This window comes from Paraburkholderia caledonica (genome assembly GCF_000383275.1).
In the GTDB taxonomy this organism is placed as follows: Bacteria; Pseudomonadota; Gammaproteobacteria; order Burkholderiales; family Burkholderiaceae; genus Paraburkholderia; species Paraburkholderia caledonica.
The window spans coordinates 515648-572372 of record NZ_KB911038.1; the positions used below are offsets into that span (position 1 = coordinate 515648).

The window sequence follows — 56725 nt, forward strand, 5'->3', positions numbered from 1 at the left end:
TGATGACAGACGACGTATTGCGGCAACGTTATAGGGCAATGGGACTCGCTCGTGCGCGCGAGTTTCGCTGGGACGTGACCGCGCAAGCCGTGCTCGAGATTCTCAAAGGGCAGGCGGGCGTGCAGTTGACGGGCGTGCCGGCCCGCGCGTCGGCGGGCTAGCGCATGTCGGTAGGCAGGCCAATGTTTCGCATTCGAAAGAGTGTCGGCAGACGTCGGGCGTTGGGAACAATCGCCGCCCTTTTTGGTGCGGCCATACCGCTTGCGCGCGGCAAGACTTCGTCGTCGGCCGGTACAGTGCCGCAAGCGGGAAGTTCGGGAAGTACGGGCGGTCGCAGGATCACGGACCTGATCGGCTCGAATGGATGGGCTGGCGCAAGCAACGACGTCGAGATGTGGCGGCAAATGGGCATCACCTGGGGGCGCGATTCGGTTGGCCCCGGCCAGCCGGATTCACCCACTGAGCCCATGCGTGTCGACAAGACCGGATCGCAGTTCGACAACGATCTTCCGTCAGCGCTGCTGCTGAACAATCGCAATGGCATCAAGTCGCTGTTGCTGCTTGGCTATACGCCGCCGTGGAATGCCACCGTGCCCGGTGACAGCAATTCTGCGCCCGTGGATGTCCGGGCGTGGACCCGTTACGTCGAGGCAGTTGTGCGCAAGTACTCCGCACCGCCGTTCAATCTGCGCTATTTCCAGATCTGGAACGAGGCGGCCGGGAAATTGTCCGGCGGTTTACCGCAGGCTACCTTCTGGCACGGTCCGAACTTCAACAAGGATGAAAAGCACGCGAAGCCGTACGACCGTGCGATGCAGGACTACGTTGAACGTGTGCATCTGCCTGCCGCCCGCATCATCCGGAAGTACAACGCGTATATCGTCTACGGCGGCTGGCCCGATCAGGGCGGCGTGTCCAACTTTTGCAAGTGGCTCGAGTACCGAAGTCCCGCTTCGAATGAACGCATGCTGGACTGGGTCGACTATCTCGACACGCACTACCTGGGCGTCGCCGATCTCGATCCGCTGTATCAGCAGTACGTGAAGAACGGGCCGGCGCGCGGTATCTGGCAGACCGAAATCGGCGATGCGTATATGAAGAATCCGCATTACCTGGCGGAGTACTTCTTCGACTTCGCGGTGTGGGCGCTCGATCGTAACTGGAACGAACCCAACAAGTACGTGTCCATGATCTATCACTGGGACGGATACGAGCCGTTCCGTCTAACTCATCGCGGTCCACCCAGGCGGACCTACAACGCGTCGGGCAGAAGCCTCGTCGTACTTCATCAGACTGTTTCGGGCTCGCTGGCAAGTTTGACGAACCCGTTGCAATTTGGTCCAGGCGCATCCGGCAGCGGTCTGCGCTCCGGTAATGACATCGTGCTGCAGGTCAATGGATCCGCGGGCTGGCGCGCTGTGACAGTGGCGGGGCTTAAGCGGCCCTCGGGCCGAGAAGTAAAGATTGATTTCATAGACGCGGTGACGGGCACAGTAAGTGCACCTGATGCCATTACGACCACATGGAGTAACGACGGTTTGCAACTGCGATTCAAGGTGCCGGACAAAGTCAATGGCGCCGAAAACGATCCGCCAACTCACCTTGCTTATATCGCCGTCCGCTCGCTTGCGTAGCAATTCCGACTCACCGAAAATTTCAAAATAGCGTCGAATGCCATGAACCAGGTCACAGTTGTCATATGCAACTACAACTACGAACGCTATCTAGCGGCCGCGATCGATTCCGCGCTCAACCAGGACTATCCAGGCACGCAGGTTGTCGTGCTCGACGACGGTTCGACTGACGGATCGCGGAAAATCATAGAAAGCTACGGTAGCCGGATTACCGCGATCTTTCAGGAAAACGGCGGCCAGGTTGCCGCATACAACCACGCGATCAGTACGCTGGAAACGGAATACGCGATCCTTCTCGATTCGGACGACATCCTGTATCCGAGCGCCGTGTCGGAAGTAATGCAAGTCTTCAATAGCGGCTCCTGGGCGAAGGTGCAGTTCCGGCTCGACGTCATGGACGCCAGCGGAACGGCGACAGGGGCTTACGTGCCGAACACCGAACCGCCCGCCAACTGCGGAGAACTCCTGCAGGCGGGTTGGCTCTATCCGTCGCCGCCGGCTTCTGGCAACGCGTATCGGGTAAGCGCACTCAAGCAGGTGTTTCCTATTCCCGCGCCGGGAATCAATCGCTACGGCGCCGACTTCTTTGCGATCTACGGCGCGGCACTAGTCGGCCCGGTAGCCACGGTGCGCAAGTCGCTTGGTGGCTATCGCGTGCATAACGCCGACGGGGGCACGGTGTCCTTCGCCAATTCCGAGCAGATCTCCAAGGCGCCGAAGGCGCTGGGCATGCGCTGGGCGATCCTGAGAAATGTTGCGAGGTCGCGTCTGGAGATCGAGTTGCCCGCGACATTTCATGATTTTGGCCACGAGAAGGCAATCTTCTGTTCAAGCGTGTATCGGGCGACGCTCGTTCATCGGTGGCGCTGGATGTTGCACGATTCGCGCGGCTACCTGCATGCGATCGTAGCTAACCCTTTCTGGAGCGTGAAGAAGAAGTTCGGCACGCTGTTTCTTTCCGGCCTGTGCCTCGTACCGTACTCGCCACTTTCTGACTTCGTCGTTCGCTACATATCGAACCCGCTCGCACGCAGACGCGTGGCGCAGCGCTAAAGTCAGGAATACGCAATTGGAGAACGGAATGGAAAGACGAGACAACGCAAGCGTCATTGCGTTTGTTTACGGCGGATATTTGATGAGGTACGTGTACCTCATCATCGTGGTGCCGTTTTACGGAAGAATTCTCGGCGTGTCCGAGTACGGGCGAGTGCTCGCGTCAATGTCGCTTATGAACGTGATCTGGATGCTCGTGAGCTACGGATTCACGTTTGTTGGAATGCGCGAAGTCTCGAAGGCGCATTCGGTGCAAGAGTGCAATTCCATCTACTCGCTGCACGTCAGCGCGCGGCTCTTGCTGGCCGCGCTGGGCGGATGCATCGGCCTCGTCGCCACCATGTGCTCGCCGACATTGTCTGAGCGACCTCTTATCGGTGTACTGGCTACATTGCTCGGCATCGTCTCGGCGCTGAATCTGGGCTGGCTATTTCAGGGGCGTCAGCGTTTTCGTACCCCGATCATGATCGAGGTCTTCGGCTTCGCTGTGAGCCTCGTGCTGGTGCTGAGCTTCGTGAAGGAACCCTCAGATTCGGTGTGGGTGCTTGCGAGCCTGCTGATTGCGGGAGTGGCGTCGTCGATCATTTCGTATGGCATTACCACATCACAACTGGGATTGCCGCGTCTGAAACTAGAAGGCGTGATGCCGCTGATTCGCAGCTCGACGATGCTGTTCTGCTATTCGTCGGGCTCCGTGGTACTCACGGCGTCGTCGACGTATCTGCTGACGTTGTTGTCCACGCCTGCTCAGGTTGGGTATTTCGGCGCGGCTGAGCGCTTCGCGACTATTGCGCTCAGCCTGATGGGCCCCGCATCGCAGGTATTCGTCCCGACGATTTCGCGGCAGCTTGCTCAAGGCGACAAGGACGGCGCGCATGCGACCACTCGCCAAGGCGCGGCGCTTCTGCTCGGCTATGGCCTACTCGTTTTTTGCGGCGCAATGACGTTGTCGCCCTTTGTCTTGCCGCTGATTCTCGGGCCGGCGTTCGAGCCTGCCGCTCGAGTTCTTCAATGTTTCGCGTGGATGTTCCCGTTCGTCGCATTCAACGAGTTCGTCGCGTTCTATGTATTCGTTCCGCGCAGAAAGGACCGGCTGCTTGCGTTTGCAGGTGTAGCCTCCGGCCTCGTCAATCTGGCCGCGGCGCTGCTTCTCGCGCCGCGCTTCGGAGCAATTGGCATGGCAACTGCGCGGGTCATCGGCGAGGCGACCCTCGCCGTGATCCTGATGGTCATCATGGTCCGGCTCGAATTGGTTGGGCTCGTGCCGGGCGCGCGGCGCGCTGCAGGAATGCTGGGGCTTGCATGGGGCGCAAGAGCCCAGGCAGGCGCGACCAAGGACGACTGAACCGGATTGCCGGCGCTGAAGCGTCCGGCGCGTAATCTCACAGGAGGTTGAAGTGAAAGTCGCTATTGTTCACGATTGGCTCGTGGTTTCGGGCGGCGCAGAGAAGGTTTTAAAGAGCATCGTCGAATGTTTCCCGAAAGCGGACATCTTCTCGATTGTCGACTTTCTCGAAGATCGCGATTGTGTGAAGGGCAAGCCCGTCAACACGTCGTTCATTCAGAAGATGCCTTTTGCGCGGAAACGCTATCGTGCATATCTGCCGTTGATGCCGATCGCAATCGAACAACTGGACCTGTCTGCATACGACCTCGTTATCTCGAGTTCGCACGCGGTGGCCAAGGGCGTGCTGACGGGCCCCAATCAGATTCATATCAGCTATGTGCATTCGCCGATTCGCTATGCGTGGGATCTCCAGCATCAGTATCTACGCGAATCGCACCTGAACAAGGGCCTCAAGTCCATCATGGCCCGTGCGCTGTTGCACTACATCCGCGGCTGGGATTCGCGTTCGGCGAATGGCGTGGACCATCTGCTTGCGAATTCGCACTTCATTGCGCGAAGAATCAGGAAGGCGTATCAGCGCGACGCTACGGTTATCTATCCGCCGGTCGATCTCGACAACATGGTCATGTGCACGCAGAAAGAGAACTTCTACGTGACCGCATCACGCATGGTGCCGTATAAGCGCATAGACCTGATCGTGCGGGCTTTCTCGCAGACGCCGGAGCGCAAGCTCGTGGTGATCGGCGACGGCCCGGAAATGAAGCGCATAAAGGCGGTCGCGAGCCCCAACGTGACGATACTCGGCCACCAGCCTCTGGAAGTGCTGGTCGATCATCTGCGGCGCGCTCGCGCTTTTGTGTTCGCTGCAGAAGAAGATTTCGGCATCTCCGTGGTGGAGGCTCAGGCGTGCGGAACGCCTGTGATCGCGTTCGGCAGGGGAGGCGCACTGGAATCGGTTGTAGGCTTGCCACTTGAGCAGCCAACCGGTGTCTTCTTCGGTGAGCAAACGGCTGAGTCTTTGCTCGAAGCAGTAACACGGTTTGAGCGCAATGCTACGTTGTTCGACCCGGTCAATTGCCGCCAGAATGCCGAACGGTTCTCGACTGAGAACTTTAAAACCGCATTGACGGATTTCATTGACGCACGGCTTCTGCGCAGCTCAATCGAACAGCTCCGCCCGTACCTCGTGCGCGAGCGGGCTGTCGACGAACGTCATCTGGCGAGCGTGCCTTCGTAAGTTTGAATGCGATATTTGACGCGGCCTGCAAGAGCCATGATCGAGTGAGCGTGGCTGTGTATTTGCGGTGACCGCGTTTCAATAAGCCGCTGAAGCGGCGCCTGGTGTCCATAGGCGAGCGCGCAAACGAACAGAAGGCTCGCGGCCAACCACGCGGGCCGAGCACGTTCGGACTGCTCGGAAAGGGCCTTTCGCAGGAACATCAGGCCTACGATCGCGCCAAGAATCCACCCTGCAATCACCTCCGGCAAGGTATGCGAGAGGTCCATCAGGCGCGATACGCCCGTTAGCGCGCCGATTCCCATTCCAGCTGCAATTCCGAGTGACGGCGGCAAACGCCACCACTTCAATTGCAGTGCGAGCGCGACCATCCACACGCATGTCGACAGCATCGCGTGGCCGCTAATCACGCGGAAATGCGAAGCGGGAAAAGAGATGCCCCAGCCGGCGTAGAAGATCTTGCTCGCGCCGACAATGGCGATGCCGGCAGCAAGCATCACGATCCACCGGAAGGCGAGCTTGACGTTAAAGAGAGCGATCCAGCAGGCGCAGACAGCGGCCACGGGTAAGGTGACGGCGGCATCGCCTATGTTGGTGAATACTGTCCACATAGGGTTCCCGTTCTTGTTGGGTTTCGCTCTAGCGGGAACTGACGTTCCCGCTAGAGCGCAGCAGGCGTAGCAACTTCTTAGACGCGACGGCGGGCCAGCGATTTGCGCCGATTGAATTCCGCAGTGATCGCATTGGCGGATTGTGACGCCAGCAGCAGGGAGATGACGAGCGAGAGTATCAAAACGTTCGAAGGCGATACGAGCCGATGCTCTGTTGCCGCCATGACCAGCAAACACACGGACGAGATTTCGACGAAGCGGAACGCGGAAAAGTTCTGGCCGCCTCCGACCAACGCGCTGGCAGCCGCTCCATCTTTACTCCACTCCACCAGCTTCCAGAAGAAAGTCAGCGTGAGGAACAGGCCCACCACACCCGTTTCGGCGAGCGCATTCAGGTAAGAGTTATGAGCGTGCGAATCGCTGTGTTCGACCACGATGTCGGAAGGTGCACCGAACAGGTGAAAGTACGAAGTTACGGTGCCGATGTGATCGTCGAAGGAACCGAAGCCGAGGCCCACGATCGGGCTTTGCTCAAAATAGGCGAGGGCGCGCGGCCACAGCCATTCATAGCGGATGTTGAGGTTGGCGACCTTCGCATCCTGATTGTGGATATTGAACGGGTAGCCCATGTAGTCGATGGTCCCGTCGGTATGGAAGAAGGCCATTGCAAGGGAGCCTGCAATCAGACCGCCCATCAACACAGCCAGTAGCCAGCGCTTACGGCCGAAGTACAGGTACGGCAGTACTGCTGCGGCACCGAGCAGCGAGCCGCGGCTGTATGTTGAAAACAGCATCATTGCGTTGGCCGCGATCAGCGCGAGCAGCAGTTTGCTGCGCTTTTGCAGATAGCATCCAACACCGAGGCAGAACAGCATGGCAAAGAATCCGCCCGCTGCGTTGCGCGCAATGAAGTAACTGCCGAAGCTGTTGTCCGGGTTCGTGAAGATGCTCAGTATGCCGGTCTCGACGACGTAGTAAGCGTATGGCGGGATGTTGATCCCGACCGCGAAGATGAAGAACGTGCGAAGCACTTTGTTCAGATCCAGCCGATGCACATAGAGGCAACCGGCAAAAATGGGAGCGTAGGAAATGAAGAAGTTGCCGTCGCGCCGGTAAAACTCGAATTCGGTAAACGATTTCGGATCGTAAAGCAGCGTGGATACGACGATAAAGGCGGTGAGTGCCGTCAATGGTGTAATAAAAGCCGGATAGCGCCGGCCAAAAAAACGCCATGAGTAAAGAACGATCGGTACAAAGCCGACCGCGCTAAGTGGCACGAGATTCGTAACAGTAAGAAACAACGCAAGTAGCGAAATGTAAGCCATTGCGACTCCCGAAAAACAAATGGCGCATAGCCTGCAATGACATGGCCATTACGTGCGAACACAACCTGGTTGGAGATGCGGCGCGCCGCAGCGGGGCGACGAACCTGAATCGAATTGGGTCCTGCGTGTGGATGAATGAGCTACCCAAGCACCCACGAAGGTACCACGTATAGGCACTGATTTCCACGCGCTGCCGCACAGACGGCGGGCGATAACAATGGTCTCGCAGACGGGCGCGCTCGCTAATGCCACCACGCTGGCCAAAACCTCAACTGTTCGCGCCACGATTGCTGTGGTGCAGCGTGAGGTGTCTATGATTGATCACATCGAGTAATGCTTCAGTGGCATCTGCATTCTGGCGCCACGCCGATATGTATGCCGTTTGTTTTTTCGTGAGCGACCCGCTGCTGCCTGAGTGCCCAAGGGTGGACGCCCACGGACGAGAACCCGGTGTGCATCCTTGCTTTACGCGGACAGAACGGCTCGCGTAGCCCGTTGATGCCCACACCCCGTCATTGATCACATGTGAGACCGGAAAGTGCCGACGTATAGCGTATTTCGTCGGCGCTTACGCGATTAATCGCTGTCCGGCCCATATGTCTTGGAGCGATAAATGGATAAAGTTTTTGCAACCGCCGGCGAGACCGACTTCGAAGCTCAGCACGTAGCATCGCAGGAATGCCCCCCGCTCGCGCAAGTCATTCTGGCAGGCGGCTCGGGCACGCGTCTATGGCCTGTGTCGCGTGAGCAATTCCCGAAGCAGCTGATCGATGTGATTGGTGACAAGACGTTGTTGCAGGCCACGATGAACCGGATGGACGACTTCAATCCGCTATGGAGCGTCGTGCCTGATCCGGTAATTGTGTGCGGTGCCGAACATTATTTCGCAACTTCTGAGCAGGCTCGCGAAAGTGGCGTGAATGCCCGTATCGTCGTCGAGCCCGGTCGCCGCGATACGGCGCCTGCCCTGACCCTTGCCGCGCTGACTGCAGCATCTGAAGGCACGGACGTAATTCTCGTCGCGATGCCTGCGGACCATGCGATTGCAGATCTGACGGCGCTCCATAAGGCAATTGAAATTGCGGCTCGACACGCGGACGCGGGCGCTATTGCCACGCTGGGCGTTCCGCCTACCGGCCCGGACACGGGCTTTGGGTATATCCGCCTCGGCAGTGCACTGTCGGACGGCGCACATCGAATCGAACGTTTTGTCGAGAAGCCGGCGCCCGAGCTGGCCGCGCAGTACGTCGAGTCCGGCAATTACTGGTGGAACAGCGGCATGTTCGTAGTACGTGCATCCGTATGGCTGTCCGTGATCCGTCAGTTCCAGCCGCAAATACACGATGCATGCGTGCGAGCTTATGAAGGCGCCAAGGTCACCGACGGCTGTGTCGTTCCCGACGCAGAAGCGTTCTTGCAGTCGCCGTCGGACTCGATCGACTACGCAGTCATGGAACATCTAGGCAAGCCCGAATCGCCTTTCTCGGGCGTGGTCGTGCCGCTCGAGGCCGGCTGGTCGGATCTGGGCTCGTGGGACGCCGTGTGGCAGGCGATGGAAAAGGACGATTGCGGCAACGCATCGAGCGGACGTGTTCTCTTCGAAGGTGCGACTGCAACTTACGCTCGCTCGCAAGGCGGCCGACTGCTCGCGTGCGTCGGTACGAACGATCTGATTGTCGTCGAGACGGACGACGCTGTGCTGGTGGCTGACCGTTCGCACGTGCAGGACATCAAGGGACTCGTGTCGCGTATCAAGGCGGAGAAGTCACCCGAAGCGGATGCGCACAGAAAGGTGCGTCGCCCGTGGGGCTTTTACGATTCGATCGATCAGGGCGACCGTTTCCAGGTGAAGCGAATTGTTGTGATGCCGGGCGCGCGCCTGTCGCTGCAGATGCACCATCACCGCGCAGAGCATTGGATCGTGGTGAGCGGTACCGCTCTCGTCACGCGCGGCGAAGAACAATTTCTTCTTGGCGAAAACGAGTCGACGTATATCCCGCTGGGTATTCGTCACCGGCTCGAGAATCCCGGTTGCGTTCCGCTTCAGATCATTGAAGTGCAGTCCGGAACCTATCTCGGCGAAGACGACATCGTTCGATTCGACGATAAGTATGGCCGTGCTGGTTGATCGGCCGTGGCGAACCAGAGAGCGTACGAGGGAACTGCTATGCGATTGATCACAGGTCTGATGGCCAGGCTGTTCGATGTGGCGATGATCCTCGGAGGCGCGGTTGCCGCGTCTCACATTCGCTTCGACGATTTCGCGCAACGAAACTTCTACCTGGCATTTGTCGCGTTCGCGGCGGCGTTTTCGCTCGCTGTGTTTCCGGCACTGGGCGTCTATCAGTCGTGGCGCGGCCGGTCGAAACGCGTTCTCGCCGGGCAGGTGGCGCTTGGCTGGCTCGTGGTGCAGGCCTGCGCGCTTGCGTTGATGTTCTCGTTGCACCGCATCGATTTCGTCTCCCGGTTATGGTTCGTGTACTGGACTGGCATCGCTGGCGGCGCAATGATCGCGGGGCGCATGGTGACCCATGTTCTTCTCGGTCGAGTGCGCAACGCAGGGTTGAATCTCCAGAAGGTCGCTGTCGCCGCGTGCGGAGAACATTGCGACGAAATCTTGCGCAAGATGGAGATGGAGCCGGCCGCAGGCTTTCGTGCAAACGCTGTCTACAACCTGCGTCCGGACAAGGAAACCACGATGTCCGTGCCTGTGTTCGAGCAGCGCGCCGCGTTTGCGAAATACGTGCGCGAACAGCAGATAGATGAAGTGTGGCTGGCGTTGCCTTTGTCGGAAGAGCGCGCGATTCTGGAACTGGTCGATGAATTCCGCAACGATCTGATCAATGTGCGCTTCATGCCGGATGTCCGGGCGCTTGCCCTTTTCGATGGAAGCGTGACCGAGTTGCTCGGCTTTCCTACCATCAACCTGGCCGCCTCACCATTGCCGCCGAACGCTCTCGTGAAGAAAGAACTGTTCGATCGCATCTTCGCACTGATTGCGTTGATTGCTGTGTCGCCGATTCTTCTCGCGTGTGCGATAGCGGTGAAGCTCAGTTCGCCCGGTCCTGTGTTCTTCAAGCAATGCCGAAAGGGCGCGGACGGTCGCGTCTTTATGATTTACAAGTTCCGGAGTATGCGCTTGCATGCGAAGAAGGAAGGAGTGCTTGAACAGGCTACGCGTGGCGACCCCCGCATCACGAGGGTCGGACGATTCTTGCGGCGTACGAGCCTTGACGAGTTGCCGCAGTTCTTCAACGTGCTGCGTGGCGACATGTCCGTCGTGGGGCCGAGGCCGCACGCGCTCGAGCACGACGACCTTTATCAGCACATCGTATCGGGCTATATTCACCGCTATCGGATCAAGCCCGGTATTACCGGGTGGGCACAAATCAATGGCTTTCGCGGGGAGACGGACCGCATCGAGAAGATGGAGGGCCGCGTAGCCCACGATTTGTACTATCTTCGGAACTGGTCGTTCGCGCTCGACGTCAAGATCATTTTCGCGACTGTATTCAAGGGGCTGCATCATCCCAACGCTTACTGATCCGTCCGTTGGATCGAGGCCCCAGTAATGCAGTGAAGTAAGTGCGGAGCTCAAGCATAATCAGAAGGGGAGGGGACTATGAAACTGATCGACGTTGAGACAGTAGCCAGACGTTCAATAAAGAGCGTGGGGCGATACGCATTCCACCGGGTGCATGGCGTGCAGGCTAAGCGCGTCCTGCGGCAACTGGAGAAGAAATACGGACCAGCGGACCCGGCGACTCTCAAGCAAGCCGATACGTATGCACTCGACGTATTCGGCGATGCGATCTACGCACCCTGGCTTCGCGTTTACGCTGCGTTCAGCGGCACGTTCAAGGAAGGCTGGATCCCCGACAACTTTTACGGCGGCGTGGTCGTGCCCAATATGAAAGGCGGCTACGGCAGGATCTCGAATCTGAAGCCTATGTCGCGGGTCATCTTTGGCGGTGACGCGTTTCCCGATATAGCCTACTTCGCAAATGGCCTGTTCTTTACGGACCGCAACGTGGTGGTTCCGGAGCGCGAACTCGAAGACGCGGTGTTCCGCGACTGCGATAAGGTCGTCTTCAAACTGGACGGCTCAGGGCAAGGCAAAGGCATTCATTTCTTTGACCGAAAGTCGTTCGACTGCGATCTCATCAAATCGCTCGGCAACGGAGTAATACAGAAGTTCATCGTTCAGCATCCATTGCTGAGCGCGTTCGCTGCCAACTCGGTCGCGACCTTACGCCTCACCACGGCGGTGGACGACCTTGGCCGCGCCTCGCTGCGCGCCGCATTTTTGCGCGTAGGCAGAGCGAGTCATACCCATATCACGGTGGACGACGAAGTTTGTGTGCCCGTGGACCTGGTAACGGGTGAATTCGCTCGCAAAGGCTTCATGAGCGATTGGGGCGCGACTGAAGAGCACCCCGATTCCAAAGTCAGGTTCGCCGGACTGAAAATGCCTGCGTTCAGCGATTGCATCGATACCGTTCTGCAACTCCATCGCAAGGTGCCGTTTGCGCGATGCATTGGGTGGGACGTGACAGTCGACAGTGACGGCAAGGTGCAGATTATGGAATGGAACGGCGAACACAACGATGTGAAGTTCAGTGAGGCGACCCAGGGCCCCTGCTTTCAGGACCTGAAGTGGGAACTGCTGAAGGGTAGCGCCTTATGACGGTATTCAGCGAGGAACGCGCGTGAGCGAACAATTGTGGTGCGTCCATATTGAGGGACCCGACGACTTCATTGCTATGGCTTCGCGAGAAGCGGCGCAGCGTGAGGCGTCGGCTATCAATGCGTATGTGGAGCGCTCAGGGCAAGCTCAGAGCGCCGCGCATGCGCGCGCGGTCGCAATGGAATGGCCGTTCACGCCGGAGGGCCACGCCCGCGCGCTGGAGAGCGACTGGGAAGACTTGCAGCGCATGCCGCACCGTCAGCAGCAGGGCGGATCGTCGCAGGGTCTGTTGACGAATATCGCGCGGCGCGTGAAGGAACTTATCGAAGTCGCGCGAGGCGCATGACTGAACGGCCCCGCGGCCGCTCAAGTGTTCAAACCCCCAGACGCTTCACAATTGCCGTCTTTACGACCGGCATGCCAATTTGCAAGAGCTTGCGGAAGCCCTCGTCGCGCCCGACCTTTTGCTCGACGTTATCTATCATCGCCTGCATGACATTCGCGGGATAAAACTCCCGGAAAAGTTTGTTCGCGCCGATTTGCTCGAAGACGTGATGAAGAAATGAGCCGCGCGGCGGTCCGACTCTTTTGAACAAACCCATCTTCACAACGCGATTGTTCCAGAGGTGCAGCGAGTACGAATTGGCGCACAACGCTGCGCACTCGTCGAAGTACTGCGGAAGAAATACCTTGTAGTAATCGTCGAAATGTACCGGATAGAAGTCGCTTTCTGGTACTCCTGCATTTACGCCATATACGGACGTCAGCAAACGCGGACCTGTGTCACCCCATTTTATAGAGGTGCCTTTCATCGCCTCGATCCGTTGTAAAAGCTCAAGCAGGCGCGGATCGGCGGGATCGAGGCGCAGCAGAGCGGTGCAGATGCTGGTGGCCGACTCCCGCCCGATAATGTTGCCCTCCAGGCTGCGATCAAACGCGCGCAAAAGCAGCATGTCGGTGTCAACCCAGATTTCGTCCGTCTTCGTAAACATGACGAAGCGAAAATAATCGGTGAAATGCGCCATTGACGGGGTACCGTCAATTGAAAATGCTGTTAACGCGTCGGACTTCACAATTTCGCTTGCGTCCTTGACGATCACGCCCTTGGGTACGTTCTGTACCTCGCCATACGTATAAAGCGCTACATCACTGCCATAGGCGGTGAACGAACTCAAACAGGCCACCTCATAGGCCGAAAGCTCTGGGCCATGCCAAAACGACGCGAAACGTGCGCTACTCATAGTCTATCCATTGGGAAATTTGGTGCGGTGGGAAGCAGGCGGGGCCCGAAACTGATCGGACCCGAGAGGGCGGACGGCGCACGCGCCTCTGCCTGGAATGCATGTGGCCCAATGATAAACACGCGACGGATTTCGATATTAGTAAAGACCCTAAATGTAGGACATTTGTCGCGAAACGTTGAGTGTAATGGCCGTTAACGCCCTTTCACGTCGCCACCGGCCGGGAGGGCGCGGCAGGCGAACACGCCTTAGCCGCGCCACCTTGCGCTATGTCAGTGCAGATCGGTTCGCCCTGGGGACGACACGACATTGCCAGCACTGTCCAGGATTGCGACAGGTCCACTTTGCGTGGCTGGCGGCTCGTCAATCACGAGCGGGCTTGTTACGGTGGTGCGTTCCGCCGGTGCAATGCCGATCGAAGCGGCGCTGCCAAAAAACGAAAACAGCGTGGACAGGTAGCTGCTGACGCTGTCCTGGAGCACGCCTGCAAGCTCGTTATGCGTATCCACGGCGATGTCTTCGACATGCCCCCAATACGCGCAGGTCTTCTTCATTGCGGCGGGGACTTGCTGGAATTGCAGATCGATTACCTGATCCAGGGATACCGACGAAAGCGCGGCATCGACAAGCGCCTGCTGCTCGGACAAGGACGTCTTGACGGTCTGCATATTCAATTCGACAACTTTCTCGAGGCCGGCAACTGCTTTCGCCGCCATCTGGTAGGCGACAATTGCATTGTCTTCGTGGCCAACTTCCGGCTGGGTCAATACAACAGCGTTCATAAGGGTGCTCCGTATCAGTGCGGGGGGAGGGAATGCGCAACAACGCGCAGTGTTTAAGCAACGGCTATTCCTCGCCATGCAAACGGATCGAACGCATGTCTGCAATTCGCCAGTGGCGCGGCTACCAGCGTCAAATTACTATTGACTTGCGCCTGCAGGCGCGTCGCTTGCCGCAGTGGCGGGCGCCGACACGGCAGGCCCGCTTTGCGCGGCACCACTTACTGCGGCCGCACCGCTCGCCTGATCTGTCGACGAAGTACCGGAGCGGTTGCAGCCGGCCAGCGCGATGGCGAGCGCGGCTGCGCACGCGGTGACCCACAAAGCCGAATTTTTCATGGTCGTGAAATAACGTCTGTTGAGGCGAGAGGCGACGCAAGGAGCGCGCCGCATTGCGACGAGACAGCAATGCGTATGCCGCGCGCAGTACCGTCGTTTCGAGAAACGCGACTACGCAATTCCAGCTTTCGAGCGGTTATGCTGGAACCCACCCACCTGGACGAGAAATGGAAACTTGCCATGACTGAGCCGGATCTATCAAACGTGTACCGAAGCTACATTGCGTGCCTTAACAGTCAGGATTGGACCAGGTTGACGCAATTCGTCCATGACGACGTTTACTACAACGATCAGCGGATCGGCTTGTCGGGATATCGCACGATGCTGGAGAGGAATTTTGCGGAGATTCCAGACCTTCATTTCGACATCGAATTGATGGTTACCGACCCCGCGTATGTAGCGGCACGGCTGCGCTTCAATTGCACACCGAAAGGAAAATTTCTCGGTCTCGACGTCAACGGCAGAACGGTGACTTTCACCGAAAATGTGTTCTACGAGTTCCGCGGCGAAAGAATTGGTCAGGTGTGGTCCGTGATCGATAAGGCGGCTATCGAAGCGCAGTTGTAATGCCACGCAAAGCGAGCAGGCGGCTATGGGTTGCTTCCAAGCGGACTCCCAAGCGGACTCCCAAGCGGATCCCCAGGCGAATTCCCAGCCTGGCTGTCAGGCTGCGTGCCAAGCGCCTGAAACAGCGCAGCGGTGTCGGTGAAGCGGTTTGCTTGAGCCCGCGTTTGGTCGAGTGCAGTTTGCAACATCTGACGTTGAGCATCGAGTAGAGCAAACTGGCTGATTCCGCCGACCGCATATTGTTGAGCAGCAACGCCAAGGCTCGCCTCGGCCTCCTGTGCGGCCTCGGTGCGCGCCTGAAGTTCTCGTGCGTCGTTTTGCATTGCCGTCAGCGAGTCGGCGACCTGTTGCAATGCTTCCAGCACGGTTTGCCGATAGCTCGCAAATGCCGCGTCGTACACAGCCTGCGCCGCGCGTTTCTTCGCGTGCAGTTCGCCGCCGTGAAAGATCGGCTGAGTCAGATTCAGGCCGATATTCCACACGTTCACCCCATTCACAATGTCGCTAATGCGCGTGCGTTCCGAGCCGATTCCCGCCGACAACACGAATTGCGGATACAGGTTCGCCGTGGCGACGCCCACATTTGCGCTGGCTTGATGCAGCAAAGCTTCCGACGCCTGGATGTCCGGCCGCGCACGAGCGAGTGTTGACGGCAAAGCCACTGGAATATCGACTGGCAGATGCAGCGCGTCGAATGTAAGGGTGTCGAAATCCGCTTCGGATGGCGCTCTCCCGAGCAGAATGGCCAACTGATGGTCGGCAGCAGCTAACTGAGTTGCCAGCGGCGGCAACGACGCGCGAGTTTGTGCAAGCAGCGTGCGCTGGCTGCGGACGTCGAGTTGCGACACGCCGCCGGCAGCTAAACGCGTTTCCATGATCGACAGTTGATGTGCCTGTGCGTCGACAAGCCGCTGCGTGAGCGCTATTTGTTGTTGCAGCGAGGCGCGGCGCACGGCGGTAGACACCACATTTCCCGCAATCGCGAGCCGTGCCGCATCTAACTCATACGATTCGTAGTCGACTTGGGCCATGCTTGCCTCGAGCGCGCGCCGATTGCCGCCGAAGATATCGAACACATACGAAACGCTGACCGATGTGCTAAATAAAGAGAACGGCCCGGGGTTCTCGACATGCGGAATACCGAACGCAGCGGGGTCTACCTTTTGCCTTGCACCCGAAACAGTTGCGTCGATGCCCGGCCATTGCGTAGCGCCCGCGAGTGCGGTGTAATTTTCGCGCGCTTCTATCAGCTTGGCGCGGGCTTGCGCGAGCGTCGGACTTTCACGCAATGCGTTGTCCACGAGATGGTTCAGTGCGTCTGACTGGAATTGACGCCACCACATCGATGTTGGCCTTGGCGTGAGGCTGAATTTCTGCGCGGCGCCCGCCGCTCCGTTGGACTCGACAGTACGCTCGGGCAATGTCTCGCGTGTATAACTTTGCGTGCGCGGTACTGCCGGTGCCTGAAAGTCCGGTCCCACGGTGCAGCTGCTCAAAGCCACTGCGCAGGCAAGAAGAAGTGTTTTCATGAACATTCTCCTAGTCGAGCGTGCGCCGATAAAAGCGCAGCGCAATTGCCATGACGATGGCGGTAAATAGAGCCATGGGCCACACCGAGGGCCAAAGGTCCGCCCATCCGACGCCCTTGAGCAAAATGCCGCGAATGAGCCGGTTGAAATACGTCAACGGCAACAGGTTGCCGATGAATTGAGCCCATTGCGGCATACCCGCAAACGGGAACATAAAACCGGACAGAAGAATATTCGGCAGGAAATAGAACACAGTAAGCTGCATGGCCTGCAGCTGATTCTGTGCGAGCGACGACAGGGTGATTCCTACCGTCAGGTTCGCGGCAATGAAGAGCAGCGCGGCGAGGTAAATCGCCACCAGGCTGCCGACAAAAGGCACATGAAACACGAAGCGCGCCGCAAACAGAATGATCGATGCCTGAATAAGGCCGATGGCGACGTACGGCACGATCTTGCCGGTCATGACCTCGATCGGCAGAACCGGCGTAGCCAGCAGGTTTTCCATGGTGCCGCGCTCACGTTCGCGAGTAACGGCGAGCCCGGTCATCATGACGAGTGTCATCGTCAGGATTACGCCCATGAGTCCGGGAACGACGTTGTACTGGGTAATGCCTTCGGGGTTGTACAGATTGTGAACCTGAACGCCAAATGCGCTTTGCCCGCCATTCAGATGTGCGAGCGGTCCTGTGATGTCCTTGTCGGCGACCGGTTGCACAAGGTGCGGCAGCGCGGCAACGGCGGTTTGCGTTGCAGTCGGGTCGGTCGCGTCGGCTTCGAGCAGCAGCGACGGGTGCTCCCCACGCACCAGCCTTCTGGAGAAGTCGACGGGTATATTCAGCACGAATTGCACGCGGCCCCTCGCAAGCGCGCGGCGCCCGGCTTCTTCGTCTGGCAGCGTCTCGACGATGTCGAAATAAGCCGAGTTGGTCATTGCGGCAATGAAGCTGCGCGAAAACTCGCTCTGATCGTGCACGATGACGGCAGTGGGCAAATGCTTCGGGTCAGTGTTGATTGCGAAACCGAAGAGCGCGAGTTGAACGATGGGCACACCCACGATCATCGCGAATGTGACGCGATCGCGCCGCAGTTGCAGAAACTCTTTCAGTACCACACTCCACCAGCGCGTCAACGAAAAAGCAGTACCTGTGCTCACGTTCGCGCTCCAAAGTTGTCTTTCGAATGGCTCATCAAATAGATGAATACGTCTTCAAGACCTGTTTCTATGGGCTCCATGCGAAGTGTCGTGCCTGCGGTGGCCTGCCTGATGGCGCGTTCGAGTGCCGCGTGATCCCGCCCGCTCGCGTGCAGTGCGGCGCCGAATACAACGGTCTGATCGACGCCGGGCGTTGCACGTAGCTTCTCCGACAGTTCGCTCAGCTGCTCGCCTTGAATGGACCACGTCGCGAGATCCTGCGACTCGATCACCTCTTTAGACGTGCCTTGCGCGAGCAGCTTGCCGTAGGCGATATAGGCGAGCTTGTGGCAGCGCTCGGCTTCATCCATGTAATGTGTGCTGACGAGTACGGATATGCCGCGCGCCGCGAGGCGGTGCAGTTCTTCCCAGAAGTCGCGGCGTGCAGTGGGGTCGACGCCCGCGGTCGGCTCGTCGAGCAGCAGCAATCGGGGTTCGTGCAGCATGCATGCCGCGAGCGCGAGACGTTGCTTCCAGCCTCCTGAAAGCGACCCTGTCAACTGATTCGCGCGGCTTTGCAGCCCGAGTGCTTCGAGCGATTTATCGACTGTTTCGCGCCGGTTGCGCATCTGGTAAATGCGCGCAACGAAGTCGAGGTTCTCCCGAATGGTCAGGTCTTCCCAGTACGAGAACCGCTGAGTCATATAACCGACATTGCGCTTGATCTGCGCACTGTCGCGACGGATGTCGTAGCCGAGGCAGGTGCCGGTGCCTGAGTCGGGCGTGAGCAGTCCGCACATCAAGCGGATGCACGTGGTCTTGCCGCTGCCGTTCGGTCCGAGGAAACCGAAAATCTGGCGACGCGCCACTCGCAATGAAACGTTGTTTACGACGTGCTTGTCGCCGAAATGCTTGTTGAGTTCATGCACGTCGATGACGTACTCGCGGGAGTCGGAGTCACTGCTCATTTGAGCACCACCGTCACCGGCTGGCCGGGATGAAGTTTTGTTGCATCCGCAACGGAAGGGTGCGCCTCGATCATATAAACAAGCTTTGCACGGGTTTCGTTGCTATAGATGACCGGCGGCGTGTACTCCGCATTGTTCGAGACGTAGGTGATCTTTGCCGGCACATCCGCCGCGCAACCGTCGCAATGCATGATTACCTCGCGACCCGGCGTGAGTGCGCCAACCAGCGTCTCGGGCACGAAAAAGCGTAGCTTGATGTTCTGCGGCGGCAGCATCTGCACAACTGGGCTGCCCGCCGGCACCCATTCGCCGTTCCGATAGAGCGTGTCGTAGATCAGTCCGTCGGCGGGCGCATTGACGCGCTTCTGATCGAGTTTCCACTGCGCCTGCGCGACCACGGCTTCAGCCGCTGCGACCTGCGCCTGCTGGGCGCTGATCTGTTGCGCGCGGCCGGGCAAACGCGCCACTTGCACCTGATTCGTGAGTTCACGCACTTGCGCTGACGTGGCGTCCGCATTCGCACGCGAATCGTCGAGTTGAGCTTTCGAAATGCCGCCTGCGCTGTATTGCGCTTCGTCGCGTGTGAGTTGCAGCGCCGCCTTGCGCGCGTTTGCGGCAGCCTGGGCGAGCTGTGCGCGATTGACGTTGACTTCCGGCACGCGCTTGCCGGTTTGAATATCGGCGAGCTGAGAGCGCGCAGCCGCGAGTTGCTCCCGCGCCTGCTGCAGGGCGGCTGTTTCGTCGACGACGTCCAGAGCGAAAAGCGGCGCGTCTGCCTTGACGGTTTGTCCGCGCGTGACCTGCAATTGCGTGAGCTTGCCCGCCTGCGACGAACCCAGGTAGACATACTCGCCCTCTACATAGCCCTGATAGGCATTCTCGTCGCGATGCGAGCACCCCATGAGCAGGACGCCGAAGAAGAGCGTCCATGCGGGTCGTCTGATTGATGTGATGAAGCTCTTCATTGATCTCGTTCCACTCTCCGTGCTGCGGTCGCGGCGCGTGTTCAGCGGGCATTCCATTTTCATCGCCGGGAAGGGCCGCTCCTGATGCTTCTCCGAATGCCCGGTCCGCCAGGATGAAGTAAAATAAATGCTATGTGAATTTGAATTCAAATTCAAACTGTTTTTTCAGCGGAACTGACTCATGCCAACAAAACCAGTGACGACCGCAGGGCGCGTCGACCGTAAAGAAAAGGCTGGAAAAGCGCAGGGAACAACGCAGACGAGAGCGACGCAACAGAAGAAACAGACGAAGCGGGCAGTGCAGCCCGACGCTAAGTCTCGCGCAAAGCAATCGAACGAGCGTGAGACGCCGCCACGGCCGAAAGCAGCGAAGCGCGCGAGCCGGCCTGACGGAGCGGCGACACGCCAGCATCTGCTCGACATTGCGGGGCAGGTTTTCGCAGCGCGCGGTTTCGCCGATGCCACCAGCAAGGAAATATGCGAGCGTGCGGGCACGCCGATGGCGTCCGTCAACTATCACTTCGGTAGTCGCGAGGCGCTATACGAGGCGGCACTCGTGGAGGCGCATCGTCAGGTGGTGAGCCTCGATGAACTGACCGCACTGACAGAAGGGGCAGGCGACGCTCGCGACAAGTTGCGCGCGGTGATCTCGCGATTCGTCGGCCTGTCCACCAGCACGAGCGCGCCGTGGGGATTCATGCTGATGTTGCGCGAGATGCTGTCGCCGTCGCCCGCTATTCCAGCGCTCATCGAAAAGGCGGTGCGGCCGAAAGCTGCTGTTCTGCTCGGTTTGATGGGGGAAGTATTGCAGTTGAATCCGCAGGAGCCGACTGTGCAGCGAGCGGTGATGTTCACCGTGCTGCCCTGCATTGCGTTGATGATTGCGCCGCGGCAGGCGCAGGCAGCGTTGCTGCCCGCCGTTGCCAAAGATAAGAATGCGCTCGTGGAAGACTTCGTCCGCTTCGTCATGGCGGGGCTGGACGCAGTCGCCGCAGCGCACCGGGCGCGCAAGTAATTCTATTGTTCGAACGCGATTGCGCGCCTGCGCAGTTCTCGCATTGCGCTGTCCAGATGAGCGTGTGCGCTCTCCTTGTCGCCGGCGCGTATCTGTTCATAAGTGCGCTGCGCCACGTCGTGCGGCACGGCTTTCATTGGGCGATTGGTGCTCATCGCTTTTAGCTGAACCTCCGCGGCGCGCTCCAGGTAGTAGAGGTCGTCCCACGCTTCTGCAATGCTCGCGCCCGCAACCATTACGCCGTGATTCTTGAGGAACAGGATATCCGCATCGCCGATTGTCTCCGCAATCCGGTCGCCTTCGGAATCGTCGAGCGCGAGTCCGTTGTAGTTCTCGTCGACTGCGGTGCGTCCATAGAACTTGAGTGCTGTCTGCCCGAGCCACAATAGCGGCGGACCTTCGAGCAGACACAACGCCGTGGCATTTGGCATATGCGTGTGAAACGCGGCCTTCACGCGCGGCTTCAATCGATGCAAACGCGCGTGGATATAAAACGCGGTTGCTTCCGGCTTGCCCTCGCCGGCTACGACATGCCCGTCGAAATCGCAAACCAGCAACCGTGACGCCGTGATTTCGGAGAACGCATAACCATACGGATTGACGAAGAACAGGTTGTCGTGCCCGGGCACTACAGCCGAGAAGTGATTGCAGATTCCCTCTTCAAAACCGTATTGCGACGCCAGTTGAAAGCATGCCGCGAGTTGAATTCGTGCTTCGTTGATGGCGTCGGATTCGAGCCGCAACGTCGGCTGCGGATTTGTCGCGCCAATGGATGAAAGCGTGTGCGCCATGGTCGTAGTTCCTGAAAGTCACCAGCCGAGCGAAGCGAAAAGCGGCGGTACCTGATCGAGTGTGGAGAGCGTTGCATCGGGTCTGTAGTCGGGCAGCAGCGTGCGGCCTGTTGCGCGATCTATCCACACGCAGCGAAAGCCTATGTCGCGAGCGGCCGCGTGATCGAGATGCGGACTCGCGCAGATATGCACGACCTCGTCACGCGTCACGCCGAGTTGCTCATGCGCGTAATCGAACAGCCGTCGCGCGGGTTTGTAGGCGCCCGCCTGCTGAGCGGTGATGACGCGGTCGATATGGCCGCCGAGTTGGGCAACGTTGCCGGCTATGACGTCGTCGTCGGTATTCGACACGATGCACAGACGGTAGCCATCTTCCTTCAGTCTCTGCAAGGTGTCGACCACTTCCGGAAATGGCGGCATGGCGGAGATGCGGTCAGTCAATGTGCGGACATCGCGTTCGTCAGCGGGCAGCCCGAGTTCCGTGAGTGCAAGATGAAGTCCAGCGCCTGCCACCTCGCGAAACGAGCGATGCGGCGCAGTCTGCTCGAGCCTATGCTCGTGCCGGTCGTACACTGCGATGAGCCGTGCCGGATCGACGTCGTGACCGTGCTTGGTTTCGAGAATTTCGCGGACGGCCGCCTGCAAGCCTTCGTCCCACTGGATCAGCGTGCCGTAGCAGTCGAACGTAAGCCAGCGGGGACGGGCGGTGTTGTGCAGTGACATGAATGGACTCCGACGTAAGTGGATCTGTGAATGACGTCAGATTAAGCACATTGACAGATATTTGAAAATTAAATTAATCTCTCGACGTCAGTTGCATCTTAAATAACGAAGCGAGTCCGTCATGCTTGATCTCGACCTGCTGAACACGCTTATTTGCGTCGTCGACGAAGGCAGTTTCACGCGTGCGGGCGAGCGCGTGCATCGCACGCAGTCCACGGTGAGCCAGCAGGTGCGGCGGCTCGAAGAACTCGTCGGGCGCACGTTGCTGATGCGCGACCGAACCGGCAATCAGGTGACGGCAACCGAGCACGGCGAACTGCTCGCGCAATACGCGCGGCGGCTGCTCGCGCTGGCGCAGGAAGCACAAGATGCGTTGACGAGCGACGTCGCGGTCACGCCGCTTCGCATCGGCGTACCGGAAGATTTCGACGCGCGCCGCATGTCGGCGATGTTGTCCGGCTTCGTCAAGACTAAACCAGGCGTGCGGCTCGAAACGGTGGCCGGCATGAGCGCCGAACTGCAACGCAGGCTTTCGGGCGGTGAGATCGAGATCGCGCTGGTCAAACGCGAGCCGGCGAGCGGGGAGTGCCTGGCTTCATGGCCGGAGTCGCTCGTCTGGGTGCGAGGCGCGCATGCGCCAGCGCCGGAGGAGTCGTCAGACGAACCCGTGCCTCTCGCGCTATTTCCGCAAGGCTGTGTCTACCGGCAGCGCGCGATCAGGGGTCTCGACAAGGCGCATCGCCGCTGGCGAATTGCATTCGGAAGCCATAGCCTCACGGGTATCCAGGCGGCGGTTTCTTCAGGGCTCGGCATCTCCGTTCTGCCGACCACAGCGGTACTGCCCGAGCACCGTGTATGCAGCGGCTTTCCGCCTCTGCCGCCGACCGAGCTCGCACTTGTCAGCTCCGGCGGCGTGCTCAACGTGCATCAGCGCGCGCTGGTCGACTTCCTGCTGGCGGAGATGGAGGCGTAGAAGGACCGGCGGAATGACAAACAAGAACTGAAAAACCGGCCCGACTGCTCGACGCCTACGACAGGTGATGCACTTCCTGCAATCCGAACACAGGCGTTGGAATGCCTTCCATGCGAGCCTTCAGTTGCAGAGAGAGATACTGCGAGTAATGCCGCGACTGATGCAGGTTTCCACCATGAAACCACAGCGCCTGCTGCTGCGTGGGCTTCCACATGTTGCGCTGTTCGCCTTCCCACGGACCTGGATCTTTCGTTGTATTCGAGCCGAGTCCCCACACCTTGCCGACCTTGTCGGCCACTTCGCGTGAGATGAGATCGGCGGCCCAGCCGTTCATGGAACCGTAGCCTGTTGCATACACGATGAGGTCCGCTTCGAGTTCGCTGCCGTCGCTGAGCAGCACCGAATGCTCTTTCAGTTCCACCACGTCCACGCCGCTTTTCAGCTTGATCTTGCCGTCGGCGACGAGTTCGGACGCACCGACATCGATGTAATACCCGGAGCCGCGACGCAGGTACTTCATGAACAGACCCGAATCGTCGTCGCCGAAATCGAGCATGAAGCCGCTTTCTTCGAGCCGCGCGTAAAACGCCGCATCGCGTTCGCGAATTGCGTTGAAGACCGGGATCTGGAACTCGTGAAGAATCGCATACGGTATGGACGCAAAGGTCAGGTCAGCCTTCGCGGTTGTCATGCCCGCCGCCACCGCGCGCTCCGAGTAAAGATCGCCGAGGGCGAACTCCATCAGCGAATCCGATTTGACGATGTGCGTGGACGAACGCTGCACCATGGTCACGTCGACGCCGGCTTCCCACAGGGCCGCGCAGATGTCGTGAGCCGAATTGTTCGCGCCGATCACGACGACTTTCTTACCGTGATACGCGTCCGGACCGGGATGCCGCGACGAATGATGCTGCTCGCCTTTGAACACGTCCATGCCCTTGAAGCTCGGGATATTCGGCTTGCCGGACATACCGGTGGCGAGCACGAGTTGCTTCGGCCGAAGCGTGAGATTGCGGCCTTCCCGTTCGACTTCGACGATCCATTCGCCCTTGGCCTCGTCGTAGCGTGCGGATTTGCACACGGTCGAGCCCCAGTAGTTCAGCTCCATGACCTTCGTGTACATCTCGAGCCAGTCGCCGATCTTGTCCTTCGGTGTGAAAACCGGCCAGTTGTCCGGAAAGGGCAGATAAGGCATATGGTCGTACCAGACCGGATCGTGCAGGCAGAGCGTCTTGTAGCGCTTGCGCCATGCGTCGCCCGGTCTCTCGTTTTTGTCGATGATGATGGTCGGCACACCAAGCTGCCGCAGCCGCGCACCCAATCCGATACCGCCTTGCCCGCCGCCGACGATCAGGCAATACGGCTCTTCCGAGGTGCCGAGTGCGTCGAGTTCCGCCTCGCGCCGCTCCTTCCAGCTCGTGCGGTCGCGGCGCGCACCGTGCTCGGCGCCCATAGGCCGCTTCGGGCCTTTCGGCTCCTCATGGCCTTTCAGTTCCGCCATTGTCGTGAGCAGCGTCCAGATGAGGCCGTCCTTCAGACGAATGAAGCCGCTGCCTCGCGCGACTCCGGTTTCGAAAGTGATCCAGCCTTGCGCAATGCCGTCGGCCTGCGTCGCTGTTTCGTTCTCTGCAAGCCGGAGTTTCGACGGCTTGATCGCGTCCACCTGCGCATCGAGCATCGCGGCAATCTGCTCGCGGCCTTCGAGCGTCTTGATGTTCCATGTGAACGCGACCAGATCGCGCCAGTAACACTCCGGCTGAAACAGGTCGACGGCGGCCTGCGTATCGCCGCGTTTCAGCGCGGCTTCGAGGCTTTCCAGCACCTGGGATATCGCTTGATTTGCAGTGTTTTCAGACATGGTTGCTCCTCCATTTGAAACGGATAGTCGGACTTCATTGGTAGCGCGGGTTCTACGCCCGCTAGGGAAATCGGGGCAGCGCCGCTAGCACTTATGCGGCGGCAGGATGCGCAGCTTCGCAATCCGCCGGTACAAGGTTGCGCGGGACATGCCGAGCGCTTGCGCGGCCAGTTCGGTGCGCCACTTCGCGTCGTTCATTGCATCGACGATGCGGCGGCGTTCGAGCGCGTCGCCATCGGACAGAACCGGCGCAGCGTGCGGCGCGGCACTCTCAGCGTTACTGCTACTGCTGTTCGCTCGCGGCGCGGCCGTCCTGCTTCGCGCAAGCCGCGCGGCGGAGGGCTGACGGACGCGTGCATAGAGCGGCGAGCCGGTGTCGCCCAGTCTCAGCGAGACGAGGCCGCGGCCCGCTTTCGCGTTGAAGAGACGCTCGGCGGGAACGTCAAAAATTTCCGACACGTGACGCGGCAACTGGTTGAGCGCCGGCACACATTCGCGTGCGCGGCGGTTTGCGGCGATGACGTGGCCGCGGGCGTCGATCGCAATGAGGATCTCGGGCTGCGCTTCGACGTAATGGCGGTTGCGATGCGCAAGCAGCACCCAGCAATCCGCGGCCGCGTTGAGGAAACAGGCGTCTTCGATCAGAAGCGCGCTTTGCCGCACGATGTGATTGACGAGCCGCTGGCTTTCGCGGTCGTCGGGGGAGCGCACGGCCGACGCATCGAGTACGCCGAGCAATTCGCCATGCAAACCGAAAATCGGCGATGCGCTGCATGTGAGGGTGGTAAAGGCCGCACGGAAGTGATCGGTTCTATGTACGGTAATGGGCTCCGCGTCGAGCAGCACCGTCGCGACACCGCAGGTTCCTTCCTCGCTTTCGGACCAGCATGAGCCGAGATAGAGCCCCGCGCGTTTGAAGTCGTGCCGGCGGTCTTTATCGACGCGGTAGTCGATCGTGACGCCCTGTGCGTCGGTCAGCATCACGCAGTAGTCGGCCTCGCGCACCATCTCGTGCAGCCGCGACAGGCACTGGCCCGACGCGCGCAGAAACGATTCCTCGCGATGCTGCACGTCGCGTAATTCCGGCACGGTCAGAATGCGCGGACCGGCGGTCGCGCCCGGATCGAGGTGGTATTGCTCGAGCGAACGTTTATACGACGACGCAAGCCGCTTCCCGTCGACGCCCGCACGCGTCGTCCGTCCTTCTATGACGTTGCATATGCGGTCGATATGTCTCGTTGACGGAACGTAGGGCATGACGAGCCTCCGGGCGAACTCAGCGCGAACTGGGTGCTGGAGACATTCTGCGCCGCTATCCGGCGCGTGTCTCCGAAGCCTGAAACGTACGATACGTTTGTAGCATGCGCGAATCGGCAGAGCACACTGCAGTGCACCATCGTCGCCGGTGAGATTTTTTTCTCAGCGTGCGCACTGGCGCGGGACGCGGCGTGAGCGCTTGCCCGGAGCAATAAAAAACCGGCCCGCAGGCCGGTTTTTTATTATCAGGCGAAAAATTCAGAATGTTTCCCAGCTGTCCGCGCCTGCGCTCTGCAATTCGCGTTCTTTGGGCTGCGTTGGCGCGATGGGCGACGCCACGGCGGCTTTTGCGAAAGTCGTGACCGGTTTCGACTGAGACGGCACGGGTTTCTTCGACGTCGCAATGGCGCGCGCCGGCTTCATTCGAACGCTGTGCGCCGTCCTTTGCACGGCCTGCTGTGCCGCGTCGACCCGGAAGATCGACACCGCCGCACGAAGGCTTTCCGCCTGGTCCGACATGGCCTGTGCGGCGGCGGTGGCTTGCTCGACGAGCGCCGCGTTTTGCTGCGTGACCTCGTCCATTTGCGTGACGGCCACGTTGACCTGCTCGATACCCTTCGTCTGCTCGGACGATGCCGACGCTATTTCGCCCATGATGTCGGTCACCTGTTTGACCGAGCGCACCACTTCGCCCATCGTTTGACCGGCATTTTCAACGAGCTGTGAGCCGTTTGTCACATGAGACACCGACGCTTCTATCAGGTCCTTGATTTCCTTTGCGGCTGTCGCGCTGCGCTGGGCGAGCGTGCGGACTTCGCCGGCAACCACCGCGAAGCCGCGGCCGTCTTCGCCTGCGCGAGCGGCTTCGACCGCCGCGTTGAGGGCGAGAATATTCGTCTGGAACGCAATTCCTTCGATCACCGAAATGATTTCAGTCACCTTGGTCGAACTCGAAGAAATGTCTTGCATGGTGGCCACGACCTGCTGAACCACTTCGCCACCCGAGGCCGCCGTCGCCGACGCCGCCGACGCGAGCGTGCTGCCCTGGCGCGCGTTATCGGTGTTGTTGCGCACGGTCGAGGTCAGTTCTTCCATGCTGGCCGCGGTTTGCTGCAGCGATGCGGCCTGTTCCTCGGTGCGTTGCGAGAGATCCTGATTGCCTTGCGCGATCTCGCCGGCAGCCACGGAAATCGACTCCGCCGATGTTTTGATGCCGGACACAATCGATGTGAGCTTCTCGCGCATTGCCTCCAGAGAAGCCATCAAACTCGTCCGATCGCCGGGTGCCACTTGCACGCTGACGGTGAGATTGCCCTCGGCGATCTGTGCCGCCATTTCCTGCGCGGCGCTCGGCTCGCCACCCAACTGGCGCAGAATGCTGCGCGAGATCAGCGCGGCGGTGACAATGCCCAGCAGGACGGCGATAGCCGCAATGACCGCGACCATCGTGCGGACCTTTGCATAAGTGGCGACAGCGTTCTCTCGAGCTTCCTTATTCTGTTGGTCCTCTAGAGCCGCCAGCTCGACTGCGCGTGCGAGCCACACTCGCTGCGGCGGGCGTGCGTTCTGCAACAGTTCCTGCATCGCGCCGGCGGTGTCGTGCGCCAGTGCGAGGTCCATCGCCTTGCGCTGCGGCGCCATCGCTGCGGCTTCGTCCTGCTTGATCTGATCGAGCAGCGAACGCTCCTTTGGCGCGGTGCCGGGCTCGGCGAACATACGTGAGAGTTGCTGGAATGCGTCCGCATAAAGCTGGTCCTGCTTTTTCATGCGTTCCGCCTCTTGCGCAACATCGCGCGGATCGCTGATCAACGCGAGGTTGCGAAGCGCGATGGCGCGATCCTGTATCGACGAGCGCAACTCGTTCGCAAGACGCGTTTCCTCGTTATTCACGCGAGCGATGCCATCCAGACTCGCGTCCAGTTCCGAGAGACCGTAGAAGGCAATGGCGGCGAGCACCAGCATGAATGCCGTCAACAGCCCGAAGCCGGCTTGCAATCGTGTCGATACCTTGATGTTTTTCATTTCCGTCCGCATTCAGAAAGGCGTATGTCTGGTTTACGACTGCCTGACGGAATACTGAAGGGTGTTTGTAATCGACGACGTCAAGCCGCGCCGAGACGGGCCGGTGCGTGGATAGGGCGGCAAGATGGTGACCGGCAAAATTTGCCGGATATATAGCGCCGATGCTTACAGCCGTCATCGGCGTTTCATGAATCGCGGCCCGTTCAAGGCTGAACCGGTTGCCATGTCGGATCGGGATCGAACGCTTTCAGCGCTGCCGCTTCTCGCGCCGAATTCGGTCCCAGGTTCTTCTGATAAACCTGGCCGTCCTGATTAACGATAAAGCTCATTACGCCGGTCTTGCCATACTCGCTCGGCCACGCAACAAGGCCGCAGCCGTTCGTCATCGCGCCGTTCTCGACGTAGTCGAGTGCGCCGTTTTTCGCGTGCGGTCCCTGCGCGGTCAGAATACGGAAGTGATAACCGTGGTAGCCGTCCTTGCTCAACGAGCCGGTTTTCGGCATGGCGGCAGCGAGCGGGCCAAGCGGGCTCTCGGGTTCACCCTCGGCGGTGGGCCAGTAGAGACCGTCATGCTTGCCCGGCGTGCTGAGCAGCCGCTGCGCATAGTGGCCGGTCGACGCGCGGTAGTCACGCTGAGCGTCGAGATAGGCAAGCGAGGTCATGATCGCTGCGCGTTCGTTGCGGCCGATCTTGCGCGTCAGAATTTCGTCGCTGCCCGCCGGCGGATCGAAGCGCCAGCCGTTGGCCGCCTGCACGAGCGGAATCGGCAATGTCCAACCGCTCGTGCCCACCGACAGGTGCTTGCTCGGGCGGCCGTGAAGCGGCGCTGCGTCGTCCACGATCCGATGGCCCGCAGCCCATGCGCCGAGGAATTCGTAGATGTCTTCTTCGCCGACGTCCTTCGTCGGAATGAAGCGGTTGTAATTCGTGCCGAGCACGTGCTGCATCGCCGCGTGATCGTTGGTGGCGATCGCGTCGACGAGTGCGTCGGCGGCGGCTTCCGGTGTCGGATAAACGGCTTGGGCCTGCGCCGGTGCGGTGCAAAACAACAGCGTCGACAGTGCGATTGCAGCGCTGGCAAGACGATGCGATGAGCGCCCTGCGGCGGCGTTCGCTAGGAAAACGCGGATCGAGTGAATGCGGTTCATGAGCGGCTCCTGGGTATCGTTCAACGTTGGCGGCCGAGGTGACGCTGTCCGCCGCCGCCCGCACCGAAGCCGCCGTGCGGCTGTCCGCCGCCCGCTCCAAAACCGCCGCCGCGAGACTGCCCTCCGCCGCCAGCACCCGGGCTACCGCCGCGCGCTTGTCCGCCGCCGCCCGCGCCAAAGCCGTTGCGAGTGCCGGCTTGCGCTTGCCGGCTTTCTTGTCCGCGGTGCATGTCCTGTTGCGCCGCCGCGCCGTTGCCGGCGCCGCGCAGCGCATTGTCGCGATTTACATTCTGTGCGCTCGACCGGACATTGCTCGCGTTGGCGCCGCCGTGCTGGATACCCTGCAAACGCTCGCTCGCGCTCCCGCCCAGATTCTGGCCCGTGCGGTTCTGCAAGGTCTGTTGCGCCTGCGCGCGAGATGCCGACATATCGCGCCCCCGGTAAGCGTCGCGCTGAGCGCTACCCATATTCGCGGACGCGTTCCGGTTGAACGTGGTGTCGCGGTTCCACCGGGTCGTGTTGCTGTTCACATCGAGGCGCCGGTTGACGTTCACGTTGTTGTACCGGTTGACGTTGATATTGACGCTGTGATTGTTCCAGTTGACGTCGCTCCACAGCGCGCTCGTGATCGCCATGCCCGCGCCGAACGCAAGGCCCGCGGCGAGTCCGCTCGCGACCGCATAGCCCGGAGGCGGTGGTACATACACGGGCGGATACGCTGGATAGGGCCACGCACCGTAGACCACAGTCGGGTTATACGTCGGCACGTACACGACTTGCGGATTGGCCGGCACGATCTGGATCGTGCTCTGCTCGACGATGACCTTCTGTTGCTCGGAGGTCTTCAGATTACCCGCCTGTTGCGCCTGCTTGCGCAGCCGTTGCACGGAGTCCATCACGTCGTTCGGCTGCGCAAGAAACGCATTGCCCAGTTGCGCGACCCAGTCGGGCTTCGAGGCCATTGTGGCAAGCACCTGGGGGAAGGCCACCAGTGATTGCACGCTCGGGTCCCACGGCTCTGCTGCGACCGCTTTGACCGCGTCGTCGCCCTTGATGTTGGAGTTTGCTTTCGACCAGGCCGCTGCGGCCCCGATGTCCTGCGGAAAGGTGGATGCCATCAGCACCTGGGCGAGCAGTGCGTCGGGGTAGAGCGCGATTGGCGCGGTGAGCGAATCGAGTTGCTGCTTCGACACATTGGCTGCGGTTTGCGCATGAGCCGCGGGAACCGCGACCTGAAGCATGACCGGCAAACCTGCCAGCATGGCGAGGGCGATCAGCGTCGCTCTCTGGTTTGCGCGTGAGCGTTTCACGATGAACTCTCCCTATTCGAAGCTGCGTCAAGTCATTACGGCGTACAACGTATATCGGACTCCGAAAGACATGGCGTCTGAAGGAAACATTTCATGCACGCGTTTTGAAGTCCGGTAGTGCGCCAATGGACAGATTATTAACCGGCTTTTATATGGAATTTCAATGCGCGGGAAAATATATTCAGGTTGAAGTTGGCGAAACGATCACCTAAGAGAACGATTTATCTATTGCTTCAGGACATAAAACCGGAGGTCGTGAAAATACAGACACGCCGAATTGTCTGCTTGCGTTTCGTCCTGAATTTTTTATCTGCGATGCAATACAGCGCTCGCCTCAACCCGTCGTTCGAATAAGGTGGGTCACTCTGCGACGGAGCCAAGCAGCGATACCGGCACGCCATGACAGCTGACCGTCGCGACAACCCCGACGCCGAGGCCTTCGACGAACTTCACGCGAGTCTCGAACGGCGACACCTGTTTATCGACGCGCAGAATGTTGAGCGGCCACGATGAATGCGATAGCCGTTCATGCGCAATGGCGCCGACCCACAGCGGCACGGCTGCCGCGCCGTCGCCGACCGCATAACCGCTCGGCCAGAAGCGCAACACGTCGCGCTCAGCGCGCGTGTCGCCGGGACGCATGAAAACGAGCGACGACGGCACTCCGTTGTTCAGCTTCGGCAGTACGGGCAGAGCGACCGCGGGTACGTCCGGCGAGGCCAGCGAGAGCAGGCTATGGGCGGACACGTCGGTGCCTTCGAGCCATCCCTCGCTTCGCAATTGGCGGCGGATCGCGTCGCCATCCGATACCCATTGCAGCGTGAGCGGTTCCTTGCGGTCGCCGCCCATATCCGAGCGATAGCACGGCAGATGCTTCCACACGGAAAGCGTCCATTGTTGTTGCGTCACGCGTGCGAGCGGCAGAGGCGCTGGCGTGCCGGGCGGCGTCATCATGCCGAGACCCGACTGCAGACCCATGCTGGCGAGCACCACCACGAGGACGATTGCCGGCATCCAGCTGCGCGCCGGTGGCGACTCCGGATGACGCAACATCGCAGTAAGCGCGACGATCGCCACCCACACGTACGAGAGCGCGGCGCCGCCAATCGCATCCGATACCCAGTAGCGGCCGAAGTACACGCCCGCAAGCGCGACCACGGTTACGACGAGCGTGCTCGCGGTGACCACCAGCAATCCTTCGAGCATGCCGACCCGCCGCGCGAGCAGGAACGCAAGAAACCCATAGACGATGACCGTGGCCGCCACGTGGTTGCTCGGAAACGCGTAGGTATTCGTCATGAGCGCGTTGGGCGCGGCGCGCTGCATGGCGAACTGCAAGGCGAAGATCAGCATCTGCGAAAAGACGACGGCCGCGAGCCAGTAGCCCACGGTGCGCCAGCGGCGCTCCAGCAGCATCCACAGCGTAACGGTGACGATCAGCGCGGCGAGCGTCGCGCTGCTGCCGAGCGTCGCGAGAGCGGCGAGCACCGTGTCGCCCCACGGCGTGCGCACCGATTGCATGAAGCGGTACACGGACTCGTCGACATGAGTGAGCGGATCTCCGGTGATCACCTGATGAAGCACGCCGAAGAACAGTGCGCCGCACACGAGCACGACCAGCGACGCCAGCAGGACGCTGGTGGCATCCGGCGCTTGCGGGTCCAGCATTCTTCGCGCGACCCGGCCAAGCGGTCCGGGATGACGGCAAGCCCAGCTGCCGAGATGCCGCCCAGCCGCGTTCGACCACGCGTTGGCGTGCGACAGCAGGAAAGCCGCTGCGCGGTAGCTGAGCCAGACGCTGCCCACGAGCAGCGCGAGGACCACCACGAGTCGGAACGAGACGGCCCCGGCGAGCAGCACCGAAGCGCCGAACACGACGCCCGGCAGGATATGCGCCGGTGCCCACAGCAGCGCCGAAAGCACGTTCATCGCGTAGAAGCGCACGGGCGACATGCCGAGCATGCCGGCAACCACCGGTACGATCGCGCGCAGCGGTCCGACAAAGCGCGCGAGCACCACGCTCTTTGCGCCGTGCTTGTCGAAGAAGCGGTAACCCGCTTCGAGCACTTCGGGATGTCGGGAGAAGGGCCAGAGCTTGACGATCCGCTTCTTGTAGCGGCTGCCGAGCCAGAAGCTGAGGCCGTCGCCGGCGATTGCACCGACGATTGCCCATGCAAGGACCCAGCCGAGGCCCAGCGAGCCGGTGCCGGTCAATGCGCCCGCAAGAAACATTGCGGTGCTGCCGGGAACGAAGGTACCGATGACCGCGACCGACTCCAGAAAGGCCGCGAAGAATACAACCGTGAGCATCCATTCCGGATGGCCGGCCAGCTGATGCAAGAGGTGAAGGTAGGCTTGCTCCATTGCGCGCGATCAGCCGTTATGGCGTAACGATCGATCATAACGCGCATGGAGCGTTTCTATTCCCCAAGCTGTCCTTTTCCCGGGTGCCGGTCGCGCGAGAACCCGGGTAACTCGTCCCGTAGAACCCGTGACGGCGGTGAACGAAGTGGGCAACGGTTCGTCATACTGGTCGAGGGGCGCGTTACCTAACGGAGTGCAGCAGATGAAAATCGCAACTGGCGGTGTGGGGCGGACGGTGCTGATCGCGGCATGCTTCGCCGGCTTTAGTGGAATGGCTTGCGCGCAGTCGGGCAGCACGAGCGCGGGCGTTGGCGGCTTGAGCGCTACGCCGTCGGGAGGAAGCGCCAATGGCGGTGGAGCAGCGGGCACGACGCTGGCGCCCACGCCCGGCCTCGCAACGCCGGGAGGTGCTGCGGGAACCGGCGGGATTGGCGTGATGGGTGCCGGCGCGGGCCGCGTGCCGAACAACATGCGTGCGAACGGCACGAGCCTGAACCAGAACCCCGATCCGCGCGTACCGAGCCTGAGCGGAAGGCCCCCGGCGCCGCGATAGATCGAGCCGCGAGGGCCGGATTGACTGGCGCGGCCGGCTTAAAATGGGCGTTCCACCAACCGGTTCATTCGACTACAGGAAGCGCCCATGGCATACGGTGAGCACAAATACGAAGTCTCCGTGCAGTGGACAGGCAACCTCGGCAGCGGCACCTCGGGATATCGCGACTACAGCCGCGATCATGTGATTGCGGCGGGAAGCAAGCCCGAGATTCCAGGCTCGTCCGACGCCGCGTTTCTGGGCGACGCAAAGCGGTGGAACCCCGAAGACTTGCTGGTTGCATCGGCTTCGGCCTGTCACAAGCTGTGGTATCTGCATCTGTGCGCGGACGCCGGCATTGCCGTGGTGCAGTACCAGGATCACGCCGAGGGCACCATGCTCGACAGCCCGCAACAAGGGCGCTTCTCGCAGATCGTTTTGCGCCCGCGCGTCGTGATTCAGGCGGGCGGCGATGTGGAACTCGCGCGGCGCCTGCATCACGTTGCGCACGAGAAGTGCTATATCGCGAACTCGGTGAACTTTCCGATTCTGTGCGAGCCGGTGATCGAGACGAGCCCGGACTGAGCGATCTATCGCCGGGCGCTGTTGGCTGCAAGCCAGCGGAAGCTAGCGCCTTTGCCGCGCTATCAAGCGCCTATTGAGCCGCTACCGCACGGGGGCATTCCCAGCGCATTAGCGATTGCCGTCGAGCAGATCGCCCAGCAGTTCGTCGAACGCGGCCTGCGCGTCTTCCAGTTCCTGCAACGCGGCGTCGAAAGTCTGCAGCGCGAATTGCGAAGGATTGCCGCTGCCGGCCGGCGGAAATTGCGATTGCAACGATGCAAACGCTGTCTTCACGCGTTGCGTCGCGGTCAATACGCGCTCCATTGCAGCGCTCTCTTCGGCGCGGGCTTTGTCGTGATCGATGTTGCCGGTGTTGTCCATTTGGTACTCCGTGTTCGTGGTTGCGGCGCGCGCCGCGTGAAATGGCGTGACTATGCCACGTTCGGGCTCACGATAGCGGCAAGCCGCCGTCGGCCTTTACTTCGCGCAACGACAATGCCGATTCGACCGACGTCACGCCCGGCAGACTGCGCATCTGGTCGCGCATGAAGCTGCCGTAGTCGTCCAGATCGCGCGCCACCACCTGCAAGATATAGTCCGCGCTGCCCGACACGTTGTGACATGCGATCACCCGCGGTATGGCCTGCACCTCGCGCTCGAAGCGGTTGGCCAGATCTTTGTCGTGCACGGCGAAGCGCACGAGAATGAATGCGACTACGCCGAAGCCGAGCGCCGAACGTGCGAGCACTGCGCGGTACTGGCCGATGTAGCCGTCGTTCTCCAGACGCTTGAGGCGTCGCGCGCACGGTGTTTCGCTCAGGCCGACCAGTTCGGCGAGCTTCGCGTTCGACATGCGGCCGTCTTTTTGCAGCGCGGCGAGGATCGCGCGATCGGTCTTATCGAGGTCAGTTGACATGGGTTGGCGGGCGCTTTTCGAGTTTTAGTGGGAAGCTTACGGAAACAGCGCGATGTTAGCGCATTCCGCCAAATTTCCAGCCAGAACTCCGGAAATTCGCCAGCAAAACCTCCGTCGACAATAGCAAGATAGAGCCTCGAAACAACGAGGCTCCCATGATTTCCGCACACCTTCTTGCTGTCTATATTGCCGCGCTGCTGGTCGTTTATGCCGTACCCGGGCCCGACATGGCGTTGATCCTCCAAACCAGTATTGGGCGCGGTGTGAGGAGCGGCTTTGCGGCGGCTTGCGGACTCGGTTTGGCGCGTGCGACTCACGTCACGCTCTCCGCTTGCGGCGCCGCCGCGCTGTTGCGCAACGCGCCGTGGCTGTACGACGTGGTGCGTTATGGCGGCGCGGTTTATCTCGCGTGGATCGGCATCCAGATTTTCCGCTCGCCGATGTTCGCCTTACCAGAAGGCGGCGCGGCGCGCGACGAAGCTAACCGCCCGACGGACGCAACGGCGACAGCAGGCATACGGCAGTTGCGGGCGGCGTTCGTCAAGGGTTTGCTGACCAACCTGCTGAATCCGAAAGCGCTGCTGTTCTGTTCGGTCTTGTTGCCGCAATTCGTGCGTCCGGAGGCGGGGCCCGTTGCGTTGCAGATGATCGAGCTGGGTTCGGTGCTGCTCGCGGTCGGCTTTTGCTTCGACCTCACGTATGCGATCGGCGCCGCGCGGATCGCGGGATGGATGCGCGCGCACCCGCTTGCTCAAACGTTGCAGCGCTGGACCTTCTCCGCGGCGCTGATCGGATTCGCACTGCGACTTTCTCTCGATTGACGCGAATGCGACCGGCTCTACCGGTTCAGTTTGCGTTCGCGGCGCGAACGGTCGTCGATAATTTTCCTGCGGTGCTTGTCCTTCATCTTCTTCCAGGTTTTGCATTCGTCGCGGGTGCGCAAGCAGCCAATGCAAAAGCCGGTTTCACTGTCGAATTTGCAGATGTCGATACAGGGCGATGCTGTGCTCATAGCCGGTGGACAGGTTGTGGAGGGCAGAGGAGGTGAGGCGACTTTCGCATGACGCATGCCTGTGCGCCAAGTGATTGTGTTAATAAAGCCGATAGAGCGCCGATGGAGCGGTCATTCAGCGGCCATGTCCGGCCGGCGATTACACGAACACAACCGCCACGCTTCGCCTTCAATGAAAACATTTCTGCTTTATGCGATTACCGCCGTCGCCGAGATTATCGGCTGCTATTTGCCGTGGCGATGGCTGAAAGAGGGCGGCTCTGTCTGGCTGCTCGTGCCGGGCGCACTCAGCCTCGCGCTTTTCGCGTGGCTGCTCACGCTGCACGGCACCGCCGCGGGCCGCGTGTATGCGGCGTACGGCGGCGTGTATGTGGCGGTGGCGATCTTGTGGCTATGGGGCGTCGACAAGGTGCGGCCTACGCTGTGGGACGCAGCCGGCGTCGCAGTGACGCTGGCCGGCATGGCAATCATCGCATTTCAGCCCCGCGCCTGAGCGCGTGAACCGGCGCGCCCGGGTGCCGCTGCACCGCGGCGCGATTCCGGCGCGGCCCCAGCGTATTCGCTATTCCAATCGCTTACTTCAACCCGCCCAGATAGTCGAGCTTGCCGAGTTCCACGCCGTTGTGGCGCAGGATGCCGTACGCCGTGGTCACGTGGAAGAAGAAGTTCGGCAACACGAAGCCCAGCAGATAAGACTGGCCCGTGAACTCGACGGGCCCGTTGCGCATTTTCAGGGTGACTGTGCGCTCCTCCGATCCGTCGATCTGCTGCGGGCTGAATTCCTGCAGATAGTCGATCGTTTTTTGAAGGCGGGCATGCAGTTCGTCGAAGGTCTGTTCGACGTCGTCGTATTTGGGCGCTTCGACATTGGCGAGACGCGCGGCGCAGCCCTTTGCGGTGTCGCTTGCGATATACACCTGACGCACGAGCGGCAACATGTCCGGCGCGAGGCGGGCGTTCGTGAACACCGACGGATCGATCTGCTTTTCGGCTGCGTGTGCCTGAGCCTTGCCGAGGATGGCCTGCAGATTGGTGAGGCCGCGAATCAGCACGGGCAGTGATGCTTGATACATCGAAATTGACATGGGTTCCTCTGATTCTTCGATTGCCCGCGCGGACGGCGCGTAAGGCAATGTAACGGCGGGATAGCCGCTGCAGCATCATAGCGGAGCGACGCGAACCGCGCATGACGCGCCGCCGCGTTAGCCATTCGGCCTACTGCCGCCTGCGCCGGAACTGTGTTCGAATGCATTGGTCCGAAGGTTTGCGAAGTCCTGCAAGCAGCACCTTGAAATCAGCAACGTGCCGTCTGTCGTCGGGCAGAGAGCGGACAGGGCGCCCCCGCCAGTCCCTCGTGCATCCGGCGCCGTCACGCCAACAGGAGAGTCGACACATGGCCACCAAGCACCCGCTGCCCGGAAGCGAGCGAAAGGTAGAACAAGGTTCGAAACTCATCGGAGCTTGCGATCCGTCGGAAAAGATCGAGGTTTTCGTGATGCTGCGCCGCCAGCAGCAGGCGCAGTTCGACGCGCTGATGAAACGCATAGAGGCAGGCGACCCGAACGTGGAACCGCTGTCGCGTGAGACGTTGGCCAAAGACTATGGCGCAGCCCCCGACGACATCGCCAAAGTCAAGGCATTCGCGGCTGCGCATGGCCTGAGCGTGGTGCGTGAAGACCCGGCCGCGCGCTCCGTGCTGCTCTCCGGAACCGTTGAGCAATTCCAGAATGCGTTCGGAGTCAAGCTTGAAAAGTATCAGCACCATACGGCCGGGGAATTTCGCGGCCGTACCGGCGTGGTCAACGTGCCCGACGATCTGCACGGCGTCGTGGAGGCGGTGCTCGGGCTCGACAACCGTCCGCAGGCACGACCGCACTTTCGCATCCGCCCGCCGTTCCGCCCGGCCCGGACGCATCAGGCTTCGTTCACGCCGCTGGAGCTGGCGTCTCTCTACAAATTTCCCGAAGGCGACGGCGGCGGCCAGTGCGTCGGCATCATCGAACTGGGAGGCGGGTATGACCCGGCTGACCTCTTGTCGTACTTCAAGAGCCTCGGCGTGCCGTCGCCCACGGTGAAGTCGGTGAGCGTCGATCAGGCGCGCAATGAGCCGACTGGCGACCCCAACGGTCCCGACGGCGAAGTTACTCTCGACATCGAGATCGTCGGCGCAATCGTGCCCGGCGCGACCATTGCCGTGTACTTCGCGCCGAACAGCGACGCGGGTTTCATCGACGCCGTCAGCCGTGCGGTACACGATACGGTCAACAAACCGTCGGTCATCTCGATCAGTTGGGGCGGCCCGGAATCCATCTGGACCAGCCAGTCGCTGAAGGCGTTCAACAGCGTGCTGCAAACCGCGGCCGCGCTCGGCGTGACGGTCTGCGCCGCGTCGGGCGATAGCGGATCGAGCGACGGCGCGGGCGCGGGAGATCAGGTCGATTTCCCGGCGGCGAGCCCGTATGTACTCGCGTGCGGCGGCACGAGCCTGAGCGCATCGGGGACGTCCATCACGCATGAGGTGGTCTGGAACGACGGCCCGCAAGGCGGCGCCGGCGGCGGAGGCGTGAGTGGCGCTTTTTCGTTGCCGGCCTGGCAGGAGGGCTTGTCGGTTGCGCTGTCGAAAGGTGGCAAGAAGCCGCTTGCGAAGCGCGGCGTGCCCGACGTCGCGGGCGACGCCTCGCCGCTGACCGGCTACACCGTGCTCGTCGCGGGCACACAAACGGTGGTCGGCGGTACCAGCGCGGTTGCGCCGCTTTGGGCCGCGCTGATTGCCCGCATCAACGCGGCGAAAGGCAAGCCGGCGGGCTTCGTGAACCCGAAGCTTTATAAGGCGGCGGGCGTCTGCAACGACATCACGCAGGGCAACAACGGCAGCTTCGCGGCGTCGGCGGGCTGGGACGCCTGTACGGGACTCGGCAGCCCCAATGGTCAGAAAGTGGCCGGAGCACTATATAGTCAGCAGGAATCCGCAGCACCGGCACAAGACGTGAACGTACCCAGGGAGTCATCATGACAAGCACAGAGTCAACGTCCGTTAGTCCGCAATCGTCGCAGAATTCTCAAACCTCGGGCACGCCCCCAGCGGCCGGTGGGAAACGCAAGCCGGCTGATCAGCCTTTCTTCGATCCGGTTGCATACGGCAACGGGCCTGACGACTCCGTAACGGCCACGGACGAGAGTGCCGCGATCACGCATCACTCGGTTACGATAGACGGCAAAAAGATTAATTACACGGCGACGGTGGGTCATCTCGTGATCGTCGACCCGAGCAGTTCGGAACCCGCCGCGCGGATGTTCTACGTCGCGTTCACGCAAGACAACCAGAAAGAGGAAACGCGGCCGCTCACCTTCTTCTATAACGGCGGACCGGGCTCGTCCGCGGTGTTCGTGCTGCTCGGCTCGTTCGGGCCGCGCCGCATCAAGACGTCGATGCCGAACTTCACGCCGCCCGCGCCCTACACGATAGAAGACAACCCCGACAGCCTGCTGGACAGAAGCGACCTGATCTTCATCAATCCGGTCGGCACCGGCTATTCGGCGGCGATCGCGCCAAAGAAGAACCGCGATTTCTGGGGCGTCGACCAGGACGCGGATTCGATCGCGCAATTCATCAAGCGCTTTCTCACGAAGAACAACCGCTGGAATTCGCCGAAATACCTGTTCGGCGAGTCGTACGGCACGGCGCGTAGTTGCGTCGTCGCCTACCGGCTGCACGAAGGCGGTGTCGATCTGAACGGCATTACGCTGCAATCGTCGATTCTCGACTACACGCAGGCGGGCAATCCTGTCGGCGCGCTGCCCACGGCCGCCGCCGACGCGTGGTATCACAAGAAGCTCGGCATCGCGCCGCGGCCGACCGATCTGGGCGCATTCGCTGAAGAAGTCGCGCAGTTCGCGCGCACCGACTACCTGGCGGCGCTGCGCAAATTCCCGACCACCGATTCTGCGACGGTCGAGAAACTCGCCGAATACACGGGCATCGACAAGACGACCTTGCTTGCGTGGAGCCTCGATGTCGCGTCGTACGACAGCCGCGGCAATTCGCTATTTCTGACCACGCTGCTCAAGCCGCAAGGTCTCGTGCTTGGCGCATACGACGGCCGGGTCACCGCGATCGGAACCGGCATAGCCGGCAAGGTCGATCCCAACTCGGGCGGCAACGATCCGACCATGACGGCGGTCTCGGGCGTCTACACGACGATGTGGAACGTCTATCTGAACGAGCAGTTGAAATACACGTCGAACTCGGCGTTCACGGACCTCAACGATCAGGCGTTCCAGTTCTGGGACTTCAGCCATATCGACCCGACCGGTGCTCAAAAGGGCGTGGACGACAAGGGCAACGTGATTCTATACACGGCCGGCGATCTGGCCGCCGTCATGGCACTGAATCCGGACCTCAAGGTGCTGTCGGCAAACGGCTTCTACGATTTCGTCACGCCGTTCTATCAGACTGTGCTCGACCTGCAGCAGATGCCGCTGCTCAGTCAGCAGGTTCGGCAGAACCTTTCGGCGCGCTTCTATCCGTCGGGTCACATGATTTATCTCGACGGCGGCTCGCGTACCGCGTTGAAGGCGGATCTCGCGGCAATGTACGATTCGGCGGTGGCGAACACCGAGGCGCTCAGCCGTATTCGGGCGCTGCAGGCTCGCGTGGCACAGTAGGTCGGGCGGTGGTGGGTCCGCGGCGGCATTGCGTCGCCGTGGAAGGTCCATCGCAACGCGCGCCGTGCATCCGGCGGACAAGCATTTTTTTCGCATGCGTATTGAATGTGTTTTAATTACCTTGCGAATTGACTATTGCGTGCCTCCGCAGGCGCGCCGACGAATGAACGCAGAAATTGCAGACAGGCGTCGCAGCGGCTATTCCAGCGACCACATAGGTAGGATCTTCAGGGCACATCTGCTCGCGCTTGCGTCCTGGCGTCCGCGCTCGTTGCGATTTGCCGTGGCGCTGAGCGCCACCGCGCTTCTCGCGTTGCGAGTTGGTGGCGCGTATGCGCAGGAGGCGCGCATGCTCGACGAACGCGTCACGCAGCAATCGATCGGCGAAACGATATGCCGCCCGGGCTATGCCAGCGCGGTCGCGCCGCCGTTCGATGAACTCATGGCGCACAAGGAGCGGATGCTTGCCGAGCGCGGCATCGACGCCGACGACGGCGCCGATTTCGCGCTGGACAGGCGCGTACCCGTGGTGCTCGGCGGTTCGCCGGACGCGCCTTCCAACCTCGGTCTGCTGCCGTGGGCGGGCCGCCAGGGCGAGCGCCGGAAGGCGCGCGCGGCGGTCATGCTCAAGCGCTGCGTCTGCGAGGGCAAGATCAGTCTCGCGGAAGCGCAAGCGGCGATTGTCGGCGACTGGTCGGTGGTCTATTCGGGCTTCAGCCAGACCTCGTGCGACGTCAGCCGGCTGGACGTCGCCACCAGCGCCGAGAGCGGGCGGGCAGCCGGACATGGCTCGCAGCCTTGAGGCTGTGTTCCCGGAAGCCGCGTGCCGCTGATCAAATTCGTTCGCATGGACCTGGCCGCGCTCGTGTGCAGATGGAAGAGGGTTTTCTTTCAACGTGCGCCCGTGAGTCGCTTGCCGTTCATCGCACCACCTGACTTATTCCTGGAGAATCATCATGACCCATTCACCTCTTGCCGCGGCGACGCTTGCCGCACTGACCTTCGCGTGTGCCGCCGGCAGCGCGTCCGTATTCGCCGCCGAGCCGGTTCATTGCGGTAAAGCCGACGCGCTGCAAATTCGCGGCGACGTGCCTGCAGCCATCAGCTTCGACGTGTATCGCCAGTTGCGTCCGTTGAATGCGCAACGCGTCGCGCTGTTCCAGTCTGCCGGCGAAGTGAAGCATCTACCCGATGGACTTGCAGTGTGCGAAGTTGCGGACGACGGCGTCGACGATCCGTCGGCCGTCCTGGTCGAACTGCCACAAGGCAAGAACGCGTGGTGGGTCAGCGCAGCCAACGTTCAACAGGCGGACTGATCCTCCCGCGACAAGCCAGGTTGCCGCGTTGCACCCCGGCGTAATCTCTGCGGTGATTGACGCGGCGGTCCGTTTCTTGCGACCCGCTTCCGCATGCCCAGAAGCGCGGTCCATAGTCCGGCGCACCCAGGGAGCATGCGGCTTCGCTACCCAGCGAATGTTCCGCTGTTCAGGTACAGTGCACTGACTGCGTCTTCAACGCGGTGTCCTCCAGGACGCCGTGACGTGCTGCATGCATGGTCGCAAGTGGCTTTCTGAAACAGGGCCAGCCCAATTACCGGAGATTCGAATGATTGCCTTCTACCTGTCATTGGCCGCGCTTGGCGCAGCGGGCGCCGCACTCATCCGTGAACTCGCCGCCGCGCAGGCCAGACAGCGTGCCGCATTGCGCCGCGTGCACGCACATTCCGCCGATCGCAGTAGCCGCCGCGGGTAGGCCGCATGAACCTGATCGTGCGCAACATCGCGCCGTCGTGCAGCGAGCAGGAAGTGCGCGAATTCCTCCAGCGCGAATTGGGGCACTACGCTCGCAATGTCGAGGTTGTCGACGCCGGCACGCCCGGCGCCTATGCCACGGTCGAACTTGACGCGCAGGTGCCGTATGTCGGCGAGGTCATCGCGCGTCAGATTCATGGCAAGCAGCTGGGCGGCATGGTGCTCGAGGCGAGCGCCGATCTATTCACCGACGAGCCGCCACCGGCGCAGTGACTGCCGGGCCTTCCTCTGGTGTCTTCGGCAGCGAAGGTGCGAGTAGGGCGCGGACGATGCGCAGAAAGCGGCGTTTCAAGACTTGAGCCGGCGGCGCGCCCAACCGGTGTTCGCTGTGTTGCTCAGCGGCTCTTGCCGTCTCAGTCTCCGCTTTCTACCTCCGGCCAATCGAACAGCGTGTACGGCAACGCGCGCTTGTGCCGCGTGATCTCGTAAAAACGCAAGATGATCTTGCGTGCCTCATCGCTTACGGATTTTCCTTCCAGGAAGTCGTCGATCGTTTCGTATGGAACGCCGTAGGCGTCTTCGTCGGGCCGTTGAGGGCGCAACGCTTCGAGGTCCGCGGTCGGCACCTTGTGAGCGAGCGCGTCGGAGGCGCCCAGTGCTTTCGCGACCGCACGCACCCGCCGCTTGTTGAGCCCGGCGAGCGGTAGGACATCGGCGCCGCCGTCTCCGAACTTCGTAAAAAATCCCATTAGCGACTCGGCCGCGTGGTCGGTGCCGATCACCACGCCCATGCGCGTGCTGGCTATCGCGTACTGCGCGATCATCCGTTGCCGTGCCTTGATATTGCCGTGGACGAAATCTTCCTGCGCTTCGTCCGCGAACGGCAGGCCGCTTTGATGCAGCGACGCGAGCATCGCGTCCGCGGCGGGCTTGATGTCCACGGTCACGGTCTCGTCTGCGCGAATAAAGGCCAGCGCCTGCTGCGCGTCGGCTTCGTCTTTCTGCTCGCCGTGAGGCAAGCGAATCGCGACGAAACGCGCGTCGTAGTTCGCGGCCCGCAACCGCTCGACGGCCAGTTGCGCGAGGCGCCCGGCCGTAGTCGAATCGATGCCGCCACTGATACCCAGCACGTACGCTTTCAGGCCGTTACTGCGCAAATAGTTCGCGAGAAAAGAGACGCGGCGTTCGATCTCCGCGTTGGCGTCGAACTCGGCAGTGACGTGCATTTCGGCGGCGATGTCCGCTTGAATCGCGGCTGGATCGGTTTGCTTCATGATCTTGTGCTCCTCGCGCCCGGGCGCAATGTCAAAGAAACAACTTCAGCGCGACAGTGGCGAGCACGTAGCGGACCCGCCGAAGGTCCATCGACAGATTGCCATGCGCTGAGTAACATCCTCGTTCCGAGAGCCGCATCAACCTGCGAGCAACCAATAATAATCACATCAGTGCGAACCCGCGATGAACCATCTCAAGCGGCCTCGCCCGCCTGTATTCGTCTGTCCGACTTTTGCACGAGTCGCCGCCCAGTGCAAAGCCGGCTGTATGCCATATGCATTTTCCTTGTCGCGCGCCGCGCGTGAGTCGTATCGCGTAATGCGGCGGACGCCTGGCCAGGCGCTATCCACCTTTGCCGGGTTGAGCAAGCTTACATGCGGCCTCGCGCTTGCCGTCTCCGCTTGTGCGGCCTTCGCTGCCGGGCCGCCTGCGGCAACGAGCGACGCGGCGTTTTCCGTCGATGCGTCGTCCGTCGCGGCACCCGATGCGGCCGGCGGCGTGGACCCGCGCCGGGCATTCGCGTTGCGGGATGTATTCGCCCGCCACGTCACGCGACGGCTCAACGTACCAGCCTCCGAGCAGCGCGCCTACGCCGCTCGTCTGCAAACGGCGTTGCATGAGCACGAGCTCGGCGAACTGTCCGGGGAATACGTCGTGATGGTCGACCGCAATGCAAACGTGCAGGCGCTCCTGATCTATTTCCGCGCGGCGCCCGCCGACGCCTGGCAGATGATCGGCGCGTCGCCCGTGTCCACCGGACGGCCAGGCGAGTACGACCACTTCGTCACGCCGCTCGGCGTGTTCGAGCACACGCCGTCCAACATGGATTTCCGCTCTGAAGGCACCGAGAACGAGAACCATATCCGCGGCTACGGCAAGCGTGACATGCGCATTTTCGATCTGGGCTGGGCGCAGGCAGAGCGCGGCTGGGGCAAGGGCGGGATCTCGCAGATGCGATTCCAGATGCATGCCACCGACCCCGACCGGCTGGAGCCGCTGCTCGGCGTGCGCCACTCGAAAGGTTGCGTCCGGATCCCGGCATCGCTCAACACTTTTCTGGATCATTACGGGATCCTCGACGCGGAATATGAGGCGCTCGTCGACTCGGGCAAATCGCTGTGGGTGTTGAAGAGCGATCGGCAGATCATGCCGTGGGCAGGACGGTATATCGTCGTGGTGGATTCGGCGCGCAAGGCTCGTCCAGCGTGGGCGCCGGCGCCCGACGCCAGGACGCGCGCCAAAGTGCCGGCGGGGGCGGACACAGCGGATTGATACGCGGCGTTTGGTCGGCGGTCAGCGTCTTGAGCGCCATGCGGTCCGCGCATTAGTGCCGCCGACGCCATGCCATCAGTGCATCACCGCATCCGTCAACGCATCAGCAACATCGTGCCCGCGCCAAGTATTCCGCCGCACAAAGCGCACGCCCACAACAGCGCCCGCGTACGCCGATATTCGCGACCGATGTCGGCGAGCAGTTGGGCGTTTTGCCGCGGCGAGCGCGCGCGGTCGTGTTCGTGCTGCAGATAGCGCACGGCCAGTTGCGGCACGCGTGGCAGCATATGCGCGAGATGCGGCAGCTCGCGTGAAATGCGCTGGAACCAGCCGCGATGATCGACGTCGCGCCGCGCGATGTCCGCGAGCACGCGCCGCGCGATGTTCCAGGTATCAACGCCCGGATGCAGCGCGCGCGCCAGCATCTCCGCCTGATGGAACGATCGTTGCGCGGTGGCGAGCCGACCGGAAACAACACCATCGAACGGAAGCACCGCGTGCAGCAGTTGGTGGAAGAGCGACCCGGCGGAACGATCTTGCGCAGCCGCCGCAAAATGCGCTTCGGCTCGGGTACGCAATTCAGCTTCGAGCATTTCGGGGCGAGTCTGATGCGGCACGTGCCCAGCGTCGCGGTGCAGTTCTGCGAGCCGGCCGTAGTCCTGCTCGAACAGGGCGGTCGCGCCATGAACGAAGAACTCGCGCTCGCCGGTCGAGAGGCTGGACATGATCGAAAATTCCGCCAGCACGAGTCGTCCTAAAGAATCGGGCTCGACGCTTACGCGGACCCGTCGCGCGTCAAGCGTCGCGTGAAAGAAGCCGTGTTCGAATGCCTGCTCGGTCACCACTTCCACAATATGCGCGGCGAGCGGTGCGAGCTTCACCTGATGCGCGTGCAGACCGCTCAGGTCGGTAGCCGGCAGCGTGTCGATGCGCTGCATCGTGAGCGTGTGACTGGTGCAAAGATCCCAGATAACGTCGGGTACGACGAGGCGCGTGTCGCCCTCGAAATGATGACCGGTCTGGCTCAGGTTGGCGGCCTCGGCGCGCAGGTCGAAGCGGCGCTGAATCTCGTCCGCGAAGGTTTGAGCCAGCGCCCGCAGCCGCAGGCGTCGTGCGGTGCTCGACAGTTTTTCCAGCCAGCGGGCGACCCATCGCAAAAGCGCAAGCTCGTCGCCGATCTGCTGCAACTGTTCGGCACGCAGCAATTTGATCGCCACCTCGCGATGACCGTTGACCGGCATCAGCAATCGCGCGAAATGCGTCTGTTCGGCGAAGCCGCTGCGCACCGGTATCAGGTCGACCGCGCTGAAGAGGGTCGCGAGCGGCCGGCCGAACGCTCGTGTCAAGGCTTCCTCGGATTCGCGCGGCGGCAGCGGCGCTTCCATATGATCGATCGCATCGATCGCGTCGTGCAATGTCGAGGTTGCCAGTTCCGGGCGCTCGACCAGCGTCTTCGCGAACTGACCCGCCAGTGGGCCGAGCGCGGGCAGCAGGCTGTGAACACTGCGCGCGCTGCGTGTCGACGAATGCACGCGGCCGACAAGCTCGACCAGCCAGTGCAGCTTGCGATTGGCTGGCGCGGCGAGCCAGATCAGGCGCGCGCCGTAACGCAGTGCGTGGTAGAGCAGGAGTAAGCGGCGAAACAGTGGGGGCATCGGCAGTTCGATTGGCGGCAATGCGGCGCACAAGAACTGGGCGCCGCGGGGCCAGGACAATCAGATTATCAGGAATGCGCGCCGACGGGCGCTTCTGCGAACCGGCAGCCCGGTCTTGCTATGGAGGCAGCGTGCTGGACGCGTCAGTCTCGCTATGCGCTCTTTGATGATCGCATCTGACCATTGTTCGAACTTCAACGCTGGTTTTTCTCGAAGCCAATGATGCTCGCGATTGCGCTGATCGATTCGGTATCGAGCACATGCAGGAAGAACGAACCAAGCTCATGACCCACATAAGCGACACGTGTGAGCGCCGCTGTTTTCTGAGGAGAGCAGTTCTCGAAATAGTGTTCGTGCGGCACAGCGGAGAACATACATCCGCCACGATGGTATGGCGAAAAACTTAAGGAAACCTGAAGAAAATTGCTTTGCAGCCTTTATGACAGTTTTTTTAACGACGCAGTGACAAATGTGTTCTGGCGCACAGTTCGGAACAACTAGACCACTATTCTCGGAGAGGGAAGTGTATGCAGTGCGCGTTGCGTGAACGTATCGAGCATCCAAACACATTCACACGAGGAAATGATGGCCGAAGCGAGCGTACCCCTTTGTGTCGATCTCGATGGAACGCTGACGAGCACCGACCTCCTGGTGGAATCGTTCCTCGTGCTTGTAAAACGAAATCCACTGTACGCGTTCTTATGTATTGGCTGGCTGTTGCGCGGCAAGGCTCATCTGAAGGCGCAGATTGCTCAGCGTGCCGCCATCGACGTGACGTTGCTCCCTTATAACGCGCGCCTCGTGGAGTTTCTGCGAGAAGAACGGTCGTATGGCAGAGATCTATATTTATGCACCGCTGCAAACCGCAAGTTCGCTGAAGAGATAGCCTCGTATTTCGGCTTCTTCAAAGGGATTCTGGCAAGCACTGACGCCCACAATCTGTCGGGTGTTCATAAAGCTTATGCGTTGTCCGAAGAATTCGGTCCGCACGGTTTCGACTATTGCGGCAACGCGCTATGTGACGTGCCGGTGTGGAAGCAATGTAGACGGGCGATCGTTGTAGGGACGCGCCAGATTGCCGAGGCGGCCGAAAGGGTCAATCACAAGGTTCTCTTCTTTGAGGATCGGCGATCGCTAATCGCGCTTACCGTCAGGGAAATGCGTGTTTACCAGTGGGTCAAGAATCTCCTGATTTTTGTGCCGCTGCTTGCATCACACCGATTTACCGAAGCAGACACGCTGCAAGCCGAAGTCATTGCATTTTTTTCTTTCTGCTTCTGCGCTTCGTCTGTATATCTGCTCAATGACATGCTGGACCTCGACGCGGATCGACGCCATGTGCACAAGCGCGATCGGCCGTTTGCGTCGGGACAGTTGTCGCTGGCTTTCGGCATGCTTCTCGGATGTGTGCTTCTTATCGCGTCTGCGGGATTTGCTCTGCTGCTGCCTTTTACTTTTCAGCTGGTACTGGCCGGCTACTTTGCGACCACGCTTGCGTATTCGCTCAGGCTAAAACGGTTCATGCTTGTCGACGTCTTTGTTCTCGCGGCTCTTTACACCGCGCGCGTCGTGGCCGGCGGCGCCGCGGGGGACATCCCGCTTTCCGACTGGTTGATCATGTTTTCGATTCTGATCTTTCTGAGCCTCGCCATGGTCAAACGCTATGCGGAACTCGACGCGCTATTACGCGAAGCAAAAGTCTGCGCAGTGGGGCGCGGATACGTCACGCAGGATCTGGGCATTCTGCGTTCGTTCGGCACGGCCTCCGGTTACGTCGCAGTACTGGTTCTCGCGCTGTATATGAACTCGTCCGATGTACGCGTGCTTTATCGACATCCTCACGCACTGTGGTTTCTATTCGGACTGCTGCTCTTCTGGATCAGCCGTGTATGGATGTTAGCCTTTCGCGGCGAGATGCATGACGATCCAATTGTCTTCACCATCAAGAATCGCCTGAGCTTGCTCGTAGTATTTCTTTGCGTGGCGACGGTGATAGCGGCAAGTTGACCTCTGAGCATTCAATCGATGCAACTGGATTTCTCTTTTCTTTTCGTCAGCGCTCCGTTGCTATAAGCGCCTCCTCGGTTAAATCTGTGAGCAAGCGGGATGCCCATATCTTCCTTCAAAAGTGCGGGCGCTGCGGCGCGCGCTTTTCCGGCCGTAAATGTTCCCCGCCTGTGCGGGTACTTCGCACGATATGTTGTGATCAGTGGCAATGCCCGATGACGGCGATTAATCGGCTGACGTCGACTAGATAGGCTGAGGCAATCTGAAAGCATTCCGCATTTTGCGGCCCGAGCGGAGATTTTTCTTCATTCTTGCGTGCGCCAGCGCGCATTCGGGAGCCGGTTCCCGGCATCGTACGGTGGCAAATAACATAATCTGGGTGTACCGCAGGCAGCAAAGCGACTCGTTGGGCGGGCCTACTCCGCAAGACGGATGGTCACCGTCCTGTCCCAGTACGTACCTTATTGTCTACGCGAAAAATGAATAGCTTCGACACGAGCATCGAGACTTTTTTTAGCGGATTCCATTCTTGTGTCCTGTGCAATCATGCGGTGCAAGCCATCGCGGACATGTACACATTCAAAGGTCTAGTACTGATTCCCGTTTTATGGTGGCTATGGTTTCAGTCGGCCGAGCGTCGGCAATGGCGGCGTGAAGTCGTCATTGCGACTACCGTGAGTGGGCTATTGGCTCTTCTTGCCGGAAGACTTCTGGCGCATTTTTTACCGTTCCGCACGCGACCGGCGTTTTCGCCCGACCTGCATCTTCATTTCCCAGTTGTCCCGCAAAGCGAAAGCTTGTTATCAGCGTGGAGCTCATTCCCGAGCGATCACGCGATGTTGTGGATGTCGGTTGCGGTAGGCATCTTCATTGTTTCTCGCCGCGTTGGCATTCTTGCGCTGCTGTATGTTGCAATATTCATTTGCATGCCGCGCGCTTACCTCGGCTTCCATTACCCAACCGACCTGTTGGCCGGAGCCGCGATTGGCATCGTCATCACCTACATCATGACTCGCGATTCCGTGAGAGCGCATTACGCGACGCCCATGTTGCGCTGGATCGAGCGCAATCCTGGACCATCGGCCATGTTGGGATTCGTGCTGTGCCTGGAGCTCGTTACCCAGTTCGATGAAATCAGAGCCTTCGCCACTTCCGTCTTCAAGGTTGTCTGATTCGTTTGTCATTCAGACGGTGGACCGAACGATTCAAGCGGAGCGCGTTACGCGAATGCCGGCCCTCTCGACTCTTATCCCGCACGTAGCATGCAGTGACGTGAGTGTTTCGCTGCGCGAATAAGAGCCGAGATGAGCGCCGTCCTTCTCCAGGTGATATCTAAAGACCAAAGGTCTACACAATCTGAAAAGGGGTGTTGATGACTGCTCGAAACGGAACGGCGTATACCGGCAGGCCGTTGTATTTGTGGAGCGTCTGGCTGATTGCTACTGTTGTAGCTTGCACGCCGCTCTTCGTCTCGTCGATTCCGCCATTGGGACAGCACTTCTATAACATCGTCAGAGTAGACATTCTGGCGCATCCCGGTTCCTACGCTGGCAACTTCGTGGTTCGGTGGGACCCATTGCCCGACCTTGCGATGGACCTGACCCTGCCGTGGATCGCGAAGCTGATGCCGGTGGAGTGGGCAGCATGGTTCTTTATCGTTGTCGAACTCTCGTTGCTAAGCTCGGGCTGCCTGGTTCTCAGCCGTGCTCTGAATGGCCGGTGGTCGTGGTTCCCGCTATTCAGTTTTCTGCTTCTCTACAACTGGATCCTGATACGCGGTTACGATAACTTTCTGTTCGGCACTGGCCTTTGTTTGTGGGCGATAGCCTTGCATGTGGCGCTTCGCCGGTTCACGGTCGCGCGGATCATAGCGTCGTCTTGCAGCGCCCTTGTGATTTATTTTTGCCATCTTTTTCCTCTGGCCGTTTTTGCACTGGTCATAGGAACATGGGAGCTTGGCTGCTTCCTGCAGGAAGGGAAATTGCGAATCCGCTCGCTCGTCACGCACGCGAGCGCGAGCCTGGTTCCGTTGATACTTCCCGTGGTATTACTGGCGCATAGCAGTACCGGCGGACTTCGTGGCTCCGTCGACTTCGGCTTCGTTCATATATTCGCCAAAGTCAGCCGTTGGCTCGATGTCTTCGCAATCGGCAATCCCCCGGCCGACGTCGCAGTGCTGGCAAGCATGGGCCTGACATTAGCCATCGGCTTTCTAATGAAATGGTGGTCCTGTAAGCCTGAGTGCCGGATCACGGTGATTGCGCTTCCGTTGGTAGCGCTATTCGCGCCGTTCTCCGCATTTGCTTCTTATGGCGTGGTCGAGCGATGCGCGCTGAGCTTCGCATTCCTGCTGACAGCGCTCGTGGATGTGCGGGCTTCGGCACCGCGTCTGCAACGGGTCGGCGCGCTAGCGCTCGCGATTGTTTTCCTGTTTCGCATTGCGACGGTAACTGCCGATTGGCGTGCGGCGAAGCCTTCCATTCAGGCGTACCGCGCTACTTTCGCGTCGCTGAAATCGGGCTCGGTCCTGTTTCAATACAAACAGGACACGACGTATCCGTCGCCAAGGACCGCGCCTCACCGCTGGAATCCGTATCTGGATAAGGTCGTTGCGCTTGCAACGCTCGATCGGGTTCTCGTACCGGATCTCTATCTGAAGGCGGGCCAGCAGCCCGTGCTTTATCGCGCGGAAAACGCGGCATTGAGGAAGTTCCAGGACGATATCGAAAACGGCGACACGGCATTCCGGGCGAACGACGGAATGTTGCGCGCATGGGCCGCGGATTTGCAGAACAGGTTTCCAGACCTGCAAACCCGATTCACGGAAGTGTATCTCGCTGTGTTCGATCCGCAACGGCGTCTTTCTGAAACACTAACCGGTTGGCAACTCGTTGCGACGCTACCGGAACATCGACTCTATCGGATGCTTCCTCGGTGAGCGTGGTCATCATGCATCCGATCGGCTAGCCGCTTACGGTGCGTAAGGCCGTTCGAAGAATGTCGTTTTTCTGCCAGCGGACGTCGCATTCGCGGCATGCCGGCGCGGCTGTTGACCATTACATTCGAAGGAACCCCGCCACGTCGCTACAGCCGTGCCGCACAGTAAGAACGAGACTCAGCCCGAATGAAACAGGCACGCGAAACGGCTGCCCATCAGCCGACAGGCGCGTCCTATTTATTGGACACGCAACCGCTTGCCGACGGGTGGGAAAGCACGGGTTCGCTCAGCGCCGCTGTCCAGCCGGGCGAGGCGACCGCAGGCGCGAAGTCCGCCGCTGCTGTCGTCGGGTCCGCGCCAGTCGTCGGGAGCTTGCGCTCCACTGCGGTCCTGTTGTTGGGCTACGCGATTCTCATCACCGGAAACGGTCTGCTCAGCACGCTTATCTCGTTGCGCCTCATTCAACAGCAGGCGCCGTCGATCGTGGTGGGCGTCGTGCAATCGGCGTATTACATCGGCTTTCTATTGGGCGCTGTTTATGGCGGCGCGCTCATTACGCGCGTCGGTCATCACCGCGCGTTCGTCACCTTCGCCGCAGCCTCGGCGTGCTGCGCGCTCGGGTACGCCGTGTGGAGCGCGGCCGCGATGTGGGTCGTTCTGCGCTTCGTCACAGGCTTCTGTCTGGTCGGCATTTTCACGGTCGTCGAGAGCTGGTTGCATCAGGTCGCGAGCAACGCTCAGCGGGGCCGCGTGTTCTCGGCTTATCTGATCACCAACTACCTCGGTGTCGGCACCGGGCAGTTTCTCATCGGCCTTGCGGACCCAGGTGGGTTTGAACTTTTCAGCGCGGTCGCAGCTTTGTTCACGGCGTCATTGATCCCGGTCGCGCTCGCAGGCACAGCGCCCGCAGCCACGGCCGCGCTCGACGCGTCTTGTGCCACATACGGCTCGCGTCTCGCACGCGGGCTGTCGGGGTTGCAGAGCATCTATCGTTGGGCGCCGCTCGGCGTTGCCGCGTGTCTGTCGGCCGGGGCGCTCAATAGCGCGTTCTACACGATGCAACCCGTATTCATGCGGCGCGTCGGCTATGCGGTGCCAGACGTGTCTCACTTCATGGGCTTCGCACTGCTCGCCGCGCTCGTACCGCAATGGCCGGTTGCGCGGCTGGCCGACCGGTTCGACAGGCGCAAGGTGCTGCTATGTCTTGCGGCAGTTACCGGGTCGCTAAGCGTGCTGCTGTTCCTGCTGCACGATGACAGGTTGATCCGGGCCTTCGGCTATCTCTATGTCGCGGTAGCGTTTTCCATGTACGGCGTCGTCACCTCCTACGTGAACGACTGCATTCCCGCCGATGAGCGCGTTGCCGTGAGCGCCGGTCTGTTGCTGATCTTCTCGGTGGGGGCGAGCACCGGCCCGACGCTCGCGTCCGCAACGATGTCGGTCGCGGGTCCTTCCGGGCTCTATCTGTTCACGGGGCTCGTCACAGGCGCGCTCGCCACGCTGACAATGCGCAGCGTGGCGGGTCGGCACGGGCGATAACGCCAAGCCACGCGCGCCGTCGCCTTTCGGCGGCTTCCAGCGAACCCGGCAACTTCTCCGAATTCTCCAGAATCATTCGACCGCCATGACCTGTCGCTTCGAGGACGGGGATTACCCTTAGCGCTTCGTCGGCCAACGCCCGCGCTGTAAGGGAAATGCCGGGCGGCAAAAACGCGATGTCGCTTTTGTGACAAACGAAGTCGAATGCAGATGAAGGGTTCCCAGTTTTGTCCGGCTATCTTTGCCGCATAGCGAAGCACACCGACACGCGCCTGAACAGGCCGTCAACGCCGGAACGGGAGACAACGTGGAAACCCTTGCTTTCATGCTCGATAACTTTGCGTCGATCATCAGGCTCACCGTCGAGCACGTAGAGATCGTCGGCGTGGGTGTCGGTCTCGCCATTGTCACGGGCGTGCCGCTCGGCATCGTGATCACGGCCAATGCGCGCGCCGCGAAGATCGTGTTGTATTTCGCGGCGATCCTGATGACCATTCCCTCGGTTGCGCTGTTCGGGTTGATGATCCCGGTCCTGTCGGTGATCGGCCAGGGCATCGGTTTTCTCCCGACCGTTATTGCGCTCTTTCTCTATTCGCAACTGCCGATCGTGCGCAACACGTACACGGCGATCACCAACATCGACCCTGCGTTGCGCGAGGCCGCGCGCGGCATCGGCATGACCACGCGCCAGCGTCTGTGGAAGGTCGAAATTCCCATTGCGCTGCCCATCATCATGGCGGGCGTGCGGATGGCCGTGGTGATCAATGTCGGCATTGCCGCTGTCGCCGCTTATATCGGTGCAGGCGGGCTCGGCAAGCTGATCAGCCGCGGCATTTCCCAATCGGACCCGCGTCAGTTGATCGCCGGCGCCATTCTCGTAAGCCTTCTTGCCATTGCCGCCGACTATGGCCTCGGCTGGGTGCAACGTCTGCTGACGCCGAAGGGTCTTCGCAGCCCGTCGCGGACCGGCCGGCTGGCATTACGTCTTGGCGCGTGGGCGTCATTCCGTAAATCTCCTCATCACGCGCAATAATCATGATCAAGCTCTCCAGCATCTCGAAGCGCTATGAAGGCGCGAGCGCCCCGGTGGTCGACGGCATCGACATGGAAGTCGGCGCGGGTGAAATCTGCGTGCTGCTCGGCCCGTCGGGCTGTGGCAAGACGACCACGTTGAAGATGATCAACCGCCTGATCCAGCCGAGTTCGGGAAAGATCTTTATCGACGGCCGCGATACCGACGAGTTCGAGGTGGTCGAATTGCGCCGTCAGATCGGCTACGTGATCCAGCAGATCGGGTTGTTCCCCAACATGACGGTCGAGGAGAACATCAGCGTGGTGCCGCGTCTGCTCGGCTGGGACAAGGCGAGGGCAAAGCGTCGCGCGGCCGAATTGATGGAGATCGTGGCGCTCGATCCTTCGACGTATCTGTCGCGCTATCCGAAGGACCTTTCGGGCGGCCAGCAGCAGCGCGTCGGGGTAGCGCGCGCGCTCGCGACCGATCCGCCCGTCATGCTGATGGACGAACCGTTCGGCGCAATCGACCCGATCAATCGCGAGTTGATCCAGGACGAGTTCCTGCGCATTCAGCAGCAGGTCAAGAAGACCATTATGTTCGTCAGCCATGACATCGACGAAGCCGTGAAAATGGCTGACCGCATCGCGATCTTTCGCGGAGGCCGGCTCGAGCAGTTCGACACACCGGACACGATCCTCGCGCGACCGGCGAGCCCGTTCATTGCCGGCTTCGTCGGCGCGGACCGAGCGTTGAAGCGGCTGCGCCTCGTGCGTGCCAGCGACGCTTTGTCGGCCTGCGATTGCGCCGCACGCGTGGGCGACAGCAGCGAGCGCGCACGGGCGTTGCTCGAACGGCACGGCGTCGAACAGATCGTGTTGCTCGATGCGGCGGGCAAGCCGCAAGGCTATCTGAGCGCTGCCGAGCTCAGCGCAATCGAGGGCACGCTGATGGCAGCCCACGCGAAACCGGTGCAAGGCGTGGCGCGTCATAGCGATGACCTGCGCAGCGTGATTTCGTCGATGTTCTCACTTGGGCAATCCTGGCTTGCTACTGTCGACGACGAGGGCCGCTTCGTCGGCTACGTGAATCAGGCGCACATTGTCGACATGTTGCGTCTGCCAGCGGAGGCCCGCGCATGAATACACTGCTCTCACGCTGCGCTCTCCTGTTCGCTTGCGCTGCGCCGCTGCAAGCGCGTGCGGACAACTGGCTTCTATCCATTGCGCAATATCGCACCGATATCGTCTACCAGTCCATCACGCAGATGACGATGGTCGCCATAGCCGGCGGGCTTGCAATCGTCGTTGCGGTGCCGCTCGGCATCTATCTGAGCCGCGAGTCGGGCAAGCACGCGCGCGCAGGTCAAGCGCTCCTGCAGACGCTCAACATGGGGCAGGCCGTGCCGAAACTCGCGCTGCTCGCGCTCGCCATGAGCGTACTTGGCATTGGCCGCTGGCCGTCGATTTTCGCGTTGTGGGTAGCTACCTTGCTGCCCATTGTGCTCAACACGCTCGAAGGCTTGCGCGCCGTGCCGCGTGCGCTGATCGAAGCGGCCACCGGCATGGGCATGACACCGAGGCAGGTCTTATTTCGCGTCGAATTGCCCAACGCGCTTTATGTGATCTTTGCGGGCATCCGCACCGCGCTCGCTATCACCGTCGGAACGGCGCCGCTTGCGTTTCTGGTCGGCGGCGGCGGACTCGGTGAACTGATCTTTACCGGCATCGACATGAACGACTTTTCGATGCTGCTGGCAGGCGCGATTCCCACCGCGGTGCTGGCGGTTCTCACCGACGTGCTGATCGGCCAGATGCAGGTGCATCTCGTGTCGCGCGGCGTCACTCCCCAACGCTAGTTCAATCACACGCATACGCGTTTCTTCGAGGACATCATGAACATTGCCTTCTTCAAGCGGGCCTGCGCGCTCGTCGCCATTTCCCTTGCGTCGTCGTGGACCATTACTTGTGCGGCGGCGAATGTCGTGGTCGGCGGCAAGAACTTCACGGAGCAGCAACTGCTTGCCGAGATGACGACCGAGCTATTGCAGGCCAAGGGTTTCACCGTTACGAAAAAAGACGGCTTGGGCAGCGCGGTGTTGCGCGCGGCGCAAGAGAACGGACAGGTCGACGTGTATTGGGAATACACCGGAACGTCGCTGATCACGTACAACAAGATCAATGATCGCCTTTCGCCGGACGACACATACAGGAAGGTGAAGGAACTGGACGCTGGGAAAGGGTTGGTGTGGCTCGATCCTTCTCGTGCGAACAATACGTATTCGTTCGCGATGAATCAGGACGAAGCAAAGAAGCTCGGCATCGTAACCCTTAGCGATCTTGCAAAGGCCATCAAGTCAGGCAAGACGCTGAGCTTTGCGTCCAACTCGGAGTTCTATGCTCGCCCTGACGGGCTGCGTCCGCTGCAGAAACTGTATGGCTTCGAATTTTCGCAGGACGAGGTTAAGCGGATGGACTCGGGTCTCACGTATCAGGCATTGAAGGACCGTCAGGTGGACATCGCGCTCGTTTTCGCCACCGATGGCCGCGTGCCGGCATTCAACTTCGTCATTCTTAAGGACGACAAGGGCTTCTTTCCTTCGTATGCGCTGACGCCCGTGATCCGCAAGGCGACGCTCGACGCTAACCCGAAGCTCGGCCCAATCCTGAACTCGCTCTCGGCAAAGCTCGACGCACCGACGATGGCTCGAT

The 56725-nt window shown here is 60.7% G+C and carries 55 protein-coding genes (2 of these 55 cut by a window edge); 31 read left to right on the forward strand and 24 right to left on the reverse strand.

Features of this window, described 5'->3' with window-relative positions:
* The 5 genes in view from H281_RS0117705 to H281_RS0117725 are tightly spaced (at most 52 nt apart) and all read left to right on the forward strand, a layout consistent with a single transcriptional unit that may run on beyond the window.
* Positions 1-161, forward strand: partial view of a glycosyltransferase family 4 protein gene (locus H281_RS0117705; protein WP_020068482.1) — the final stretch only. The gene continues 955 nt to the left of window position 1, outside the view; only the last 161 of its 1116 coding nucleotides appear in the window; the start codon falls outside the window, past its left edge; its stop codon occupies positions 159-161.
* A gap of 21 nt (positions 162-182) precedes the next feature.
* A complete protein-coding gene (locus H281_RS0117710; protein WP_020068483.1) occupies positions 183-1634 on the forward strand; it encodes a hypothetical protein in 1452 nt (483 codons plus the stop codon).
* 42 nt (positions 1635-1676) lie between these two features.
* Positions 1677-2687, forward strand: coding sequence for a glycosyltransferase family 2 protein (locus H281_RS0117715; RefSeq protein WP_020068484.1), 1011 nt, complete (start codon positions 1677-1679; stop codon positions 2685-2687).
* 28 nt (positions 2688-2715) lie between these two features.
* Positions 2716-4032, forward strand: coding sequence for a lipopolysaccharide biosynthesis protein (locus tag H281_RS0117720; RefSeq protein WP_020068485.1), 1317 nt, complete (start codon positions 2716-2718; stop codon positions 4030-4032).
* Positions 4033-4084: 52 nt separating this feature from the next.
* Positions 4085-5272, forward strand: coding sequence for a glycosyltransferase family 4 protein (locus H281_RS0117725; protein ID WP_020068486.1), 1188 nt, complete (start codon positions 4085-4087; stop codon positions 5270-5272).
* Here H281_RS0117725 and H281_RS0117730 read toward each other — a convergent pair.
* A complete protein-coding gene (locus tag H281_RS0117730; protein ID WP_027804712.1) occupies positions 5248-5883 on the reverse strand; it encodes a phosphatase PAP2 family protein in 636 nt (211 codons plus the stop codon). The two genes, H281_RS0117725 and H281_RS0117730, sit on opposite strands and share 25 nt — an antisense overlap.
* A 77-nt stretch (positions 5884-5960) precedes the next feature.
* The gene (locus H281_RS0117735; protein WP_020068488.1) at positions 5961-7208 is read right to left on the reverse strand and encodes an O-antigen ligase family protein; all 1248 of its coding nucleotides are present in this window, start codon (positions 7206-7208) and stop codon (positions 5961-5963) included.
* A gap of 613 nt (positions 7209-7821) precedes the next feature.
* Here H281_RS0117735 and H281_RS0117745 point away from each other — a divergent pair.
* The 4 genes from H281_RS0117745 (at position 7822) to H281_RS0117760 (ending at position 12241) form a co-directional block, all read left to right on the forward strand.
* Positions 7822-9336: a mannose-1-phosphate guanylyltransferase/mannose-6-phosphate isomerase gene (locus H281_RS0117745; protein WP_020068490.1), complete on the forward strand. Its 1515-nt coding sequence runs from the start codon at positions 7822-7824 to the stop codon at positions 9334-9336.
* A 39-nt stretch (positions 9337-9375) separates the two neighbouring features.
* Positions 9376-10752 (forward strand): undecaprenyl-phosphate glucose phosphotransferase, encoded by a 1377-nt coding sequence (locus H281_RS0117750; RefSeq protein ID WP_020068491.1) that lies wholly within the window; start codon positions 9376-9378, stop codon positions 10750-10752.
* Positions 10753-10830: 78 nt separating this feature from the next.
* Positions 10831-11895: a sugar-transfer associated ATP-grasp domain-containing protein gene (locus H281_RS0117755; RefSeq protein ID WP_027804713.1), complete on the forward strand. Its 1065-nt coding sequence runs from the start codon at positions 10831-10833 to the stop codon at positions 11893-11895.
* A 22-nt stretch (positions 11896-11917) separates the two neighbouring features.
* Entirely contained in the window at positions 11918-12241 is a 324-nt protein-coding gene (locus H281_RS0117760) for a hypothetical protein (protein ID WP_020068493.1), read from the forward strand.
* 28 nt (positions 12242-12269) lie between these two features.
* Here the strand turns inward: H281_RS0117760 and H281_RS0117765 are convergent, their stop codons facing one another.
* The 3 genes from H281_RS0117765 to H281_RS0117775 all read right to left on the reverse strand — a co-directional run bounded on the left by H281_RS0117765 (position 12270) and on the right by H281_RS0117775 (position 14254).
* Complete coding sequence (locus H281_RS0117765) at positions 12270-13136, reverse strand: hypothetical protein (RefSeq protein WP_020068494.1); 867 nt, start codon at positions 13134-13136, stop codon at positions 12270-12272.
* Positions 13137-13408: 272 nt separating this feature from the next.
* A complete protein-coding gene (locus H281_RS0117770; protein ID WP_020068495.1) occupies positions 13409-13918 on the reverse strand; it encodes a phasin family protein in 510 nt (169 codons plus the stop codon).
* Between the two features lie 138 nt (positions 13919-14056).
* Positions 14057-14254, reverse strand: coding sequence for a hypothetical protein (locus tag H281_RS0117775; protein ID WP_020068496.1), 198 nt, complete (start codon positions 14252-14254; stop codon positions 14057-14059).
* A gap of 180 nt (positions 14255-14434) precedes the next feature.
* Between H281_RS0117775 and H281_RS0117780 the strand changes: the two genes are divergently transcribed.
* On the forward strand, positions 14435-14821 hold the full coding sequence (locus H281_RS0117780; protein ID WP_020068497.1) for an ester cyclase: 387 nt from the start codon (positions 14435-14437) through the stop codon (positions 14819-14821).
* Between the two features lie 23 nt (positions 14822-14844).
* Here the strand turns inward: H281_RS0117780 and H281_RS0117785 are convergent, their stop codons facing one another.
* From H281_RS0117785 to H281_RS0117800, 4 genes are read right to left on the reverse strand one after another with little or no spacing between them, the layout of a single operon-like run.
* Positions 14845-16350, reverse strand: coding sequence for an efflux transporter outer membrane subunit (locus H281_RS0117785; RefSeq protein ID WP_020068498.1), 1506 nt, complete (start codon positions 16348-16350; stop codon positions 14845-14847).
* Positions 16351-16360: 10 nt separating this feature from the next.
* Positions 16361-17503 carry an ABC transporter permease gene (locus tag H281_RS0117790; protein ID WP_020068499.1) on the reverse strand — a complete coding sequence of 381 codons (1143 nt, stop codon included), beginning with the start codon at positions 17501-17503 and terminating at the stop codon, positions 16361-16363.
* Positions 17500-18450 carry an ABC transporter ATP-binding protein gene (locus H281_RS0117795; RefSeq protein ID WP_020068500.1) on the reverse strand — a complete coding sequence of 317 codons (951 nt, stop codon included), beginning with the start codon at positions 18448-18450 and terminating at the stop codon, positions 17500-17502. Before H281_RS0117795 ends, H281_RS0117790 begins: the two co-directional genes overlap by 4 nt.
* On the reverse strand, positions 18447-19415 hold the full coding sequence (locus tag H281_RS0117800) for an HlyD family secretion protein (protein WP_027804714.1): 969 nt from the start codon (positions 19413-19415) through the stop codon (positions 18447-18449). Before H281_RS0117800 ends, H281_RS0117795 begins: the two co-directional genes overlap by 4 nt.
* 181 nt (positions 19416-19596) lie before the next feature.
* On the opposite strand from H281_RS0117800, the gene H281_RS0117805 reads away from it, so the two are divergent.
* On the forward strand, positions 19597-20430 hold the full coding sequence (locus tag H281_RS0117805; protein WP_020068503.1) for a TetR/AcrR family transcriptional regulator: 834 nt from the start codon (positions 19597-19599) through the stop codon (positions 20428-20430).
* 2 nt (positions 20431-20432) lie between these two features.
* Here the strand turns inward: H281_RS0117805 and H281_RS0117810 are convergent, their stop codons facing one another.
* Both H281_RS0117810 and H281_RS0117815 read right to left on the reverse strand, forming a co-directional pair.
* Complete coding sequence (locus tag H281_RS0117810; RefSeq protein ID WP_020068504.1) at positions 20433-21221, reverse strand: aldolase; 789 nt, start codon at positions 21219-21221, stop codon at positions 20433-20435.
* 18 nt (positions 21222-21239) lie between these two features.
* The gene (locus tag H281_RS0117815; RefSeq protein WP_020068505.1) at positions 21240-21944 is read right to left on the reverse strand and encodes a haloacid dehalogenase type II; all 705 of its coding nucleotides are present in this window, start codon (positions 21942-21944) and stop codon (positions 21240-21242) included.
* A 121-nt stretch (positions 21945-22065) separates the two neighbouring features.
* Here H281_RS0117815 and H281_RS0117820 point away from each other — a divergent pair, with 121 nt between their 5' ends.
* Positions 22066-22917 carry a LysR substrate-binding domain-containing protein gene (locus tag H281_RS0117820; RefSeq protein ID WP_020068506.1) on the forward strand — a complete coding sequence of 284 codons (852 nt, stop codon included), beginning with the start codon at positions 22066-22068 and terminating at the stop codon, positions 22915-22917.
* A 55-nt stretch (positions 22918-22972) separates the two neighbouring features.
* Here H281_RS0117820 and H281_RS0117825 read toward each other — a convergent pair whose 3' ends face one another.
* The 6 genes from H281_RS0117825 to H281_RS0117850 all read right to left on the reverse strand — a co-directional run bounded on the left by H281_RS0117825 (position 22973) and on the right by H281_RS0117850 (position 32876).
* Positions 22973-24775, reverse strand: a complete 1803-nt coding sequence (locus H281_RS0117825) for an NAD(P)/FAD-dependent oxidoreductase (protein WP_020068507.1) — start codon at positions 24773-24775, stop codon at positions 22973-22975.
* Between the two features lie 84 nt (positions 24776-24859).
* Complete coding sequence (locus tag H281_RS0117830) at positions 24860-26032, reverse strand: sigma-54-dependent Fis family transcriptional regulator (RefSeq protein ID WP_020068508.1); 1173 nt, start codon at positions 26030-26032, stop codon at positions 24860-24862.
* Positions 26033-26290: 258 nt separating this feature from the next.
* Positions 26291-28054 (reverse strand): methyl-accepting chemotaxis protein, encoded by a 1764-nt coding sequence (locus H281_RS0117835; RefSeq protein WP_020068509.1) that lies wholly within the window; start codon positions 28052-28054, stop codon positions 26291-26293.
* 203 nt (positions 28055-28257) lie between these two features.
* Positions 28258-29202: a DUF2950 domain-containing protein gene (locus H281_RS0117840; protein WP_020068510.1), complete on the reverse strand. Its 945-nt coding sequence runs from the start codon at positions 29200-29202 to the stop codon at positions 28258-28260.
* A gap of 20 nt (positions 29203-29222) precedes the next feature.
* Positions 29223-30512 carry a DUF3300 domain-containing protein gene (locus H281_RS0117845; RefSeq protein ID WP_020068511.1) on the reverse strand — a complete coding sequence of 430 codons (1290 nt, stop codon included), beginning with the start codon at positions 30510-30512 and terminating at the stop codon, positions 29223-29225.
* Positions 30513-30872: 360 nt separating this feature from the next.
* Positions 30873-32876 carry a bifunctional DedA family/phosphatase PAP2 family protein gene (locus tag H281_RS0117850; protein WP_020068512.1) on the reverse strand — a complete coding sequence of 668 codons (2004 nt, stop codon included), beginning with the start codon at positions 32874-32876 and terminating at the stop codon, positions 30873-30875.
* Between the two features lie 202 nt (positions 32877-33078).
* Between H281_RS0117850 and H281_RS0117855 the strand changes: the two genes are divergently transcribed.
* The gene (locus H281_RS0117855; RefSeq protein WP_020068513.1) at positions 33079-33429 is read left to right on the forward strand and encodes a hypothetical protein; all 351 of its coding nucleotides are present in this window, start codon (positions 33079-33081) and stop codon (positions 33427-33429) included.
* 87 nt (positions 33430-33516) lie between these two features.
* Positions 33517-33993 (forward strand): OsmC family protein, encoded by a 477-nt coding sequence (locus H281_RS0117860; protein ID WP_020068514.1) that lies wholly within the window; start codon positions 33517-33519, stop codon positions 33991-33993.
* 108 nt (positions 33994-34101) lie between these two features.
* On the opposite strand, the gene H281_RS0117865 is transcribed toward H281_RS0117860, so the two are convergent.
* Together H281_RS0117865 and H281_RS0117870 are read right to left on the reverse strand one after the other, a co-directional pair.
* The gene (locus tag H281_RS0117865; protein WP_020068515.1) at positions 34102-34353 is read right to left on the reverse strand and encodes a hypothetical protein; all 252 of its coding nucleotides are present in this window, start codon (positions 34351-34353) and stop codon (positions 34102-34104) included.
* Positions 34354-34420: 67 nt separating this feature from the next.
* Entirely contained in the window at positions 34421-34888 is a 468-nt protein-coding gene (locus H281_RS0117870) for an Lrp/AsnC family transcriptional regulator (RefSeq protein ID WP_020068516.1), read from the reverse strand.
* A gap of 155 nt (positions 34889-35043) precedes the next feature.
* On the opposite strand from H281_RS0117870, the gene H281_RS0117875 reads away from it, so the two are divergent.
* Positions 35044-35709 carry a LysE family translocator gene (locus H281_RS0117875; RefSeq protein ID WP_020068517.1) on the forward strand — a complete coding sequence of 222 codons (666 nt, stop codon included), beginning with the start codon at positions 35044-35046 and terminating at the stop codon, positions 35707-35709.
* 17 nt (positions 35710-35726) lie between these two features.
* Here H281_RS0117875 and H281_RS0117880 read toward each other — a convergent pair whose 3' ends face one another.
* A complete protein-coding gene (locus H281_RS0117880; protein ID WP_020068518.1) occupies positions 35727-35900 on the reverse strand; it encodes a DUF1289 domain-containing protein in 174 nt (57 codons plus the stop codon).
* Between the two features lie 172 nt (positions 35901-36072).
* Between H281_RS0117880 and H281_RS0117885 the strand changes: the two genes are divergently transcribed.
* Positions 36073-36393 (forward strand): YnfA family protein, encoded by a 321-nt coding sequence (locus H281_RS0117885; protein ID WP_020068519.1) that lies wholly within the window; start codon positions 36073-36075, stop codon positions 36391-36393.
* 82 nt (positions 36394-36475) lie between these two features.
* Here H281_RS0117885 and H281_RS0117890 read toward each other — a convergent pair whose 3' ends face one another.
* Positions 36476-36985 (reverse strand): DUF1993 domain-containing protein, encoded by a 510-nt coding sequence (locus H281_RS0117890; protein WP_020068520.1) that lies wholly within the window; start codon positions 36983-36985, stop codon positions 36476-36478.
* A 308-nt stretch (positions 36986-37293) separates the two neighbouring features.
* Here H281_RS0117890 and H281_RS0117895 point away from each other — a divergent pair, with 308 nt between their 5' ends.
* From H281_RS0117895 to H281_RS0117920, 6 genes are all read left to right on the forward strand, one after another.
* A complete protein-coding gene (locus H281_RS0117895; RefSeq protein WP_020068521.1) occupies positions 37294-38913 on the forward strand; it encodes a S53 family peptidase in 1620 nt (539 codons plus the stop codon).
* A complete protein-coding gene (locus tag H281_RS0117900; protein ID WP_020068522.1) occupies positions 38910-40565 on the forward strand; it encodes a S10 family peptidase in 1656 nt (551 codons plus the stop codon). Before H281_RS0117895 ends, H281_RS0117900 begins: the two co-directional genes overlap by 4 nt.
* Positions 40566-40728: 163 nt before the next feature.
* Positions 40729-41367, forward strand: coding sequence for a hypothetical protein (locus H281_RS0117905; RefSeq protein WP_020068523.1), 639 nt, complete (start codon positions 40729-40731; stop codon positions 41365-41367).
* A 154-nt stretch (positions 41368-41521) separates the two neighbouring features.
* On the forward strand, positions 41522-41881 hold the full coding sequence (locus H281_RS0117910) for a hypothetical protein (protein WP_020068524.1): 360 nt from the start codon (positions 41522-41524) through the stop codon (positions 41879-41881).
* A gap of 289 nt (positions 41882-42170) precedes the next feature.
* A complete protein-coding gene (locus H281_RS36885; protein WP_020068525.1) occupies positions 42171-42317 on the forward strand; it encodes a hypothetical protein in 147 nt (48 codons plus the stop codon).
* 5 nt (positions 42318-42322) lie between these two features.
* Positions 42323-42589 carry an RNA-binding protein gene (locus H281_RS0117920; RefSeq protein WP_020068526.1) on the forward strand — a complete coding sequence of 89 codons (267 nt, stop codon included), beginning with the start codon at positions 42323-42325 and terminating at the stop codon, positions 42587-42589.
* Between the two features lie 140 nt (positions 42590-42729).
* Here H281_RS0117920 and nadE read toward each other — a convergent pair whose 3' ends face one another.
* Positions 42730-43590: an ammonia-dependent NAD(+) synthetase gene (gene nadE / locus H281_RS0117925; RefSeq protein WP_020068527.1), complete on the reverse strand. Its 861-nt coding sequence runs from the start codon at positions 43588-43590 to the stop codon at positions 42730-42732.
* A 268-nt stretch (positions 43591-43858) separates the two neighbouring features.
* Here nadE and H281_RS0117930 point away from each other — a divergent pair, with 268 nt between their 5' ends.
* Positions 43859-44863, forward strand: a complete 1005-nt coding sequence (locus tag H281_RS0117930; RefSeq protein ID WP_020068528.1) for a L,D-transpeptidase — start codon at positions 43859-43861, stop codon at positions 44861-44863.
* Positions 44864-44958: 95 nt separating this feature from the next.
* On the opposite strand, the gene H281_RS0117935 is transcribed toward H281_RS0117930, so the two are convergent.
* Together H281_RS0117935 and H281_RS0117940 are read right to left on the reverse strand one after the other, a co-directional pair.
* Entirely contained in the window at positions 44959-46518 is a 1560-nt protein-coding gene (locus H281_RS0117935) for an ABC1 kinase family protein (protein WP_027804716.1), read from the reverse strand.
* 194 nt (positions 46519-46712) lie between these two features.
* Entirely contained in the window at positions 46713-46892 is a 180-nt protein-coding gene (locus tag H281_RS0117940; RefSeq protein ID WP_020068530.1) for a hypothetical protein, read from the reverse strand.
* Positions 46893-47103: 211 nt separating this feature from the next.
* Here H281_RS0117940 and H281_RS0117945 point away from each other — a divergent pair, with 211 nt between their 5' ends.
* From H281_RS0117945 to H281_RS0117980, 8 genes are all read left to right on the forward strand, one after another.
* The gene (locus tag H281_RS0117945; protein ID WP_020068531.1) at positions 47104-48525 is read left to right on the forward strand and encodes a UbiA family prenyltransferase; all 1422 of its coding nucleotides are present in this window, start codon (positions 47104-47106) and stop codon (positions 48523-48525) included.
* A gap of 479 nt (positions 48526-49004) precedes the next feature.
* Positions 49005-49697 carry a phosphatase PAP2 family protein gene (locus H281_RS0117950; protein ID WP_020068532.1) on the forward strand — a complete coding sequence of 231 codons (693 nt, stop codon included), beginning with the start codon at positions 49005-49007 and terminating at the stop codon, positions 49695-49697.
* Between the two features lie 200 nt (positions 49698-49897).
* The gene (locus tag H281_RS0117955) at positions 49898-51463 is read left to right on the forward strand and encodes a hypothetical protein (protein WP_020068533.1); all 1566 of its coding nucleotides are present in this window, start codon (positions 49898-49900) and stop codon (positions 51461-51463) included.
* A 186-nt stretch (positions 51464-51649) separates the two neighbouring features.
* Positions 51650-53002, forward strand: coding sequence for an MFS transporter (locus H281_RS0117960; RefSeq protein WP_020068534.1), 1353 nt, complete (start codon positions 51650-51652; stop codon positions 53000-53002).
* 307 nt (positions 53003-53309) lie between these two features.
* Positions 53310-54035, forward strand: coding sequence for an ABC transporter permease (locus H281_RS0117965; protein ID WP_027804717.1), 726 nt, complete (start codon positions 53310-53312; stop codon positions 54033-54035).
* A 2-nt stretch (positions 54036-54037) separates the two neighbouring features.
* Positions 54038-55156: an ABC transporter ATP-binding protein gene (locus H281_RS0117970; protein WP_020068536.1), complete on the forward strand. Its 1119-nt coding sequence runs from the start codon at positions 54038-54040 to the stop codon at positions 55154-55156.
* The gene (locus H281_RS0117975) at positions 55153-55872 is read left to right on the forward strand and encodes an ABC transporter permease (RefSeq protein WP_020068537.1); all 720 of its coding nucleotides are present in this window, start codon (positions 55153-55155) and stop codon (positions 55870-55872) included. Before H281_RS0117970 ends, H281_RS0117975 begins: the two co-directional genes overlap by 4 nt.
* Before the next feature lie 36 nt (positions 55873-55908).
* Positions 55909-56725, forward strand: partial view of a glycine betaine ABC transporter substrate-binding protein gene (locus tag H281_RS0117980; protein WP_020068538.1) — the 5' portion only. The gene runs 80 nt beyond the window's last position; the window shows 817 of its 897 coding nt (coding positions 1-817); its start codon is at positions 55909-55911; its stop codon lies beyond the right edge, outside the window.

Excerpts from the sequence above, each read along its gene's own strand:
- H281_RS0117710 (WP_020068483.1), top strand. The coding sequence starts at position 183 with ATGTTTCGCATTCGAAAGAGTGTCGGCAGACGTCGGGCGTTGGGAACA.
- H281_RS0117715 (WP_020068484.1), top strand. The coding sequence starts at position 1,677 with ATGAACCAGGTCACAGTTGTCATATGCAACTACAACTACGAACGCTAT.
- H281_RS0117720 (WP_020068485.1), top strand. The coding sequence starts at position 2,716 with ATGGAAAGACGAGACAACGCAAGCGTCATTGCGTTTGTTTACGGCGGA.
- H281_RS0117730 (WP_027804712.1), bottom strand. The coding sequence starts at position 5,883 with ATGTGGACAGTATTCACCAACATAGGCGATGCCGCCGTCACCTTACCC.
- H281_RS0117735 (WP_020068488.1), bottom strand. The coding sequence starts at position 7,208 with ATGGCTTACATTTCGCTACTTGCGTTGTTTCTTACTGTTACGAATCTC.
- H281_RS0117745 (WP_020068490.1), top strand. The coding sequence starts at position 7,822 with ATGGATAAAGTTTTTGCAACCGCCGGCGAGACCGACTTCGAAGCTCAG.
- H281_RS0117750 (WP_020068491.1), top strand. The coding sequence starts at position 9,376 with ATGCGATTGATCACAGGTCTGATGGCCAGGCTGTTCGATGTGGCGATG.
- H281_RS0117755 (WP_027804713.1), top strand. The coding sequence starts at position 10,831 with ATGAAACTGATCGACGTTGAGACAGTAGCCAGACGTTCAATAAAGAGC.
- H281_RS0117765 (WP_020068494.1), bottom strand. The coding sequence starts at position 13,136 with ATGAGTAGCGCACGTTTCGCGTCGTTTTGGCATGGCCCAGAGCTTTCG.
- H281_RS0117770 (WP_020068495.1), bottom strand. The coding sequence starts at position 13,918 with ATGAACGCTGTTGTATTGACCCAGCCGGAAGTTGGCCACGAAGACAAT.
- H281_RS0117775 (WP_020068496.1), bottom strand. The coding sequence starts at position 14,254 with ATGAAAAATTCGGCTTTGTGGGTCACCGCGTGCGCAGCCGCGCTCGCC.
- H281_RS0117780 (WP_020068497.1), top strand. The coding sequence starts at position 14,435 with ATGACTGAGCCGGATCTATCAAACGTGTACCGAAGCTACATTGCGTGC.
- H281_RS0117785 (WP_020068498.1), bottom strand. The coding sequence starts at position 16,350 with ATGAAAACACTTCTTCTTGCCTGCGCAGTGGCTTTGAGCAGCTGCACC.
- H281_RS0117795 (WP_020068500.1), bottom strand. The coding sequence starts at position 18,450 with ATGAGCAGTGACTCCGACTCCCGCGAGTACGTCATCGACGTGCATGAA.
- H281_RS0117800 (WP_027804714.1), bottom strand. The coding sequence starts at position 19,415 with ATGAAGAGCTTCATCACATCAATCAGACGACCCGCATGGACGCTCTTC.
- H281_RS0117805 (WP_020068503.1), top strand. The coding sequence starts at position 19,597 with ATGCCAACAAAACCAGTGACGACCGCAGGGCGCGTCGACCGTAAAGAA.
- H281_RS0117810 (WP_020068504.1), bottom strand. The coding sequence starts at position 21,221 with ATGGCGCACACGCTTTCATCCATTGGCGCGACAAATCCGCAGCCGACG.
- H281_RS0117815 (WP_020068505.1), bottom strand. The coding sequence starts at position 21,944 with ATGTCACTGCACAACACCGCCCGTCCCCGCTGGCTTACGTTCGACTGC.
- H281_RS0117820 (WP_020068506.1), top strand. The coding sequence starts at position 22,066 with ATGCTTGATCTCGACCTGCTGAACACGCTTATTTGCGTCGTCGACGAA.
- H281_RS0117825 (WP_020068507.1), bottom strand. The coding sequence starts at position 24,775 with ATGTCTGAAAACACTGCAAATCAAGCGATATCCCAGGTGCTGGAAAGC.
- H281_RS0117830 (WP_020068508.1), bottom strand. The coding sequence starts at position 26,032 with ATGCCCTACGTTCCGTCAACGAGACATATCGACCGCATATGCAACGTC.
- H281_RS0117835 (WP_020068509.1), bottom strand. The coding sequence starts at position 28,054 with ATGAAAAACATCAAGGTATCGACACGATTGCAAGCCGGCTTCGGGCTG.
- H281_RS0117840 (WP_020068510.1), bottom strand. The coding sequence starts at position 29,202 with ATGAACCGCATTCACTCGATCCGCGTTTTCCTAGCGAACGCCGCCGCA.
- H281_RS0117850 (WP_020068512.1), bottom strand. The coding sequence starts at position 32,876 with ATGGAGCAAGCCTACCTTCACCTCTTGCATCAGCTGGCCGGCCATCCG.
- H281_RS0117855 (WP_020068513.1), top strand. The coding sequence starts at position 33,079 with ATGAAAATCGCAACTGGCGGTGTGGGGCGGACGGTGCTGATCGCGGCA.
- H281_RS0117860 (WP_020068514.1), top strand. The coding sequence starts at position 33,517 with ATGGCATACGGTGAGCACAAATACGAAGTCTCCGTGCAGTGGACAGGC.
- H281_RS0117865 (WP_020068515.1), bottom strand. The coding sequence starts at position 34,353 with ATGGACAACACCGGCAACATCGATCACGACAAAGCCCGCGCCGAAGAG.
- H281_RS0117870 (WP_020068516.1), bottom strand. The coding sequence starts at position 34,888 with ATGTCAACTGACCTCGATAAGACCGATCGCGCGATCCTCGCCGCGCTG.
- H281_RS0117875 (WP_020068517.1), top strand. The coding sequence starts at position 35,044 with ATGATTTCCGCACACCTTCTTGCTGTCTATATTGCCGCGCTGCTGGTC.
- H281_RS0117880 (WP_020068518.1), bottom strand. The coding sequence starts at position 35,900 with ATGAGCACAGCATCGCCCTGTATCGACATCTGCAAATTCGACAGTGAA.
- H281_RS0117885 (WP_020068519.1), top strand. The coding sequence starts at position 36,073 with ATGAAAACATTTCTGCTTTATGCGATTACCGCCGTCGCCGAGATTATC.
- H281_RS0117890 (WP_020068520.1), bottom strand. The coding sequence starts at position 36,985 with ATGTCAATTTCGATGTATCAAGCATCACTGCCCGTGCTGATTCGCGGC.
- H281_RS0117895 (WP_020068521.1), top strand. The coding sequence starts at position 37,294 with ATGGCCACCAAGCACCCGCTGCCCGGAAGCGAGCGAAAGGTAGAACAA.
- H281_RS0117900 (WP_020068522.1), top strand. The coding sequence starts at position 38,910 with ATGACAAGCACAGAGTCAACGTCCGTTAGTCCGCAATCGTCGCAGAAT.
- H281_RS0117905 (WP_020068523.1), top strand. The coding sequence starts at position 40,729 with ATGAACGCAGAAATTGCAGACAGGCGTCGCAGCGGCTATTCCAGCGAC.
- H281_RS0117910 (WP_020068524.1), top strand. The coding sequence starts at position 41,522 with ATGACCCATTCACCTCTTGCCGCGGCGACGCTTGCCGCACTGACCTTC.
- H281_RS36885 (WP_020068525.1), top strand. The coding sequence starts at position 42,171 with ATGATTGCCTTCTACCTGTCATTGGCCGCGCTTGGCGCAGCGGGCGCC.
- H281_RS0117920 (WP_020068526.1), top strand. The coding sequence starts at position 42,323 with ATGAACCTGATCGTGCGCAACATCGCGCCGTCGTGCAGCGAGCAGGAA.
- nadE (WP_020068527.1), bottom strand. The coding sequence starts at position 43,590 with ATGAAGCAAACCGATCCAGCCGCGATTCAAGCGGACATCGCCGCCGAA.
- H281_RS0117930 (WP_020068528.1), top strand. The coding sequence starts at position 43,859 with ATGCCATATGCATTTTCCTTGTCGCGCGCCGCGCGTGAGTCGTATCGC.
- H281_RS0117935 (WP_027804716.1), bottom strand. The coding sequence starts at position 46,518 with ATGCCCCCACTGTTTCGCCGCTTACTCCTGCTCTACCACGCACTGCGT.
- H281_RS0117940 (WP_020068530.1), bottom strand. The coding sequence starts at position 46,892 with ATGTTCTCCGCTGTGCCGCACGAACACTATTTCGAGAACTGCTCTCCT.
- H281_RS0117945 (WP_020068531.1), top strand. The coding sequence starts at position 47,104 with ATGGCCGAAGCGAGCGTACCCCTTTGTGTCGATCTCGATGGAACGCTG.
- H281_RS0117950 (WP_020068532.1), top strand. The coding sequence starts at position 49,005 with ATGAATAGCTTCGACACGAGCATCGAGACTTTTTTTAGCGGATTCCAT.
- H281_RS0117955 (WP_020068533.1), top strand. The coding sequence starts at position 49,898 with ATGACTGCTCGAAACGGAACGGCGTATACCGGCAGGCCGTTGTATTTG.
- H281_RS0117960 (WP_020068534.1), top strand. The coding sequence starts at position 51,650 with ATGAAACAGGCACGCGAAACGGCTGCCCATCAGCCGACAGGCGCGTCC.
- H281_RS0117970 (WP_020068536.1), top strand. The coding sequence starts at position 54,038 with ATGATCAAGCTCTCCAGCATCTCGAAGCGCTATGAAGGCGCGAGCGCC.
- H281_RS0117975 (WP_020068537.1), top strand. The coding sequence starts at position 55,153 with ATGAATACACTGCTCTCACGCTGCGCTCTCCTGTTCGCTTGCGCTGCG.